Origin of the sequence: Nonomuraea sp. NPDC049695 (assembly GCF_040674955.1) — a bacterium.
Lineage (GTDB): Bacteria > Actinomycetota > Actinomycetes > Streptosporangiales > Streptosporangiaceae > Nonomuraea > Nonomuraea helvata.
In genome coordinates this window covers 1-56,476 of record NZ_JBFANV010000061.1, presented here as the reverse complement: position 1 = coordinate 56,476, position 56,476 = coordinate 1, and the positions used below count along the sequence as shown (strand labels likewise).

Below are 56,476 nucleotides of genomic sequence, written 5' to 3'. Positions count from 1 at the left end.
CGCCGGCACCGCTACTCGTTCATCCCCTTCGGCGCGGGCCCGCACGTCTGCCTGGGCCAGCACCTGTTCTACGTCCAGGCACCCCTGGTGATCGCCAACATGCTGAGCAGGTACCGGCCGGTGCTGGCCAACGCACGGAAGCTGACGCCCGTACCGGGCGGAGCCACTTTGCGGCCCAAGGAGATGCTCCTGTTCCGGCTGCACCCGATCGAACGGAATCGTGCGGCGTGAGCATCGGCGAAGCAGCGGACATCATCGCGGAAGCGGGCGAACTGGTCACAAGTCTCATGCTCAGGCCGTGGGGGCAGGTTTCGCCCTCGGTCTACGAGACCGGCCGGCTGGTCTCGCTCGCCCCCTGGCTGACCGGCCACCTTGAACGCATCGACTACCTGATCCGCACGCAGCGGCAGGACGGCGCCTGGGGCGCGCCCGACGGGTACGGCCTGGTGCCGACCCTGAGCGCCACCGAGGCAGTCCTGTCCGTCCTGACGCGAGAGGAGCCGGGCACGGACCGCGAGGCCCTCACCGGCGCGGCGGACCGCGGCCTGCGCGTGCTCGTCACCTGGCTGAGCGGCCCTCTCGAGCTCCCCGACATGCCGGCGATCGAGCACATCGTGCCCTCCCTCGTCGCCCGCATCAACCAGCACGTCGAAGGCTTACCGGGCCAGGCCCCGATGCCGCTGCCCAAGGCCATGAGCTACGACACCCTCCACGCTGTCAGGTCGTGGGTCAAGTCCGGCGTCGAGGTGCCGGAGAAACTGCTGCACGCCCTGGAGATCGCGGCCGAGGAGGCCGCCGGCGCGCCCGGCATCCGGCCCACGCCCATCGGCAGCGTCGGCGCCTCGCCCGCGGCGACCGCCGCCTGGCTGGGAGAGCGCGGCGGGCACGAGCCGGCCCGCGGGCACCTGGAGACGGTGGTCCGATTGCACGGCGGCCCCGTACCCGTAGGGCTGCCCATCACCGTGTTCGAGCGGGGCTGGGTGCTGAGCTGGCTGCTCCGGGCGGGCGTGCCCGTCGAGGTGCCGCCGGAGATGGTGGCCGGCATCAGGGCGGCCATAGGTCCGGCCGGGACGCCCGCGGGGTCCGGGCTGCCCGCCGACGCCGACACAACGTCCGTGGCGCTGTACGCCCTGGCGCTGCTCGGCGCGCCACACGAACCGGACAGCCTGTGGGGGTTCCGCTCCGGCACCCACTTCTCCACCTGGCCCGGCGAGCAGGGCGTCTCGGTCAGCGTCAACGCGCACGTGCTGGACGCCTTCGGCGAGTACGTCCGCCGCAGGCCCGCCGCCGCACCCCACTACGACGAGACCATCGCCGAGCTGGCCGCCTGGATCCGCGATCGCCAGCAGCCGGACGGGAGCTGGACGGACCGGTGGCACGCGTCACCGTATTACGCCACCGTCAGCTGCGTGCTGGCGCTCGACGCCTTCGGCGGAGACGTCTCGGCGGAGGCGGTGCGCGCGGCGACCGAGTGGGCGCTGGAGACCCAGCGGCCGGACGGCTCATGGGGCCGCTGGGAGGGCACGGCCGAGGAGACCGCGTACGCGATGCAGATCCTGCTGCTCACTCGGGGACGTACGGACCCGCGGCGCCTCCGAGCGGCCGACCGGGGTCACAAGTACCTGTCACGCTCGACCGGCGGCGATCACCCTCCGCTCTGGCACGACAAGGACCTGTACGTTCCGCTTGCCGTGACCCGCGCCGCGGTGATCGCCTCGTCGCACCTCATCCGGCAGGCACGGGCGCAGGTGGTCTAGCCGGCATGAGCGTCGACATCCGCGGCCAGATCCCGGACGGTGTACGCGTGCGTGTCCCTGGCCATGTACCAGCCGCCGCTGAAGGACACGCACCTGCGCTGCCCGTCGGCCACGCCACCCAGCTCGGCGGGCAGCTCCGCGAGCGCCTGCACGAAGTCCGCGTTGAGCTCGGCGAAGTGCGCCGACACCCGTTCGACCGCCGTCTCCGTGCTCAGTCCGGCACGTTCAAGAATGAGCACCGCGTTCGGCTTGCCTTCGCTTCTTTCCCGCTGGAACGTCCTGATGTCATTGGCCAGTCGCAGGCACACCGCACCGAGATCGGTCACCCGCCCGGCGGTTCGCCAGTGGGCGGCGTCGGCGGGGACCGGGCCGCAGATCCCGAGAGCCGCCAGCCACCACGTGTGATAGAGGAACGTGAGGCCGGCGTTGGCCAGGTACTCCTCGTACGACGGCCAGGGCTCGCCGCCCGTCGCCCAGACGCGCTCGCGTGCCATGGCGGCGCCGGTGCGTTCGAGCTGTTCCATCAGGCTCGGCACGTACGCGTCGGCGCCGTCGTACGCACGGAAGCGGATGCACCATGCCTGCCAGGCGTGGAGCGCCTGTTCCATGGGCCGCGCCCTCGCGCCGGCCCCGAGCGGCGCGCCGGAGAGGACGGCGGACAACCGGTCGAACAGGGCGGCGACGTCACGGTCGGTCCAGTCTCCCGCGACGTTGTCGGCGATGTCGTCGACGCCGAACAGGATCGTGCTCAGAGCTCCGAGATCGGCGATCTGCTCCCGCCGCCCCCGAGGGAACGTGGCCGCGGCCGACAGGCAGCTGAAGGCCAGTCGGCTGGCCGAGCTGTCACCGTCGGTGAACAGGGCGCTGTAGGGGCGCAGACGCCGCGCCACGTCGGGGACGGAGTCGAGCGCGGCCTTCAGGACGTCGCCGCGGTCCTGCTGGGGCACCCCGGCCAGCTGATGCGACTGTTCAAGGAGACGATCTGCGAGGTCATTGCGAACGCTGAAATAGTGGGAGGCAGGATCGACCACTTGCGAAGGATACCGATTTCTGACCAGCATTGGTACAAAATTGACTAATATGGGTCAGTATCCGGGCATATGTGATTCCTGTTGCTTGAGAGGCGCTTTGCCAGTGCGCTAGAGTCCCTTGATCGAGACTTCGTACAACGTCGCCGCACGTCAGGTGGTCGGCACACAAGTTATGACTTTCACAGGGTGGGTTGAATAATGCGCCTCCGCAAGACGCGGCTGCGGACCAAGATCACGGCTCTGCTGCTCTCCCTGGCCGCCTTGTGGGTCTTCGCTGCATGGGTCACCCTCCGTGAGGGAGTCAACCTCCTGTGGGTCTCCCAACTCGACACCTCTGTAGCGAGCCCCAGCGATCTACTCCTCGTCGAGCTGCAAAAAGAGCGCCGGATTTCGATCCTGAGGCTGACTGAGAAGTCCGTCCAATCCCGCAAAGAGCTCGAAACCCAGCGTAAACAGACCGACCGCACTCTCGCCGCATTCCAGGAGTCGGCGACCGCGGGCCTGGTCAGCTGGGCGCTGGACGACCAGGGCGAGCAGCGGCTCGCCGAGGCGCTCAAGCGGCTGGAGTCACTCAAGGTGACCCGCAAGGGCATCGACGCGGGTCAGCTCAGGCGTGCCCAGGCGACGACCGCGTACAGCGACGTCATCGACGCTCTGTACGGCGTCTACGGCTCGCTGGCGACGCTCGACGACAAGGATCTCGCCAGAGACGTCCGCTCCCTCCTCGCCCTGAGCCGCGCCAGAGAGCTCCTCGCCAGAGAGGACGCGCTGCTCGCCGGCGCGCTCTCCGAGGGACGGCTGACCGCCGCCACGCAGGCGGAGTTCGGTCAGGCCGTGGGCGCCTGGCGGTCCACCGCCGAACAGGCCGCGACCGACCTGCCCGACTCCGAACAGGCCTACTACGACAAGCTGACCAGGGGCCAGTCGTCCGTCCAGCTCCAGAGCCTGGAAAAGCAGATCATGGAGCATGACCCGAACGCCCTGAGCCTGCCGTTCACCGGCGACGAGTGGAAGTCGGCGACCGAACGCTTCCTGACCGACTTCAACGCCCTGGTGCTCGGCGCGGGCGACCGCGTGGTGGACCGGGTCGTGCCCGTCGCCGTCAACGTGATCGTCCGGCTGGTCCTGGCAGGTGGCCTCGGGCTCATCGCCGTCATCGCCTCGATCATCCTGTCCATCACCACGGCCCGCGACCTGCTCGCCCAGCTCAAGAAGCTGCGTGACGCCGCCCACGAGCTCTCCGACGACCGGCTGCCCGGCGTCGTCGAGCGCATCGGCCGCGGCGAGGAGGTCGACCTGGCCAAGGAGGCCCCCGACCTGAACTTCGGTGACGACGAGATCGGCCAGGTGGGCCAGGCGTTCAACACCGTGCAGCGCACCGCGATCAGCGTCGCGGCCGAGCAGGCCGAGCTGCGCCGCAGCATCCGCGACATCCTGCTCAGCCTGGCCCGCAGGACGCAGGGCCTGGTCCACCGGCAGCTCACCGTGCTCGACGTGATGGAGCGCCGCGAGACCGACCCCGAGGAGCTGAAGGAGCTCTTCCGGCTCGACCACCTCGCCATCCGCATGCGGCGCAACGCCGAGAACCTCATCGTCCTGTCCGGCTCGACCCCCGCCCGTACGTGGCGGCGCTCGGTCCCCATGGTCGACGTCGTCCGCGGCGCCCTGGCCGAGGTCGAGGACTACACCCGCGTCACGCTGATGCCGATGGGCGACGTCGTGCTCGTCGGCCGCGCGGTCGGTGACGTCATCCACCTGCTCGCCGAGCTGATCGAGAACGCCGTGTCGTTCTCGCCGCCCTACACGAACGTGCAGGTCAGCGGCCAGCTCGTGGCCAACGGGTACGTGATCGAGATCGAGGACCGCGGCCTGGGCATGAAGCCCGAGGACCTGGAGGCCAACAACGCGCGCATCGCGGACCCGCCCGAGTTCCGCATCACCGGCGCCGCCCGGCTGGGCCTCTACGTGGTCAGCCAGCTCGCCAAGCGTCACGAGATCCAGGTGGTGCTCAAGCCGTCGCCGTACGGCGGGACGACGGTCGTGGTGCTGCTGCCGCAGGAGCTCGTACAGCTCGACCCCACGCCCGAGTCGCAGGACGGCGGGCCGCGGGAGCGCCTGCCGCGCAGGACGACGGCCGTGGCCACCGCGATCCGGCCGGTCACGGCGGAGAACGTGCGCACGCTCAAGCCCGCGCGCCAGGCGCCCGCTCCCGAGCCGCCCGCCCCTGCGCCGCCCGCACCGGCACCTTTGCTCACCCCTGTGGAACCAGCACCAGAACCAGAAACGCCAGCCGAACCGGAGCAGACGCCTGTGACCGAGTTCACGTCGAACGGGCTGCCCCTGCGGGTTCCCCAGGCCAACCTGGCGCCAGCGCTGCGGGACGACACGCCCACGCAGCCCGACTACGAGGAGGACGATGACGAGCGCTCGCCGGAGGAGATCCGCGCGATGATGGGATCTCTGCAGTCAGGCACGCGTCTTGGCCGCAGCGAAGCCGCCAAGATGCTCGACGAGCAGTCGAGAGGTGAGGCATGACCCCCTCGTCCGGCACCGATCTCAACTGGCTGCTCGACGACCTCGTAGGCCGGATCAAGGAGGCCGAGAACGCCATCGTGCTGTCCTCCGACGGCCTGCTGATGGCCTCGTCCGCCGGGTTGCAACGGACCGACGGCGAGCACCTGTCCGCCGTCGCCTCCGGCCTGCAGAGCCTGGCCAAGGGCGTCTCGGACCGCATCTCCGGCGGCGCCGTGCGGCAGACGGTCGTGGAGTGGAAGCACCAGTTCCTCATCGTGACCACGGCCGGCGAGCGGGCCTGCCTGGCCGTCCTGTGCGCGCAGAACGCCGACATCGGGCTGATCGCGTACGAGATGGCGATGATGGTGGCCCGGGTCGGCCAGTACCTCACCTCGGGTGCCCGCAACGCCGAGGCCATCGCCGGGGGCGACCGGTGAGAGGCACGGACGGACCGACGGACGAACACTGGGTGGATCCGGAGATCATCCGGCCCTACGTGGTCACCCGTGGCCGTACGCAGCCCGTGCACGGCCGGTTCGACCTGATATCCATGGCCCTCGCGGTGGGTCCGCCCCCCGGCCCCGACGCCGGGCTGGACCCGGAGCATCTGCGGATCCTCCAGCTCTGCCGCGAACCCAAGTCCGTCGCCGAGATCGCCGCGTACCTCGACCTGCCCGCCGGCACGATCCGGGTGCTACTCGGCGACCTCTTCGACCGCGAACTCGTCTCTGCGCAGGAACCACAATCCGAGGTGGACATGCATGACATGAAGATGTACAGGGCGGTGCTCGATGGTCTTCGGTCGCTCTGAGCGTCCGCGCCTGCCGACGGCGATCAAGATCCTGATCGCGGGCGGCTTCGGCGCGGGCAAGACGACGATGGTGGGCGCGGTCTCCGAGACCCGGCCGCTGCGCACCGAGGAGGTCCTGACCGACCGCGGGATCGGCGTGGACGACCTCACCTCGGTGGAGGCCAAGCGCACCACCACCGTGGCGATGGACTTCGGCCGGATCACGCTGGGCAACGACTACGTCCTGTACCTGTTCGGCACCCCTGGGCAGGAGCGGTTCTGGTTCGTCTGGGACGAGCTCGCCGAGGGATCGCTGGGGGCCGTCATCCTGGCGGACACCCGGCGGCTGGCCGACTGCTTCCCCTCGGTGGACTATTTCGAGCGGCGCGGCACGCCGTTCGTGGTGGCGGTCAACTGTTTCGAGGGGGCGCCTACGTTCGAGCTGGACGAGGTACGGCTGGCGCTGCAGCTGAACCCGTCGATCCCCATCATCTTGTGTGACGCCCGGAAGCGGGAGTCAAGCCGCGAAGTCCTGATCAGCTTGGTCAAACACTCGGCCCGCCTCCGCGCCGAACCAGTCGGAAGCAGCTAGGGTCGCGGGGCCGGAAAGCAAGGCCTTCCATGGGGGGGCGCTGCGCGCACGAAATTCCAGACAGCGCCTCCCATGGGGCTCCGCCCCTTTCGATCCCCGAACCCCCGCTCGCCATCGCCCGCCCGTTGCCTGGTTACCAGGTGGGCCTGCTGCAGCCCGCCCCGAGTGGTCCTCGCTGTCGCTCGGGCGAGTTCGATCGGGGGATCGAGGCCATGCCCCGACCCCTGGGCGAGAGGGCTTCCCGGCCCTCTCACGCTCTCCTGGCCTTGCCCGAGTGATCAAGCCCATCCGTCCGCTGGTCCGGCTAACGGCGCTGTGCGTCGGGTTCGTCGAACAGGTCCTGGAGGGTCTGGGCGGTGGCCGCACGAGTGGTCCAGGCTTCCAGTTGGGCGATATCGGCGCAGGCGGTGATCTGGGCACGTGCGTCCTCTGGGACGTCAAGACCGCGAGCGTCCAGGACCAGCAAGAGCAGCCTGACCGCCTCTTCCGCCTTGCCTTCCGTTTTCCCTTCCGCCTTGCCTTGTGCCAGGCCGCGGCCGAAGTGCTCGCGGGCGAAGGGGCTGTAGACCGGCCATTGGGTGGATGCGGACTTCATGATCTCCTCCATGAGGCGGCGGATCTCGGGCACGGACATGCTGTATGCGTATTCATAGTAATCCGGAGAGTGTTCGTCGGTCACGTCAGCCAGCGCAGCGGTGAACGCCTCGACGACCTTGCGGTCGCGGCCGTGGACCATGACCGACATGGCCGCGAGGTCTATGTGGGCGGCGGCCTCCTGGGGGTCGACGATGGCCGGGATCTCATCCGGCCCCAGCACCCAGGGCCGCAGGCGGTAGCCGGTCAGCCCGGACTCGATCGGCTGTGCGTAGTGGGCGGCGACTACGCGGTCTGGGCAGACGACCAGGACCGAGACGTCGCAGCCCAGCATCAGCCACAGGGCGGCGGCGTAGCGGGCGAACTGCCGGGCATCCTTGGTCTTGTCCTGCTGAATCTCCAGGATGATGGCATGAACCGGAGGGCTTTGCGGAGGTCCCAGGGTGATGACGAGATCGGCCTCAATGTCGTCGGAGCGGCGCGTGTTGAAGGTGGTCTTCTCCACCCACAACAAAGTGTCGGGCAGATCCACCCCCATGAAGTCACGGAGGATCTCCACCGCCAGTTGAGGGCGGTCGGCGAACATATTGATGAGTGCGTCATGTCGGGGGGACGACATGGCACTCATTGTCACATATAGAACACAGAGAGTGTCGAGAAATATGGAAATCTGCGCGTCATTGGGCCGGGATGGCGGCCCGTAGGACTGGGAGGACCTCCGTGGCCAGGCGTTCCGACTGCTCGCGCGGATCCGGCCCGACCGGCATGAAGTTCATCGACGTGAACCCCAGACGGGCGAAGCCGGCGAGCCGGTCGGTGATCTCCTGCGGCGAGCCCGCCACCACCGCGTCCCCGTCCGCGCCCTCCCCGATGCGGAACGGAACGTTGTACACGCACTCCACCGCCCGCCCGTGGGACAGCATCCGCTCCCGCATGGCGGCCGCCTGCTCCGGCGGGGCGAAGCCGAGGGACGGGATCCAGCCGTCGGCCAGCCGGCCGGTCGCGTCCAGGGCGCGCTTGCCGTACGTGCCGAGCCAGATCGGGATCGGGCCGGCGGGCTTGGGCTCCATGGCGGCCTCGTAGGTGTGGTAACGGGTGCCCTCGTAGGTGAAGCGAGGCTCCGACCACAGCCCGCGGATGATGTCGATCGCCTCCACCATGCCGTCGACCTTCTCCCGCGCCGTGGGCACCCCCAGCCCGAACGCCCGGAACTCCTCATCCGAGTAACCACCCCCGAGCCCCAGGATCAGCCGTCCGCCGGAGAGCCTGTGCAGGGTCTCGGCCATCTTGGCCACCATCGCGGGCGGCCGGTACGGCACCCCGAGCACCCGCGTGGCCACCCTGATCCGCGAGGTGGCGGCGGCGACCCAGGTCAGCATCGTCCACACCTCGTACGACGGCTCGCTCCCGCAGGGGTGGTCCGAGGCCGAGACGAAGTCGAAGCCCAGCTCCTCGGCCGCGCGCGCGTCCCCCACCGGATCGGCCCCCGGCGCGGCCGAGGCCGAGATACCCAGCCCGAACATGACTCTCTCCCATCGACAGGTTTACATGTAAACCTAGAACCAGGTTGGTTACACGTCAACTAAACTCGGGCGGCATGGAGCCGCGCTGGTTGGACGATGCCGAGTTCAGGGCCTGGATCGGGTACCGCAGGATGCGACTGCTCCTGGACGCCGAGGTCAGCCGGGACCTCATGCGCGACTCGGGGCTGTCGGCCCCCGACTACGACGTCCTGTCGGCGCTGACCTCCACCGAGGATCATCGGTGGCGGCTCACCAAGCTGGCCGATCGCATGCTCTGGTCGAAGAGCCGCCTGTCACGGCACATCTCCCGGATGGAGCAGCGGGGGCTGGTCCGGCGGGAGGAGTTCGAGGGCGACGCCCGGGGGGCGATGATCGTGCTGACGGAGGGCGGCCTGCGCGCCATCCAGGAGGCCGCGCCCGCGCACGTCGAGTCCGTCCGCCGCCACTTCGTCGACCTGCTCTCCCCCGAGCAGATCCAGACGTTGGGGACGATCGCCGAGACCGTGCTCACGCACCTGGATCCCGCGAAGGGCTCGTGACGAGCGGCCTCCTTTCCGGCCGCATCATGGAGTGGTGAACTATCTGGACACCTTGATCGCCGTGGCCGACGACTGTCCCGTGCGGAGCAGCGTGGTGCCGCCCGTCCGCGGCGGGAAGAAGACCGTCGCGGTGCTGCAGTACGAACTGCTCCGCGATCGGCCGTTCCAGCTGACCCAGGAGGACGTCCTGTTCATGTCCTGGCTGATGCGCCGGCCGGGTTTCGAGGACAAGACCGGCGAGGAAGTGGCCGCGCTGCGTGCCGCCTTCTTCGCCAAGGACCAGCCGTGCCTGCGGGCCTCGCCGCTGCCCAAGAAGTACGGGTTCGGCCTGCTGGCCGACGCCGAGGGCCGGACGGCCCTGTGCCCGATGGAGTCCGAGGAGTACAAGGCCGCACTCGAGAGCGGCAGTGTGACGGTCCTCAAGGCCTTCCGTTCGAGTCGCGGCTAGGAGGTCATGGGCAGGTGGGTCACCGCCCGGCTTCAGGCGGGTGGTGACAGACCGAGAGACGCGATCAGGGCGATCATCTCGTCGCGGTAGATCGCGGCAGGTTCGTGGGTGAGCGTGCGCAGGTGGCCGTAGATCTCCAAGGCGACCAGGCCGTGCAGGCGGCCCCACACCCGGATCGTGAGCGCCACCGCGTCCGGCGGCAGGCCGGGGAACGTGGCCTGGATGTCCTCCGCCAGCACCGGGTCGAAGTCGGACCAGCCGTACTCGCCCTTGTCCGGCCCGCGCCAGGCCGCCGCGACGAGACCGGTGAGCCCTCGGCAGGCCCGCTGCTCCGCCTCCTTCGCCGGGCCGTCCCCCGGCGGCTGGTAGCCGGGGACCGCGTCGCCGTAGATCAGGCGGAAACCCTCCGGATGGGCCAGGGCCCACTCCCGTACGGTCTGCGCCCAGGCCAGGATGCGGCCGCCCGGGTCATCGGCGGGCACGACGTCGCGGGCGGACTCCGCCGTGTCCACCAGCGCCGTGTAGAGGTCGGCGATGAGCGTGGTGACGAGGTCGTCGCGGGTGGCGTAGTAGCTGTAAATGGCCCCCGCGGTCATGCCCATCTCGCGGGCGATGGCGCGTAGCGAGATGGCGTCGGGGCCGCCGGCGGCCATGAGTTTGAGCGCGATCGCCTTGATCTCCGCCGTGGTCTCCGCGCGCAAACGGTCGCGCCTGCTCATCGTCTGATCGCCCACCCTTGACAGTCTACAGAGTTGGACTACTGTTCGGCATGCATACTTTGAACGGCGTGTAGAAAATGTTCGCCGTATAGATTCTGTCAGGGAGACTTCTCGTGACGCTTGCCGACTCTCGTGCGCCGACCGACGTGGGCCCTTCCGGGCGCAGGTTGGCACTTCTGGCGGTCACCCAGCTCATCGTGGCTCTGGACTACAACATCGTTTACGTGGCGCTCCCCGACATCGGAGCGGCCCTGGGCTTCAGCACGCGGTCCGTGCAGTGGGTGGTGAGCGCGTACGCCATCGGGCTCGGCGGGCTGCTGCTCCTCGGCGGCCGGGCCGTCGACAGGCTGGGCGCGCGGCGCATGTTCATGCTCGGCCTCTCGCTGTACGCCGTGGCCTCGCTGGCGGGCGGCCTGGCCACAGGGTCCACGACGTTGATCGTGGCCCGCGCCGTCCAGGGTGCGGGCGGGGCGCTGCTCACCCCGGCCACGCTCGCGCTGATCTACCGCGGGTTCGAGGAAGGCGCCGCACGCAACCGGGCACTGGGCGCGTGGGGCATGGCGGGCAGCGCGGGGCTGGCCGTCGGCTCGCTGCTCGGCGGTGTGCTGACCAACTACCTGGGCTGGGAGGCGGTGTTCTTCGTGAACGTCCCGCTGGCCATCGGCGCCGCCGCGGCGGCGCTCCGGCTGCTCGACCCCGACCCCCGGGCCACGTCTCAGCCGGGCGGTTTCGACATACCCGGGGCAGTGCTGGCCACGGCGGGCTCGACGCTGGTCGTGTTCGGCCTGGCGAGCGGACCGGAGGTGGGATGGGGATCGGTACGCGGCGCCGGGGCTCTGATCGCCGGCGCGGCGCTGCTGGGGTTGCTGCTGCTGGTCGAGGCGCGTACCGGGAATCCGCTGATCCCACCGCGGCTGCTGCGCCGGCGTGGCCCGGCCACGACGATGGCCGTGATCGCCGTGTTCCAGGGCACGCTGGGCGGCGGCTACTACGTGCTCACCTCGTACTTGCAGCCGGTCCTCGGCTACAGCGCTCTGGCGGCGGGTCTGACGTTCCTGCCACTCACCCTCGTCTGCATGGCGGCCGCGCTGAAGGCCGCGCCGTTGCTGCTCGGCAGGTGGGGAGTCCGTACGACGCTCAGCGCCGGGATGATCGGCGCCGGCGCCGGGATCGGCGTGCTGACCGCCGGCATGCCCATCGGCGGCGGGTTCTGGACCCTGCTGCCCGGCAGCGTCATCTGGGGGTTCTTCGGTGGCGTGGCCTTCGTCGCGCTGTTCGCCTCGGCCGGCGCCGGAGTGGCGCCCGAGCAGCAGGGCGTGGCCTCCGGCCTGGCCAGCACCGCCAAGGAAGTCGGCGGTGCGATCGGGCTGGCGATCTTCGTCGCCGTCGCCACCGCGGGCCCCGCCACTGGCACTGCCACCGGCACGGCCGCCGAGCTGCTCGGCGGGTTGCAGACGGCCGGCTGGGCGGCCGCGGCCGTCACCGCCGCGGGCGGCCTCATCGCTCTCGTCCTGGAACCGACCAAGAAAGGGATCACCTCATGATCAACGACCTCATCGGCACGTACCTCGACATCTGGAACGAGCGGGACGCCGCCGCCCGTGACGCCCTCATCAAGGCCGTGCTGACCGACGACTCGGTCTACTCCGACCCCGACTACGCCGGGCTGCGGGGTCACGCCGAGCTGTCCGAGGCGATCGGGCGGGCTCAGGAGAAGTTCGGCGACCTCGTGTTCAGCCTCGGCACGCTGATCGGCGCCCACCACGACACGGCGCTGTTCACCTGGCGGCTGGGCGCGCCGGGCTCGGACTCACCCGTGGCCACCGGCTACGACGTCGTGGAGTTCGTGGGCGACCGCATCCACCGTGTGGTCGGGTTCTTCGGCTAGAGATCAGCTCCACGCTGTCAGGCGAGGTCGGCAGCTACGCACTGGGCGTCTACGGCGGGCTACCAGCGGACCGCTGGTAGCCCTGCCTGGCCCTGGTGGCGCTCCGGCTCCTCACGTGGAGACCCGGCGAGCCGCGATCACGAGCAGGACGACCGCGCCGACCGTCATGATCGCGTTGCTGGTCAGGTCGGCCGCCTGGCTCGCGGGCACGATCACCTTCCACGGGAACGAGTGCCACGCGTACGTGAGCATGGCTCCCGCCGCGAGCGCCAGCCGGTGCGCGTCCGACCAGCCGGAGCGGTGCGACCAGCGCCGGACCAGGACGCCGACCGTGGCGAACAGTGCCAGGTAGATGAGCACGCTGACCCATGCCGGGATGGGGATCGCCAGCCACGGAGACAGCCCGGTGGGATCGACCGCGTAGAGGAGGACGAAGATCGCACCGGCCACCAGGGCGAAGGCGAACACCGCCCACGGGCCGGGCGCCCTGCCCTCGACCGTGGGGGCGCCGCGGCGCAGGCGCAGGCCGAGCAGCACGAGGGCGACGACCACCACGGCTGCGCCGATGTACTGGGCCGGGCCGGCGAACAGGCCGATCAGGACCATTTGGCCGACCGCGCCGCCCACGAAGTAGAGCGCGAAGAACACGGCCAGGGCCCAGAAACCGCGCTTCTTCAGCCACGGCGTGGTGCGGCGCGGGCCGGCCAGCGTCTCCGCGATCGCGATGGGGACGCTGATGCTCCAGATGGTGTGCACGCCCGCCATGAACATCACCCACGGCAGCCCCGTCCCCAGCGCGGGAACGTAACCGTAGTCGAGGATGCGCACGTGGTACCAGTTCTCGTTCCAGAGCGTCTGGGTGAAGAACGCCTCCTCGAACATTCCGTACGCCAGCGCGAACGCCAGCATGGCCGGCCAGCCGCGCCCGGTCCGCCGGGCCGCCTCTCGGATGACCAGGGCACCGGCGCCGTACAGGGGAATCGTGCTGATCAGCACCGGGACATCGCTGATCGCCATGTTCCCCATCAGGAACTCCGCGTCCATCGGCGCGATCAGGAACAGCGCGATCGCGGGCGCCACGCGAGCACGTAAGGGCATCTGGTGAGTCGTTGTCACGACTCCCAGATAACACCACTTCGAGTAAACTTACAACTGATGTAAGTTTATTCAGGCTGTAACAGCACGCCAGCCCTCCCGCGCGCTGGGGTACCGCGGCGTCCAGCCGGTGGCCGCGCGGAAGCGGGCGTTGCTGACCCGGAGGGAGCGGGTGAGAGACGTGAGCCGGTCACCGAGGAGCGCGGCGGCCCGGCCGGGGCCGCGCAGCCACGTGCGGGCGCCGGCGGCGCGGGCGAGCGCGTCGGCGTACGCGCGCTTGGTCAGCGGCTCGTCGTCCACGACGTTGTACGTGCCCGCGTCGGCCCCGAGCGCCGCGACCACCGCGGTGGCGGCGTCGGCCACGTGGATGGAGGACAGGAAGCCGTCCGGCCGGCCGAGCACCATGCCGACGTGGTGGCGGGCCTGGGCGAGCAGCTGCTCGCTGTGCGCGGCGCCCGGTCCGTAGAACCAGCCGAACCGCAGGACCACCCCGCACGGGGACCGGTGCGCGCTCGACTCGGCGGCGAAGTTCCCCCGGGCCATCGGGAAGTCGTCCACGGGCGCGTCCTCGTCGATCCAGCGCGCGCCCTGGTCGCGGTAGAGCAGGCAGACCGACTCCTGCACCATCCGCCCGACTCCGGCGGCGCGCGCGGCGTCCACGACCGCCGCCGACCCCTCGGCCCGTACGCGGTGGTTGTCGCGCTGCGCCCGTTTGCTCATGAACTTCGACATCGGCGGGATCGCGGTCGCCAGGTTGACCACCGCGTCGTGCCCCGCGAGCGTCGACGCCAGCTCCTCCCGCTCGAACAGCGACACCATGGCGGGGGTCGCGCCCTGGCCCTCCAGCGCGGCCGCCTTCTCCGGTGTGCGGGCAAGCGCGGTGACCTCATGACCTGCGGCGAGCAGCGCCGGGACCGTGGGACGACCGACCGCCCCGGTGCCGCCTGTGACGAATACCCTCATCCTGCGAGGCTATGACCCTCACCCTCCGCCTTCTCGGGCGGTGTGGACAATGGTCGGATGCCCGTACGACACACCCCCTGGGACCGGCCGGAGACCCGGCCTGCCATGGCCGGCGCGGAGGACCCCCGGCCCGGACTGGCCCTCACCGACCGCTCGCTCTGGCGCGGCGGCCGCCGGTGGATCCCCGTGACGGGCGAGCTGCACTACAGCCGGGTGCGGCGCGAGCGCTGGCAGGACGCCCTGCGCCTGGTGCGGGCGGGTGGGGTGGACGTCGTGTCCACGTACGTCTTCTGGATCCACCACCAGGAGCGCGAGGACCGGGAGCCGATGTTCGACGGCGGGCTGGACGTGGCCGCGTTCGTCCGCCTCTGCCAGGGCATGGGCCTCGAGGTGATCGTGCGCGTCGGCCCCTGGTGCCACGGCGAGGTCCGCAACGGCGGCCTGCCCGACTGGGTGCCCCCGGCCCGCCGCGACGACCCCGCGTACCTGGAGAAGGTGCGGGCCTGGTTCGGCCATCTGGGGAGGGAGCTCGGCCCGCTGTGCGGCCCCGACGGGCCGATCATCGGCATCCAGCTGGAGAACGAGCTGTACGACCAGCCGGGCCACCTCGTCACCCTGAAGCGGATCGCCCGTGAGTCCGGCCTGCACGCCCCGCTGTGGACGGCCACCGCCTGGGGCGGCGCCGACCTGCCCGTCGGCGAAGTCTTCCCCCTGTACGGCGGCTACGCCGACGGCTTCTGGGTGGACACGGCCGACGGCTGGGACGACACCTTCCGCGCCCACTTCCGCTTCTCCCACCAGTGGGACGATCCCGGCATCGGCAAGGACCTGTCCGGCGACCGGGAGGGCGGCGTCAAGCATCCGGACTTCCCCGCGGCGACGTGCGAGCTGGGCGGCGGCATGGCCACCGCGTACCACCGCCGCCCCCTGCTCGAAGGGGCGGACATCGCCGCGCTGGCGCTGACTAAGCTGGGCTGCGGCTCGGCCTGGCAGGGCTACTACATGTACGCCGGAGGCGCCAACCCGCGCCCCGGCCTGCAGGAGTCGCACGCCACCGGCTACCCCAACGACCTGCCGGAGTACGACTACGACTTCCACGCCCCCATCGGGGCGCACCTGCAGACCCGCGACAGCTTCCACCTGCTGCGCAACCAGCACGCCTTCCTGGCCGCGTTCGGTGACCGCCTGGCCGCCATGAACGCCACCATCCCCGACCAGGCGTCCCTGCGGTGGTCGCTGCGCTCGGACGGGCGCAGCGGTTTCGTCTTCGTCAACAACCACCAGCCGTACGAGCCGCTGCCCGCGCACCGGGACGTCCGCTTCGACGTCGAGCTCGACGGGGCCCGCGTCCGCTTCCCGCACCGCCCGGTGGCCATCCCGAGCGGCGCGTTCTTCTGCTGGCCGGTCAACCTCGACGTCCGCGGGGTCATGATCAACTGGGCGACCCTCGGCCTGCTGACGCTCGTCGAGGGCGACGTACTGGTCCTGACGAGGACGGACGGGATCCCGGCCCACCTCTCCCTGCCCGCGGGCACCTCCGTCAGCGGCCATCCGGTCCTGGACCGGGACGGCGAGGCGATCCTGGAGGACCTGCCGGCGAGCCGCGAGCTCCTCACCGTCGAGACGCCGGACGGGGCCCGGCTGCGCCTGCTGGTCCTCGACGCGGCCGACGCCCGGCGGGCCTGGACGCCGGGCGGCCGGCTCGTCATCTCCGACGCCGACATCGTCGAGGCCGACGGCGTGCTGACCGCCGTCACCACCGGCTCCGCCACTGTCGAGATCCTCACGGACGGCGTGTTCGAGCGCCACCAGCTCGATCATCCGGCGGCCCCCGCCCCGGTGAAGGTCGTGCGGACGGCCGAGGCCACGCCGCCCCCCGCCCGGCCGATCACCGTCCCGGGCCGCGCCTCAGCCCCCGATCCGGAGACGCTGGCCGCCCACGCGGCCCGCTACACGATCACCGTGCCGCCGGGCGGCGAGCGTACGCTGCTCCGCCTCGACCTGGTCGGCGACGTGGCGGTGGCCAGGGCCGGCGACCGCACGGAGGACCTGTACTGGAACGGCGGCCCTTGGGACATCGACATCTCGGGCGGCATCGAGACGGTAGAGGTCCTGATTTATCCGCTTACGTCGGATACGCCGGTCTGGCTGCCCGAGGCCGCACGAGGGGCCGAAGGCGCGCGCATCCTGGACGCCACCGTGATCGACTACCGCGCCGTACCCCTCCGCCGGTAAGCGCCTTGCTGGATCACCATGCTTCCACCGTGCACGCGCCCTTGCGGACGCTCAGCTCGACCAGGTCGGTCTCCACGGCGGAGAGCGGATCGTCGAGCGGGATCCGGAACGTGCGGATCTGGCCCGGCCCGAAGTCGGCCGTGAGCCTGATCCTGGCCAGCGGGATGTCGAGGGTCGCCACGCCGGACCGGCCCGTGGTCTCGACGGCCCTGACCACCAGGTCGCGCGGCGCGTCCTCGTGCAGCTTGACCGCGGTCACCATGACCTGGCCGGCGCCGTCGGCCAGATAGCCGCGCGCCGCGGGGAGCGGTCCGTCGTGGAAGCTCTCCAGCATCGCGCGTACCGGGGAGCCGAGCAGCGCGGCGCGGCGGGTCAGCCCGGCGGCGCGCCAGTCGCCCGCGTGCGGCACCAGCAGGTACGTGAACCGCTGCACCCCCTGGTCCTGGTACGAGTAGAAGCCGTCCGGGTCGAGCAGGCGCGGGTCGTGCCAGGCGTGGACCGGGCTGCGCACGGCGGTGATGCCGATGCTGTGGCCGCGCCCCGGCGACGGCGGGGAGACGTCGTAGCCGTGCTTGGCGTTGTTCACGACGGCCAGCCCGGCGCCCGCCCCGGACAGGTCCACCCACGACTGCGCGGGCTCTTCCGCGCCGTCGATCGGCCTGGTCAGGTGGCCGAAGGGGATCTCGTACGTGGCCACGGGGCTCTCCAGCGCGACCGGGAAGCGCAGCTTCATCAGGTGCGCCTGCTCGCGCCAGTCGAGCTCGACCCGCACCTCCACCGCGTCGTCCCCGACACCCAGGATGAACTCCTCGGCCATCGTGGAGCGGCCCCACTCGCGCTCGACGCGGATGCGGGCCCGCAGCGGGCCGCTCTCGCGCAGCACCACGCGGGTCGTGGTCATCGCCTCGCCCGGCCAGTCGTAGGACACGACGCGGTGTCCCCACGTGTCGGTCGGGTCCTCGCAGATCTGCGTGTGCTCGCCCGCCGCCCCGGCCACCAGGTCCACGCCGGTGCGCTTGTCGAGCAGCGCGGCCAGCCAGCCCGTCTCCGGGTCGATCTCCAGGCGGAGGACGTCGTTCTCGATGTGGTGCTCGGAGGCGGTCAGGCCGCTCGTGTACGGCGTCTCGCCCTGGCGGAGCCGGTAGAGGCGGTAGCCCAGAGCGGGCAGCTCCGCCTGGAACACGGTGGCGCCGCGTCCCTTGTCGTCCGTGGTGGCGACCGACTGGGTGCGCTGGCAGGGCACGTCCCGGCCGTCGGCGTCCACGACCCGCACACCGGCGGGCGCGAGGCCGTACTGCATCTCGACCCGGGTCGTGACCGGCCACGGGTGCGGGTTGAAGACCACCACCGGCTGGGTGCCGTCCTCCTGCGGGATGCCGATGTCGCGGGCGATCACGTTGTGGGCCCTGGTGATGATCCGCTTCGAGATCGCGACGGCCTCGCCGAGCTGGTCGCGGGCGTCGTCATAGGCGGGCTCGATGGCCGAGCCGGGCAGCACGTCGTGGAACTGGTTGAACAGCACCTGCTTCCAGGCCCGCCCCAGCTCCTCGCGCGCGTCGTGGCCCGCTACGGCGGCCCAGCGCTCGGCCGACAGCAGGGCCGCCTGCGCCCTGCGCTGCCACTGCTTGATGCCCGAGTGCGAGGAGTAGCAGCCGGCCGCGTGGTGCTGCAGGTCCTCGCGCCACACCGGCAGCTCGGCCAGGCCCTTCTCGCCGAGGCGCTTGGCCACCTCGTCGAAGTAGCGGCGCGGCGAGGACATCGTCAGCTCGCCGAACGTGCCCATCCTGTCGTAGCGGTGGATGGACTCGATGTTCGCCCTGGTGGGGCCGCCTCCGTGGTTGCCCACGCCGTAGAAGATCATCAGGTCGCCGAGCGAGCGGTCGAGCTGGCCGAGCGCCTTCTCGGTCTGGCCCGCGACCTCGCCGGGCGGGCTGCAGTACTCGAACGGGATCCGGTACGCCAGCACGCGGCTGCCGTCGCGGCTCTCCCACCAGAACATCGTGCCGGGCAGCTCGCTCTCGTGCGGTCCCGGGCGCAGGAAGCAGTAGGAGTCCATGCCCTGTCCGCGCAGGATCGCGGGGAGCATGGCGTTGTGCCCGAACGGGTCGACGTTCATGCCGACCGTGGCGGTGACCCCGAACTTCTCCTTCAGGTAGCGCTGGCCGTACAGGCCCTGGCGGGCGAACGACTCCCCCGACGGCATGTTGCAGTCGGGCTCGACCCACCAGCCGCCGACGTTGACCCATCGCCCCTCGGCCACCCTCTCGCGGATCCTGGCGAACAGCTCGGGGTCCGACTCCTCGACCCACGACAGCAGGACGACCTGGTCGCAGGTGAAGACGAAGTCGGGGTACTCGTCCATGCGGTGGATCGCCGACCAGAACGTCGCCCGCGCCTCCTGGTAGCCCTCCTGCCACGGCCACAGCCACACCGGGTCGAGGTGCGCGTTCCCGATCATGTGCAGGGTGCGGTCGGGGGCGGCCACCGGCCTCGGCGCCCTCGGGAGGCCGCGCGGCTGGCCGCCGGAGGGGGCGTTCGACAAGGGGGCCCTTGACCTGGGGTCGGGCCGGTCCTTCATGTGGCCGCCCATGCGTCGACCTTCTCGCTGATCATGTGCAGCATCAGTGTGTGGATCTCCTGGATGCGCGGGGTCTCGGAGGACGGAGCTAGGAGGAGGCGGTCGGCGAACTCGGCCGCGGCGCCGCCGTCACCGCCGCCGAAGAGTACCGTCACCGCGCCATTGGTCTGCGCGGCTTCCAGGGCGCTGACCACGTTCGGGGAGTTGCCGCTGGTGGTGAAGGCGGCCACGACGTCGCCCCGGCGGGCCAGGGCCCTGACCTGCCTGGCGAAGACGTCCTCGTAGGAGTAGTCGTTGGCGATGCACGTCATGACCGTGGCGTCGGTCGTGAGCGTCACGGCGGGGAGCGGGCGGCGGTCGCGCTTGTAATGGCCGACCAGCTCTCCGGTCAGGTGCTGCGCGTCGGCCGCGCTGCCGCCGTTGCCGAGGGTGTAGAGGGTGCCGCCACGGGTGAACGCCTCGATGAGCAGGTCGGCGGCGGCCTCCACGGCGGGCAGCAGCGCCGCCACGTTCCGCGCGGCGCTGACGTGGGCCTCGACATGCTGGGCCAGCACGGACGCCAGCCCTTCCGCCGCCACCACGCCCGCCCCCTCGGAGGATGGGCCCTCCAGAAGCGCCGCACCCGTGTCCGAGACAGTGCCCGAAAGAGACGCGGGGGCGGTTAGGCGTCCATCGCGGAGTGAGGGGTGCCGAGAGGTGGGGATCGCGTCCGATCGGGACGCGGGCACGGGCGTCGGGTCAGGCATGGGACTTCCCTGAGACAAGCAGGTCGTGGGCCACGGCGCCGGCGCCCACGACGCCGACTCCCGCGCCGAGCCGGGACAGCTCGATGCGGGCGTTGCGGGCGGCGGGCGGCATGGCGTCCCGCGCGACGGCGGCGCGGACGGGGTCGAGGAGCCGGGAGCCGGAACGGGTCACGCCGCCGCCGAGGACGACGAGCTCCGGCTCGAACGCGTTCACCAGATCCGTGATCGCGCTGCCGAGTGCCCAGGTGGTCTCGTTCCACACCTCGCTCGCGAGCGCGTCGCCCGCCTCGGCGGCGTGGAAGACGTCCTCGGCCGTCGGGAGCTCGATCGCGGTCAGGGAGGAGGCGCGACCGGCGGCGACGGCCTCGCGGGCGCGCTCGGCGATGGCGGTGCCGGACGCGTACGCCTCCAGGCAGCCCAGGCGGCCGCACGAGCACCTGCGCCCGCCCGGCCGGACCATGACGTGCCCCAGCTCGCCGCCGTTGCCGGCCGCGCCCCGGTGCAGCCGGCCGCCGATGACGGACCCGCCGCCGACACCCGTCGAGATCGTGAGGTAGAGCATCGTGGCGGTGCCGCGGCCCGCGCCGTACCGGAACTCGCCGAGGGCGGCGGCTGTGGCATCGTTCTCAAGCGCGGACGGCACGCCGAACTCCTGCGCCGCCATCGGCCCCACCGGGACATCGATCCACCCCGGCAGGTGCGGCGGGCATTCGAGCACGCCGGTCGCGGTGTCCAGCGGCCCCCCGCAGGAGATGCCGACGGCCGCCACGTCGGGCAGCCCGGCCTCCGCGACGGACTTCCTGCCCAGGTCGAACAGCCTGGCCAGGACCGGCAGCGGCCCCTCCTCCCTGCGGGTGGGGGTGACCTGCCAGCCGTGGATCCGCCCGTCGCCCGTGACCACACCCGCGGCGAGCTTGGTGCCGCCGATGTCCAGCGACAGAACGGGGGGACGATCGTGCTCCATGGGACCTCCGACCGGAACGAGCGCCGCGCAAAGGATTGTGACATCGTTCCCACACGGGATCCTAGGGCGCGCTTTCCCTGCGGGTCAACGCGCCGGATGGAAGAAAAGTCAGCCCACGGGAGGCGGTGCGGTGGACTCGCGGGCGACGAGCCGCACTCCCAGCACAGTGGTGACCGAGTCGGCGTCGGGCATCTCGATCCGCTCGTCCAGCCTGCGCACGGCGGCCGCGCCGAGGTTGAACGTGTCCTGGGCGACGGCGCTGACCTGGGGCGAGACCATGCTCATCCACGGCGCGTCGTCGAAGGCCACAAGGCTGATCTCCTCGGGCGCCCGCAGCCCCAGCTCGCCGATCGCCCGCCAGACGCCCTCGGCGAGCACGTTGTTGGCAGCGAAGACGGCAGTGGGCCGGTCGGGCCCGGACAGCATGTCGAGCGCCCTGCGCCGCGAGTCGGCCACGTCCCAGCCCGACGCCACGACCAGATCGGGATCGACCTTGATGTCGGCCGCGCCGAGCGCCTCCAGATAGCCGTGATACCTCTCGTAGCCGGTGGTCCAGTCGGTCTCGTCGATGAACAGCGCGATCCTGCGATGGCCCAGCTCGACCAGATGGGTCGTGGCGGTGCGGGCGCCGACGCGGTTGCCGACCACGACGCCGTCGGTCGAGCCCGCCGCGAACTGCCGGTCCACCTCGACGACCGGGATGCCGTGGGAGCCGAGATAGGTGGACACGGCCGGAGAGTTGGGCGTCACGATCACCCCGGCCACCCTGAGCGCGACGAGCGCCTCGGCAGCCTCGCTCTCCGTCTCGGCCGACAGGCTCGTGTCCGCCAGCACCATCGTGTAGCCGCGCTCGCGGGCCTCGCTGCTGGCCCCCGCGGCCAGCTCCGCGTAGAACGGGTTGCGCAGGTCGCTCACCAGGACGCCGACCGACCTGCTCACCTGCTGTTTGAGCGTGCGGGCCATCACGTCGGGCACGTAGCCGAGCTCGGCCGCCGCCCGCAGCACGCGCTCGCGCACGTCGCTGGCGGCATAGCCGCGCCCGGTCAGGGCCCGCGAGACGGTCGAGCGCGAGACTCCGGCGGCCTCCGCCACGTCCTTGATCGTGGGCCGCCTGGAACGGCTGAGGGGGCCGCGCCGCTCTGTGGTCATCGAATCCCTTCCCCGACCACGTCGACCAGCGCCTCCGCGTGCTGCCCGAGGCGCAGATCGCCGATGGTCAAGTCGACTGCGAGGCGAACGCGGCGTCGCGGCACGACGTCCGCGCCAAGACGGAGATGTATCTGCTCCATACCCCCTCCAGGGAGCCTTAGCGTCACAGACCCCTGCTCGAGGCGCCAGCCCGGCGGGACGACCGGCTCGATGGTGGCCAGGGCCTTGTCCGGCCACGGGTTGCGTACGGTGACCGTCAGCGTGAGCTCGCCGCCCGCGGGGACGCTCGCATAGTACGGGGTCAGGCGGCACAGCACGCCGTCGGCCCCGAGGTCGAGGCGGTCGAGCGGGAGCAGGTCATGGTGGAGCGCGACGAGCTCCTCGCCGCGCTCGGTCATCATGTGCAGGTAGTCGTCGTCCACCCAGCGGGGCCGCCAGTGGCCGCTGACCATCAGGTCAGGGCGCAGGCGCCGGTAGAGAGCGGCGCTCTTCCGGTAGTCCTCGATCTGGAACCGGTTCTTGTACTGAAAATTCAGGATCTCCTGGCGTTCACCCGGAATGCCCATACCGTCCTGCTGGTCGCCGGTGACGAGCACCCGGTGCCCGTCCACCTGGAACTCGTACGCCGCCGCGAACAACGTGTGCCCCGGCAGGTCGTGCACGGTGATCTCGTACTCGCGCCAGCGCACCGTCTCCCCCAGGCCGAGCACCCGGTCGGCGGGGATGGGCTCGAACCACTGGCACGGCAGGTCGTGGTGGAGCGGCGTGGCCAGGATGGGGGCCATGTGGGAAGGCGCCCAGATCTCGGTGCCCTCGACGTCGCGCAGCAGCGGCATGCCCGCCACGTGGTCGTCGTGGTAGTGGGTGGGCAGGGCGACCTCGACGCTCGTGACGCCGTAGTGCTCGCGCAGCGCGGGCATGGAGGCCAGCCAGGGGCGGCGGGCCGCACGGGAGGTGTTGTGCACGAGGCCGGTGGACATGTCGTAGCCGAAGTCGAACACCATGGCCGCGCCCGACTCCGACAGCAGCACGTAGCTGTGGGACTGGCTGCTCCTGTTCATGAGCAGGTGGGGGGTCACCTGGATGAAGGGGTTGGCCAGCAGCCCTCTGACGTCCCAGGGGTGGGGGCGGCGGAAGTCGACGTACCGCTGCATGGCGGTGGAGAGCTGCTCGAGCGCCTCCTGGGGGTCGGTCATCGGCTCGCCGTGCGAGGGCAGCAGCACGCCGAGCTCCTCCCGCCGCAGCAGCTCGGAGCTCAGGATGACCATGGCGGGGCCCTCGTTCTCGGTGTACGACCACTGGGTGGCGGCCAGCGACCACACCTTTCCAGGGGCGTAGATGAGATCACCGGTGAACGCGGCCTGCCCGACGATGTACGTCACGGACCCGGGGGTGTGCCCTGGCGTGGGCAGGACCCGTACGTCTATCCCTCCGTAGTTCGCCGTCCGGTATTCGGGCACGACGCCGTCGACCGGCACGGGGTCGAGCAGCGAGAACCGGTCGTCGCGCAGGTCGTAGTCGTTGCTGATCTGCCGGCCCGTCCACATCTGGTCGACCCGCTCGAACAGGTCGCGCTCGACGGGCGGCACGTGCACCCGGACACCGGACTCGACTGCTCTCCACAGTCCTTGGGCCTGGTCGCGGTGGTGGTGCGTCATCAGGACGTCGGTGAGGCGGTCGAGGCCGAGCTCGCCGAGGAGGTCCAGCGCGCGGCCCGAACCGAAGTCGACGGCGATCCCCGTGCGTTCCTCTCCTCCGGCAGGAGCGGCGATGACGTAGACGTTGCAGGTGTCCGCGATGCGGAAGACACCGGGGACAACTTCGGTCACATCGTTGCTCACGAGGCGCGATTCTATCCGGTATCGTTCCCACAATGGAGGCCCTGGAGTGGATCGTTCCCTTTCCTCACAAGGCTGCCATCGGCCGGTCGCATGTCGATCTGACCAGGTGCCGGATCCAGGGAGCCCAGGCCGCGACCACCGCCGTGACCGCCCTGCGCGCCGCCCTCGCCCCGGCCCCCGGGCCCCTGGTGGTCGAGGTGCGGATCGACGCGGGCGCCGAGCTGCCTCCCGAGGGATACGCGCTGACCGCCGGCGAGACCGGCGTGGTGATCGCCGGGGCGGACCCCGCGGGCGCCTTCTACGGGGCGCAGACGCTGCTCGCCCTCGTGGCGGCCCCGTGTGACGAGCACCGGGCGTGCGTGCCCGAGTCCGACATCCGCGACTGGCCGGACCTGCCGCTCCGGGGCACCATCGAGGGCTTCTACGGCACCCCGTGGACGCACGCCGAGCGCATGGAGCACCTGCGCTTCTCCGCCAGGCACAAGCTCAACGCGTACGTGTACGCCCCGAAGGACGACCCGTTCCACCGGGAGCGGTGGCGGGAGCCGTACCCGGAGGCGGAGCTGGCGAGGCTGGGCGAGCTGGTCGCGGAGGCGGCGGCGCAGCACGTGAGGTTCGTGTTCGCGCTGAGTCCCGGCCTGTCGATGGTCTACAGCGACCCGGCCGAGCGGGCGGCGCTGCGGGCCAAGGCGGAGCAGGTGTGGGACGTGGGCGTGCGGGAGTTCGCGCTGCTCTTCGACGACATTCCGCCCGAGCTGCGGCACCTGCCCGACCGGGAGGCGTTCGGCACGGAGGAGGGCGCGAGCGCGAGAGCCCACGCCGCCGTCTGCCGGGACCTCGCCGACCGGTTCCTCGCGCCGCGCGGCGCGGCGCGGCCGCTGACCATGGTGCCCACCGACTACGCGGGGACCGGGCGGACCGCCTACCGCGACCGGCTGTCGGCGGAGCTGCCGCAGGACGTGCTGGTCTGGTGGACCGGGTCCGACGTGGTGGTGGGCGAGATCACGGCGTACGACATGACCGCGGCGGCCGCCGCCTACGGGCACCGCGTCGCCCTGTGGGACAACTTCCCGGTCAACGACTTCGACTTCTCCCGGGTCTTCCTCGGGCCGCTGGTCGGGCGGGCGACGGAGCTCGACGGCGTGCCGCTGGAGGGCATCACGGCCAACCCGATGGTGGAGGCGGCGGCCTCCCGGCTGGCGCTGACGACGGTGGCCGACTACGCCTGGCACCTGGCGGCCTACGATCCGGCCAGGTCGCACGAGCGGGCGGTGCGGCTGCTGCCCGGCGCGGCCGAGCTGCTGCCGCTGGTGGAGGCGTGCTCGTCGTGGCCGCCCGGCGACGACCAGAGCCCGGCGCTGACCGCTCTGTGCGCCGCCGCCCTGGAGGGGGAGCCCACGGAACGGCTCCGCGCCGAGCTGACCCGCCTGGCCGGGCTGCCCACGGACGTTCCCGGCCCGTTCGCCGAGGAGCTGGCGCCGTGGGTGTCGGCCGCCAAGGACATGGCCGCCGCCGCTCTGGCGGCGCTCGACCTGCTCACCGAGACTGCCGCTGCGCCCGCTGGCAGCCGGGCCGCCGAGGTGGAGCGGGCGCTCGAGCGTGCCGAGGCGCACGAGGCGAACGTGCTGCGCCGCGTCATCCCGCCGTTCGTGCGGGCGGTCCTGGACCGCCCCGTCACCAGCAGCTTCGCCACCAGTTCGCCACGAGGTCCAGGTCGTTCCCGGTGATCGGCTCGCCGGAGTTGTCGATGGACTCGACGTAGTACAGGGCGGGCACGCCGAGCGCGGGCTGCGCCTCGGCGTACGCGAGCCAGTCCGCCCTGCTGGGCATCGGCCACTGGTCCGTGTCGATCAGGTGCCCCGGCATGGCGCGGGTGGCCACCGCGTGGCGGAAGCGGAGCTGGTCGACGGCGGGGACGGGGGCGCCATGGGGGTCGAACTCGAGCACGTCGTTGAGCCGGATCATGTCGGTGACGTCGCCGAACGCCGGATGCGGGGTGTGCGTGACCATGAGGGCGTCGGGTTTGACGCTCTTGGCGGCCTCGTACATGGTCTTCAGCAGCTCGTGCAGGAGGGAGAGCCCCCAGGTGGTGCCGTACGACTTCAGGTGCGACCCGCTGGGGAACCACTGCGTGAAGTCGACTTTGAACCCGTCGGCCCCGAGGTCGCCGAGGAGCCTGTCCATGATCGTACGGATCCTGCGCCGGTAGGCCGGGTTCGAGGGGTCGGCGGCCACGGGACGGCCGCCCGCGTCCGTCACGCACTCCTCGGCGGGCAGCCCGTCGGGGGCCCACGCCCGCCACCACAGCAGCACGCGCTGCCCACGCGCGTGCCTGGCGGCGATCCACTCCCCCAACGCGGGCCACTTCGCCGGATCGGGCGCCGGGTCGCCGTACGTGAGCTGCCACCGGTCGTCGATCACGACGGTCCCCGGCACGATGCCGTGCTCCTCCAGCCTGGACAGCCACTCGTCGTAGAGCTCCTGCCGCGCCAGCTCGGTCGGCGAGACGCCGTCGGCCCTGGCGCACTGCGCGCCCCAGCCGCAGAAGATCGGCCTGCTCCACCAGTCGTGCCGCTCGCCGGCGGACGCGGCCAGGCCGTGCGCGGCCAGGTCCTCCCGGTGGTGCGAGATCGCCTCCCACGGCGACGACGCCGCCCGGAACACGACGGCCGGTGACCGCCAGGCCCCGCTCACCAGGGTGTGGCACTCGTAGTCGAAGCGGAGCAGTGCCCCGCCGTCCAGCGGCTCGTACCCGAGCTCGGTGAAGGTCAGGTCCTCGATGCCCGCGCGTACCGAGGCCCCCAGCCAGGGGCCGCCGGGCACGGCGGTGGCGCCGTCCGGCTCCTGCTTGCAGAAGGCCAGCACCAGCGGCGGCGGCGAGAAGACCGCGTGGAGGCGGCCCGGCGAGGCGTCGCCGATCACGGTGAGCGCGAGCGGCACCGACACCGGCCGCACCACCTGCACCGGGTGGGTGGGCGTGGGGTTGAAGACGCCACGCGCGTGCAGCCCCGTGCGGAACGTGCCCGCCGCCCTGGTGTTGAGCACGGCGCGCCCGCCGAGCAGCGTCACGTCGCCGATCACGCCGTGGCCCTCGACGCGCACCTCCACCGCGATCGTCTCCGGAGTGCAGGTCAGCCGGACCGTCTTCGCCTCCCACCCGGTCGAACGCTGGGGGAAGTCGAAGATCGCCTCGCCTTCGCGCTCGGCGAGCACGGGCGGCAGTGTCTCGTACGTCTCGTCGCGCCCGCCCGCGGTGTCGACCGAGGCGATCAGGCTGAGCGTCATCCAGCCTTCCAGCTCGGCGCTGGGGTCGGTGCGCGAGACCGTCAGCCGGTAGGAGCCGGCGTCCAGGTGGTACGCCTGGTCGGTGGTGGTGATCCGCATGCTTCAGCCGACGTTCCCGTGGAGGTGGCTCATCCCTTGCTCCCTGTGGTCGCGATGCCCCTGATGAAGTGTTTCTGGCCGAGGAAGAAGAGGATGATCATCGGGATCGTGGTGATCACGCTGGCGGTCATGACGATCTCCCAGTGCCACTCGCCGCCGAACCCGAACTGGTCGAGCAGCGCCTTCAGCCCGCGCGGCACCGTGAACGTGGCGGAGTCACGCAGGTAGATCAGCGGCCGCATCAGGTCCGTCCAGGCCGCCTGGAACTCGAAGAGCAGCGTCACCACGACCGCGGGCCGGCACAGCGGCAGCGCGATCCTGGTGAAGATCGTCCAGTTGTTGGCCCCGTCGATCTTGGCCGCCTCGAACGGCTCCCGCGGCAGCCCCATGAAGAACTGCCGCAGCAGGAAGATGTAGAAGGCGCTGCCGAACAGGTTCTGGGCCCACAGCGGGGTGAGGGTGCCGACCATGCCGAGCGAGTTCCAGATGAGGAACACCGGGATCATGGTGACCACGCCAGGGAGCATCATCGTGGCCAGGAGGAGGCCGAACAGCGCGCCCCTGCCGGGGAAGCGGAAGTAGGCGAACCCCCATGCCACCATCGCGCTGGTGATCGTGACGGTCACCGCCGCCAGCACCGTGACCAGCAGCGTGTTGGCCATCCAGAGCCCGAGCGGCGCCTCCTGCCACACCTTGACGTAGTTGTCGAGGATGAACGTCTCGGGGATGAGCCGGTGGTCGAACACCTCGCTGCGCGGCTTGAAGGAGGCGCTCAGCAGCCAGACGAAAGGGTAGATGAAGGCGACGGTGAACCCGCCGAGCGCGGCCCACGTCAGGATCCGCCCGGCCCGCCTCACGACTGTCCCCCTTCGTAGTGGACGTACCGCCTGGTCACCAGGAACTGGATACCGGTGATCGCCATGATCACGATGAACAGCAGCCAGGCGAGGGCCGAGGCGTAGCCCATGTGCAGGAACTCGAACGCCTGCTGGAACAGGTAGATCGCGTAGAAGAGGGCCGCGTCGTTGCTGTAGGTGGTGTTGCCGGCGCCGAAGAAGGCGGTGTACGCCTCGGTGAACGACTGCAGGGCGCTGATGCTGTCCACGATGAACAGGAAGAACAGCGTCGGGCTGATCATTGGCACGGTGATGCGCAGCGTGCGCCGCCACCAGCCGGCCCCGTCCACGAGCGCGGAGTCGTACAGCTCCTGGGGGACGCCGCGGAGCGCGGCCAGGATGATGACGATCGAGGAGCCGACGGTCCACAGGCTCATCAGCACCAGGCCCGGCTTGACCCAGCCGGGGTCGGTGGTCCAGGCGGGCCCGTCGATGCCGAAGAGGCCGAGGAAGCCGTTGACCAGGCCGTTCTGGCCGTTGAACAGCATCAGCAGCAGGATGCCGATCGCGACCGGCGGCGTCATCTTGGGCAGGAAGAAGGCCGTGCGGAAGAAGCCGGTGGCCTTCGAGGCGCCGTTGAGCAGCAGCGCCAGGCCGAGCGAGACGACGAGGTGGAGCGGGACCGACATCACGGTGAACAGGGCCGTGTTCCGGAGTGCGAGCCCGACCTTCGGGTCCTCGAAGAGCTGCTTGTAGTTGTCGAAGCCGACGAACGACGGGTCGTTGATGACGTCGTAGTCGGTCAGGGACAGGTAGGCGCTGTTGATGACGGGCCACGCGGTGAAGATCAGGAAGCCGATGATCCAGGGGCTGATGAACAGCAGGGCCGCCCGGGTGTCCTTCCAGCGCATGGTGCGCCAGAAGGGGACTTTGCCATGGTTACGGGGCATCTCAGTTCGTACGCTTCGTCCAGCCGGCCCATGCCTTGTCGAGGGCGGCCTGCGCGTCCTGCTGCGCCTGGTCGAGCGCCGGCTGCGGCTTGTCCTGGCCGTTGAGCACCCGGTTCACCGCGTCCTGCCAGGCCGTCTTGAACTCCTTGTCGGCCGGGTTGGCGGGCAGGCTGAAGGTGTGCTTGTTGGCCTCGTAGAACGCCTTCACGCCGGCGTCCCAGACGGGGCCGCCCGAGGTGAGCATCTTCTCGATCTCCGCGTCGGCCTGGACGTTGCCGGTCAGGACGCCGGTGAACGGCTTGCCCTCCGCCTTGCGCTTGTCCAGCCGCGCCTGGGCAGCGGCCTTCCAGGTGTCGACCAGCGTCATGGTCTTGGCGAACCGGCAGGCGGCCGCGGCGTTCTTCGACCCCTTCGGGATCGCCCACGACGAGCCCGAGGAGTAGGCCAGCGGCCGGCCCTGCGGGGTGCGGAAGGTGTCGAAGACCAAGGGGGCCTTGGGTGAGACGTCGTTGAGCACGTTGACGTACCACTGCTCCATGGGCATGGCGCCGAGCTCGTCCTTGGCGAACTGGTTGCCCTTGCCGAAGAAGTCGGCGGAGTCGCGCAGGGCCTTGACCTTGGCGAAGCCGCCCTGCGCGGCGTAGATGCCGACCGCGAACTCCAGCGCCTTGACCACCTGCGGGCTGTTGAGCTGCGCCGTCCTGCCGTCGGCCGACAGCAGGTCGGCGCCGTTGGCCTTGGCCCACAGCGGCAGGAACTCCGGCAGCTTGCTGTCGTAGCCGATCACCTGGAGCTTGCCGCCCGGCGCCTTGTACAGCTTCTTGGCCGCGGCGGTGATCTTGTCCCAGTTGGAGCCGTTGACGTCGTCGATCGTCAGCCCGGCCTGCTTGAGCAGGTCGCCGTTGGCCATGGTGATCTGGACCTGGTTGAACTCGGGGATGGCCCAGACCTCGTCGCCGAACGTCACCTGGCCGAGTGCGTCCTTGTCGTACATCGAGGTGTCGATCTGCTCGCCCTTGATGCACGAGGTCAGCGGGATGACGGCGCCGCGGGAGGCGAACGTGCCGATCTCGTCGCGGTTGGCGTAGACGATGTCCGGCGGGTCGCCCGCGGCCACCGAGGACAGGAACTGCTGGATGTCGAGATCCCCTTCGATCAGCTTCACGTCCGCACCCCCGAGCGCCTTCTTGGCCAGATCGACGCGGGTCGTCCCGATCTCGTCTGTCGCACCGAAGCCCATGACGGAGATGGTGCCCTGGAACGTGGCGCTCGGGTTGAACTGACCCGCCGACGGGGTCGCCGACGCCCCTCCGCCGGTGCCCTTGGCGCATGAGGTGAGTGCCAGTGCCAGTGACACCGACAGGAGGGACCAGCGGACGAGTGGGGTTCGCATAGGGGGTTCGCCTCCAGGGCAAGCCTGCTGATGACGGCCACATAACGGCAGACGGGTGTGGCAACGTTCACACATCTGAGAACGTACCCATACCGCTGAAACCCCGTCAACCACTGACTTCACCGCGTTTCAGTGTCGTTAATCTCGGCCGGACGAGTGGGAGGTGCACCTCTTTCCCAGAATTCCGTCCCACACACGCGTTCACCTCCGAACGGTCACATCCACCACTCCAGCCGTGTCATAGCAGCGACACCACGTTGAGATCCGGAAGGGAAAGCCCCCTGATGACCACTCCCACGACCGCCGCTCCCGGGCCTGTCGGTCGAAGAGCGGTGGACGGACTGACGCCCGGCAGACCCGGCACACCGCGAAGGAGAAGCGTATGAAGCTGACCGTCTTCGGCGCGACAGGCGGGATCGGCCGCTGCCTCGTCGAGCAGGCCACGGCCGCCGGCCATGAGGTCACGGCGGTCGTACGCGACCCCGCCAAGATCTCGCTCCCCGTGCGGACGGTGACGGCGGACCTGTTGACCGCCGACCAGGCGACGCTCCAGCGGGCCGTGGCGGAAGCCGACGCGGTCCTGTCCACCGTGGGCCCGCCGTCGAACGCTCTGGCAGGAGTGGCCTCCCGCGGCACCGAGGCGATCGTGCGGGCCATGCGCGCCACCGAGGCCCGCAGGCTCATCGCGGTCAGCGCCGCCCCCGTCGGCGCGATGCCCTCGCCCGGCCGCCCGCACCCGCCCAAGCACGACCCCGGCGACCGCTACATCTCCCGCGCCGACGTCGCCCACTACATGCTCCACATCCTGGACCGGCCAGAAACGATCGACAGAGCGGTCGGCATCGCCGACTGAACGAACAGAAGAACACCGTGGAAACCCCGTGAAGGACCCCGTACCAGTGGCGGAATCCGGCAGGTTCCCAGCACCTGTGGAAGCAGACCGCCAATGCCGGACCGCGCTACGTCAACGTCGCCCACTGCGAGAGCGGACAGGCCTTGGAGAAGGCCCTGACCTGCTCGGATGGCCCGCAGGCGGCGGTGTTCTCCAGGCCGTCATCCTGCGGCACGTACCGCCGCCCATTCGTTTCGCACGTTCGGATGAGTAGCCCTTACTCATGCGAATTGTCCCCTTAGGCGCGAGGCTCTTCTCGACAAAGAAAGAGCAGGCACGAAGGGGGCAAAGTCTGTTTCTTCCCGTACTGGGACACGCGTTGGGCATCTCCGCTGGATATTGGCCACCGGCCTCATCGGGCCATACCGGAAACGGAAGCATCGTGCGAATCATCAACCATGTCGTCATGGTCATTGCCGCCATCGGAACACTGACTGTCGGCCAGGCTGCTTCGGCTACCACTTACTACGAGATCGTCGCGAGGCACAGCAATAAGTGCCTGGACGTACAGGACGCCAGCCTGGCCCACGGGGCGGACGTTCTGCAGGCGGACTGTTACGGAACCTACAACCAGCAGTGGAAACTCGTCTACAACAGCGACGGCTACTACGCCATCATCGCAAGGCACAGCAATAAGTGCCTGGACGTACAGGACGCCAGCTTCGCCCACGGCGCCAACGTTCTGCAGGCAGACTGCTACGGAACCTACAACCAGCAGTGGAAACTCGTCCGCAACAGCTACGGCTACTACGCCATCATCGCGAGGCACAGCGGCATGTGCCTGGACGTACAGAACGCCAGCCTGGACCACGGCGCCAACGTTCTGCAGGCGAACTGCTGGGGCGGTTACAACCAGCAGTGGTCGTTCTACCTTCCATAGGCGCGGCAAACGGCACCTGCGGCAAACAGCAGGGCCGCCACATCGCTGAGGCCCCTGGAACCGAGCCAGGGGCCTCAGCCTGTTGCCAAGGTCAGGCTGCAAGCTCCTCCCTCAGCAGCGGGTCATCCATCTCGTCGCCGGCGTACGGCCCGCCGTAGCGCAGCGGCTGCCCTGCGGGTCCGTGATTACTCGACCAGCGCGGCGGACCTCAGCTCGGTGTTCTCGGATGCTGAATCGCGGCCCGTGCACGGTTTCCCGGCGGGAGTCGTGAGTGCTGGTGATACCCCTGGTTGGCGCCCCTTGCTGGTGCGGCACGGCTCTCATGAACAGCTTGCAGTCGCGGACTTCCTCGGCTTCGCACAGCAGCGGGCCGGCGTCGAGCGTCCGGCACGGCTCGAACGCTGATGACTGGCAGGTGGGACAGTCGAGCAGCGGCGCCCTGCCCTGTCCGGTGTGGGTCGGGGCGTCGGCCTGGAACATTCCACGGTGTGATCCCGAATACCTGGCATGGGTTCAGAAGCGTTCTACACCACGGCCGCGCAGGTGCTGCCGACCATCCTGATAGCGATGGTGGTGGAGGTCGGATTCTTCCTGCGAACCAGTGGGCGTGCGGTCTTTGAACTGCGGAGACATCTGGAAGAAGAGAATAGACGGAACTTCGAACTCGGGGGGTATGAACCGCAGCCGAATCACCCGGCTGAACTTGCCCGGATGCGCTGGGGATGCACAATGCAGTTTATCTTTTGGATGTTTGTGATCGGTGAGGTGGTGGCCATACTGGCGTTGGGGTTCCGCTGGTTCAACGCTTGGACCTTCTGGCCCGTCCTTACCTGCATGGTGATCCTGACCTGTCTGGCCGCTTACATTCCCCTCTACCGCTACATGAGCGAGGCCCTGTCGCCGTCAGAGGAGCCGCCTTCGTCGTGAGCGTCCCATGCCTCATCAACCGAGCCCTGCAGCTCATCACCATCAGCGCAGCGCCACTCCTGAATGACCCTTCGCACCACAATCCATGAGCGCGATCACATGGAGTTGCTTTGGGGCTGGTGGCAGGGACCCGAGCGAGGGCCCCCACTGGGTGACCGGGTTGCCGAGCGGATCGAGCTGATCAGCGGGTTCCTGCGTGACCCGGCCCGGACCGCCGGATCATGACCGTCGAGCCCGCCGAGTCGCTCGTCAACGGGGGGCGCGCGGACTGCCGGCCCTTGTCGAGCTGGACGGCGCGTCGGCCTCCTGGCTGGACGGCTGCCTCGACGTTGACCTGGAGTCCTCGGCCCTCACCAACACGTTCCCCGTGCACCGCCCTGCGCCGTCTGCTCGAGCTTTCCTCAGCGGGCCGGCCATCGGCGCGACGCGGGACCGGCGCAGGGAAAGGGCCCGGTCTCGGGGGCGAGACCGGGCCCTTTGGGGGACAGGCGCCTCCGGAGGGGGGAAAGGCGCCTTCAGGGAGCGGACGTCAGTGCTGGGTGGCCTTCTCGGCGCCGACACCGGTGAGGGAGCGGACCTCCATCTCGGCGTACTTCCCGGCGTTGTACTCCTTGCTGAGGATCGTGCCGAGCCACCCGCACAGGAAGCCGAGCGGGATCGACACGATGCCCGGGTTGCTCAGCGGGAACCAGTGGAAGTCCACGCCGTGGATCAGTGCCGTCACCGCGGTCCCCGCCGGAGGCGTCGGCGCGGAGACGACGGGCGAGAAGATGACCAGGATCAGGGCGGACCCGAGGCCGCCGTAGATGGCCGAGACGGCGCCCGTCGTGTTGAACCGCTTCCAGAACAGGCTGTAGAGGATCGCGGGCAGGTTGCCGGAGGCCGCGACGGCGAAGGCCAGGGACACCAGGAAGGCGACGTTCTGCCCCTGGGCCAGGATGCCCAGGCCGATCGCGATGGCGCCGATGACCAGGGCGGACACGCGGGCCACCACGACCTCCTGGCGCTCGGTGGCCTGGCCGCGCTTGAAGACGTGCGCGTACAGGTCGTGGGAGAAGCTGGAGGAGGAGGCCAGCGTGAGGCCCGCCACCACGGCGAGGATCGTGGCGAAGGCGACGGCGCCGATGAGGGCCAGCAGGATCGTGCCGCCGACCGAGCCGAAGATCTCCTGGCCGATCTTCTCGGCCAGCATCGGGGCGGCCGTGTTGCCCGCCTTGTCACCCTTGATGATCGCCTCCTTGCCGACCAGGGCCGCCGCGCCGAAGCCGAGGACCAGCGTCAGCAGGTAGAACACGCCGATGAGGCCGATGCCCCACAGGACCGACTTGCGGGCGTCCTTGGCGGTGGGGACGGTGTAGAAGCGGATGAGGATGTGCGGCAGGCCCGCGGTGCCGAGCACGAGGGCGAGGCCGAGGCTGATGAGGTCGATCTTGCCCATCAGGCCCTGGGCGTCGGTGCCGTACTTCAGGCCGGGGATCAGGAAGTTGCCGGGGTTCGCCTTGGGGCCGCTGGTGGTGGCGGCCTGGCCGAGCAGGGACGACAGGTTGAAGCCGAACTTGCCCAGCACCAGCACCGTCACGAGCGCGGCGCCGCTCATGAGGAGCACCGCCTTGACGATCTGCACCCAGGTGGTGCCCTTCATGCCGCCGAAGACCACGTACACGACCATGAGCGCGCCCACGCCGACGATCGTCCACGCCTTGCCCGCCTCGCTGGTGATGCCGAGCAGCAGGCCGACCAGCGCGCCCGCGCCCACCATCTGCGCCAGCAGGTAGAAGATGCTGACCACGATCGTGGACACGCCGGCCGCCGTGCGCACGGGGCGCGGGCTCATCCGGAAGGCCAGCACGTCGGCCATCGTGAACTTGCCGGAGTTCCGCATCAGCTCGGCCACCAGCAGCAGCGCGACCAGCCAGGCGACCAGGAAGCCGATCGAGTACAGGAAGCCGTCGTAGCCGGAGAGCGCGATGATGCCCGCGATGCCGAGGAAGGACGCGGCCGACATGTAGTCGCCGCCGATGGCGAGCCCGTTCTGCACGCCGGTGAACGACCGGCCGCCGGCGTAGTAGTCGGCGGCCGTCTTGGTCTGGCGGCTCGCCCAGAACGTGATCGCCAGCGTCGCGGCGACGAAGGTGAGGAAGAGGATCATCCCCAGGGTCGTGGAGCTCACTTGGCCTTCTCCTCAACCTCGTGGCGGAGCTTGTCGGCGATCGGGTCGAGCTTCTTCTCGGCGTGCCTCGCGTACGCCCACGCGATGAGGAACGTGGAGACGAACTGGAGCAACCCGAAGACGAGGCCGACGTTGATGTCGCCGATCAGCTTGATCCCCATGAAGCCGCGCGCCCACCCGGACAGCACCACGTAGAGCAGGTACCACACGAGGAACGCCACGGTCATCGGGAACGTCCAGGCGCGGAAGCGCCGTTTCAATTCCTGGAACTCACTGCTCTCCTGCATTTGTTCGTATACCGAAGCGTCATGTTCTCTTGTCGTCAACTAGACCTCCACTGTGATGCGGATCACGCCCAACGTAAGAGCGCAACCTATCTGCCGTGGAGGTCCGTGGTGAGGTTGTTCGGCGAGCCGCTGAGGTCCGGCGCTTAGTTGGGGATGGCCTGCGGTGAAAGGTCTGTTGCGTGCGATGAGCGGTAGCCCATCCCCTTTCACCGCGTTATGGAAGACCCCATGCCGGAGCGCTTCCGTTCGCCGGTACGTCCCGGGCCTCCGACGGCCGTACGCCGCGCCGGGCGATCACCGCGGTCGCGCCCTTGCGCAGCGGGATCTCGATCGTCTCCTCCCCCCGGTACGGCAGGCGCCTGCCGCGCTCGTCGTGGACCTCGAACGGGCCGTCGATGCCGTGCCTGAGCCGCAGCGGCTCGCCCGCCTCGCTGCTCACCCTGACCCATTCGGTACGCCCCCGGCTGCGCGAGGCGTCCACCAGGAACGCCCCCTGCGTCCGCAGCCGCTCCACCGAGGCGTCGGCCCAGGTGGCCGAGACGCCCGGGAACACTTCGACCACGCCGCCGTGGCTCTGGACCAGCATGTCGAGCAGTGACTGCGCGGCGGCCAGCGGGCTCTCTATGGCGAGGTTGGACCCCTCCCTGTACATGGTGTTGGGCGTGATCGCGCAGTTGTCGGCCACGTTCCCGTCGACGAAGAAGCGCAGGTGGGACAGGGCCTCCTCCGGGTTGCCGAACAGCGTCTCCATCGAGGACGCGGCCGCGAAGCTGTAGCCGTGCCAGCGCTCGCGCATGCTCGCCCAGTGCTCGAAGCTCGTCCGGTCGAGCGACTCGCGCAGCGGGTAGAGCCAGAGCAGGTGCGAGTAGTGCCGGTGCGACTCGGCGAGCGGCACGTCCGCCCCGATCATGACGCCCTGCTCGTTCCTGTGGTACGGCGTCAGCCGGGCGAGGATCTCCCGCCACCGGGGCGCGAGCGGGTCGTCGGCGCGCAACCGCTCCGCGGTGTCGAGCAGCGTCCGGCAGCCCCACCGGATGAGCGAGAGGTCGTAGGTGCAGTCGGAGGCGTTGGCGTACTCGGGCGAGCGGGTCTCCGGCAGGTGCAGCCGCCCGTCCGCGCCCTCGACGAGGAACCGGTCGTAGTACGCGATCGCCCGCGTGAGCACCGGGTACAGCACGTCCTTGAGCACCGCGGCGTCCATGCTGTGCCGGTGGGCGAGCCAGATGTTGTGCATGGCCCAGGTGAGGTTGCCCGTGTGGTCGTTCGGGCTCACCCCTGGGATGCCGACGTAGCGCGGGCCGGGCCGGAGCATGCGGTCGCCCGGGTGGCAGAGCGCCCAGGACTTCCCGTCGCGGTACTCGGGCCGGACGTTCAGCTCTAGGTTCTCGTGATATTTCCGGAACGTCGTGGTGAGGGCGTCCAGCTCCGGGTGGTTCGAGCCGTTGATCAGCGGATAGGAGACCTGGACGTTCAGGTTCCACCAGATGTTCGTCCAGCTGTTGCCCACCTCGGGGAACCACGGCCCCCACTCGGTCACCACGGGGGCGTTCTCCCGGGTGGCCGAGGCCATCTTGTAGAGCTGGATCCAGTAGAAGCGCTGCAGCTTCTTGTCCGGGACCGAGACCAGGCTGCGCCGGTAGAACCGCCTCCACCAGTGCCGGTGCGCCAGGACCTGCGCCTCCGGGTTGCCGTCGAGCACCCGGCGGACCGTCCGTACGGCCTCCTCGGCGCCGGTCGAGTCGGGATAGCCGTACGAGATCGTGGCGGCGAGCAGCCGCCTGCCGCCCTGGGTGAGCTCCCGCCAGGCGGTGGTGTAGCCGCCGCCCGCGTGCATGGGCTGCTCGACGTGCCCGTCGGCGACCACCGGGTCGGGGTTGGCGGTGTAGTCGGGCGGGCGACGGATCGTCCTGGTCGTGGCGGACGGCAGCGGTGTGAAGCCCCAGGCCGCCGCCTCCTCCCCCGCGCTGGGCGCCAGGGACACCAGCAGGACGTCACGCTGGTTGAGCACGAGCGCGGTGAGCCGCACGCTGCCCTGCGCGGTCGTCACCGTGCCGGTCAGCTCGGCGTGCTCCAGGTCCAGCCGCCAGTCCACGGCCGTGACGGCCCCGGCGAACGTCAGCGTGAGACAGCCGATGGGCAGCCGCGAGTAGCCGATCGCCGCCTCCCACTGGCCCCGCTGGTCCTGCACGAGCGAGTGGTTCAGCATGAAGCGCAGCACGTTGCCCTCGCCGGCCTTCTGGTAGACGTGCACGCCCAGGAACCCGTTGCCCAGGAACGGACCCTCCTGCCAGCCGGCGGGCGGCCGCCGCCACACCATGGCGGCGTCGGCCAGGACGTCGCCGTGCACGTCGCCGCCGGGCGCGGCCTGCGCCCACGCCACGGGCGAGGTCACCGCCACGGCGGTCGCGCCGGCTCCGGCCACGAACGCCCGGCGTGAGAGTCCGGTCATCGGGGTCCCTCCAGCGAGAGCGCGAACAGGTGCAGCTGCGGCCGGGTGAGCGCGGGCAGGGTGAGCGAGCGCAGCTCCTTGGCCGGGTCGAGGGCGGCCTGGACTTCGAACAGCCCCACCTGCAGCGAGTTCGGGCCCGTGCGGCCGTGGCGGTGGGTGCAGCGCAGCACCTCCGTGGCCCCGGCCCCGGCCGCGCCGCCCCAGTCGGGCATGGTGAACGGCACCTGGGCCGTGGTGCCGTCGGCGTAGGTGGCGGTCAGCGCCGAGGTGACGGCCCCGGAGCTCGCCGAGCCCAGGAGCCGGACCTTGGCGTACGTCCCGGCGGTCACGGTGATCGCCTGGCCTTGGCCGGTGACGTTGTTCTTGGCGCCGTCCCCGTACGCGGGGAAGACGAAACTCAGCCCCTCGTGGGCGAGCGGCCCGGCAGGCGGCAGTTCCTCGGCCGGGTACGTGTAGCCGGACCCGTCGAAGTCCCCGTCGGTCATCGTCTCGTGCGTGGAGACCCCGTCGCTGTCGAGGTGGGCAGACAGGTCCACCGGCGTGGTCGGGCCGGGCGGCGGGATCGGCGGCAGGCCCCACGCCTGACCGGGCAGGCTCACCGGCACGGGGGCGACGACCGGGTCGGGCCGCGTGCCCGTGTGGACGAGCACCTCGCCACCCTTGCCCAGGGCGATCTCCACCACGCCCTCCCCCAGGTCCTTCACTGCGACGGGCCGCCCGTCGGAGAGCACGGCGGCGACCGGCCCGTCGAGGCCGTGCCTGAGCCTGAGCGGCGCCCCGGCCAGGCTCCTGACCCGGATGAACGTGGTACGCCCGCCCTTGCGCACCGCCGAGACCAGGAACGCCCCCTGCGTCCTGAAGTCGTGGATCGCGACGTCCTCCCACGAAGCGGGCACGGCAGGAAAGACGCGGACGATTCCGCCCCAGCTCTGGCAGAGCAGGTCGTGGATCGACTGGGCGGCCGACAGCGGCGTCTCGATGACGGGGCCCGCCTCGGCGTAGTGGGTGTTGGGCCGGCACGGGTAGCGACTGGCCGGGTCGAAGAAGCGCTGGAGGTAGGACAGGGCGGTGTCGCCCCGGCCCATCATCGCGTAGAGCGAGGCGGCGCCGGTGTAGCTGTAGCCGCGGTGGGCGCCCGTCAGCGACTGCCAGTGGGCCACCGACTTCTCGATCAGCTCCCGGTGTTCCGGCTGGTCCCAGTTGACCAGGTAGAGCGGGTAGATCATGAGCAGGTGCGAGTAGTGCCGGTGCGACTGCGCGTACGGCGTGCTCCCCCCGATCATGAAGCCGTTCGCGTCCGCCGGGTAGTCCACGAGCGTGTCGAGGACCTCGCGCCACTTCGCCTTGAGCGGGTCGTCGATCCGGAGCCGCTCGGCCGACTCGATCAGCGTCTGACAACCCCACCGGATCAGCGCCAGGTCGTAGTTGGTGTCCTGCGGCGGCGTGACCGGGTACTCGGGCGACAGCGTGCTGGGCAGGTGCAGCTTCCCGTCGGCGCCGGCGGCCAGGAAGTGCAGGTAGTAGTTGATCGCCCGCCTGAGCAGCGGGAAGACCGTGTCGCGCAGGAGCCGTTCGTCCATGGTGTGCCGGTAGGTCAGCCAGACGTTGTGCAGCGCCCACGTCAGGTCGCCCACCTCGGCGCCCGAGCCCGGCGTGCCGACGCTCCGGTTGCAGAACATGTCCGAGCTGCGCCCGATCCCCGCCGAGTCGTCCCGGTAGGCGGCGGGCACGTTGGCGACGAGCTGGTCGCGGTTGCGGTCGAGCGTGCTGGTGAGCGAGTCGAGCTCCAGGTGGTTGGAGCCGTGGATGAGCCAGTACTCGAGCTGCACGTTGAGGTTCCACCACACCGCGGGCCACGGGGTGGTCTCCAGCCAGGGGCCGGTCGTGGCCATGACGGGGCCGCCCGTCCGACCGGCCGCGGCGACCTTGTACAGCTGGATCCAGTAGAAGCTCTGCAGCCGCTGGTCGGGCAGGGAGACGAAGCTCTTGCCGTAGAAGTCGTGCCACCAGTCCCGGTGCCGCTGCCTCATGATCCCGTACGGCCGCGCGTTCCGGATCCTGCTGAGTGCGGTCTCCTGGGCCTCGGTCGTGGACGGGAAGCTGTGGGCCACGGCGACCAGGAGCGCCCCGTCCTTGACGCGGTAGGCGGTGGCGGTCTGCCCGCCGCCGGTGAGCGGCTGGAGCACCTGCTGGACGTCACCGGCGGTCGCGGTGGTCCAGGCGGGGTTGGGCGTGTATCCGCTGGGCGGGGCCTCCGAGGCCGATCGGGGGCTGACGGCGTCCTCGGGGTGGAACGTCCACCGGACCTGCTCCTCGCCGCCCGCCTCCGCCCTGGCGACCAGGAGCTCGTCGTGGATGAACGCCGAGAAGGAGAGCGTGCCCTTGTCCGTGGTGACGGTGCCGGTGAGCTCGGCGTCCCACAGGTTGAGCCGCCAGTCGACGCCGGTGATCGTGCCGACGGGGTCGAGCGTGACGTGGCCGACGGGCAGGCGGCAGGTGCCCCAGCCGCTGCCGAACTCGGGCCGGTGGTCCTGGACGCGGCCGTGCTGGACGGTGAAGCGGATCTTGTTCTGGCCGGGCTCCTGGTAGATCATGCTGCCCAGCAGGCCGTCTCCGAGGAACGGGCCCTCGTACCAGGACCTGGGCATCCTGCCCCAGAGCAGGTCCTGGCCCTTCATGAACTCCGGCCATGGAACGCGCTCCTGGAGGCACCAGCCGCGCGCCGCCGCCGCGTGCGCGGGGATGAGGGGAGCGAGCCCCAAGCCGCCGAGCACGGCGCGGCGAGTGGGGTCAGCTGCGGGGGGTGTCATCGAGACTCTCCAACTCTCGTATGAGACATCGGATCTTTCGCCTTTATGACACCCAAGATGACCTGAGTCAAGGGCAGTCAGCCGAGATTCATCGGATGCATCACCCCTTTACCGCTCCCGCGGTGAGCCCTTCGACGATGTAGCGGCGGATGGCGGCGAACAGCACCAGCGTCGGAAGCACCGAGACCACGGTGGCGGCGGCCATCGATCCCCAGTCGATGTCGTACTGGGTGATGAAGGAGTTCATGGCGACCGGGATGGTCTTGGAGTCCTCGCTGTCGATGAACGTGATCGCCAGGAAGAGTTCGTTCCAGCACTGGACGAAGGCGAAGATGAACGTGGCCGCGATGCCCGGCAGCATGACCGGGATCACCACCCGGACCATGGCCACCAGCCGCGAGGCCCCGTCCACCTGCGCGGCCTCCTCCAGCGCGACCGGCACCCGCTCGTAGAAGCCGCGCATGATGATCGTGGAGAACGGCACCAGCATGGCCACGTACACGAGCATGAGCCCGGCCAGCCGGTTGAGCAGGTCGAGGTCGGACATCAGCAGGTAGAGCGGGCCGAGCGCGATGAACAGCGGGAGCATCTGCGTGACCAGGTACGCCAGCATCAGCGCGCCCCTGCCGGGGAAGGCGAAGCGGGCCAGCGTGTAGCCGCCGAGCACGCCGATCGCGGTCACCGCGGCGGCCGCGACGAGGGAGACGAGCAGGCTGTTCAGCAGGTACGCGCCGAAGTCGGCGAAGGAGAACAGGTCCGCGTAGTGCTCGAACGTCACCGTGCCCGGCCAGTACTTGAGCGGCATCGAGAAGATCTCGGGCTTGGGCTTGAGCGAGGTGACGACGATCCAGTAGAGGGGGAACAGGGTGATCAGCAGCCAGGCGCCCAGCACGACGACCTTGGCGGCGGTCGCAACTCGTCTCATCGGGCTTTCTCGAATCTCGTCGCGTTGAGGTAGAAGACGCTGAAGGAGAGCAGCAGGCCGAGGGTGAGCAGGCCGACCGCGCCGCCGCGGCCGTAGTCGCCGCCGATGACCTGCTGGATGAGGAAGGTCGTGATGATGTCGGTGCTGCCGGCCGGGCCGCCGCCGGTCATCGAGTAGATGAGGTCGGGGAAGTTCAGGATCCAGATGATGCGCAGCAGCACGATCAGCGCCAGGGTGGGCCGGATGTGCGGCAGCGTGACGTGCCAGAACTGCCGCAGCCGCGAGGCGCCGTCCACCGACGCCGCCTCGTACAGCTCCTTGGGCACCGACTGCAGCGCGGCCATGATCATGATGGCGAAGAACGTGACGCCGTACCAGATGTTCGCCACGATCACCGACGTCATCGCCCATCCCGGGGTGGCCAGGAAGCCGATGCGCTGGTCGATGATGCCGGTCTTGAGCAGCAGGTCGTTGATCACGCCGAACTGGCCGTTGAACATCCACCGCCACAGCAGCCCGATCAGGAATCCCGACATGGCCCAGGGGAAGAACACCCACGCCTGGTAGAGGCCCCTGCCGCGGAAGTGCCGCCGCAGCAGCAGCGCCAGCCCGAAGCCCAGGAAGAACTGGAAGAACAGCGACACGGCCACCCACGTGCCGGTGTTCCGCAGCGCCGTCCAGAAGCGGTCCTCCCCTAAGACGGCCCTGAAGTTCTCCAGGCCGACGAAGGGCGTGGAGGTGATGTCGAACAGGTTGTACTGCTGGAAGGCGATCACCGCGCCGCGGAGCACCGGGTAGTACGTGAAGACGGACACGAACACCACGCCCGGCAGCAGGCACAGCGCGATGAACCTCGCCCTGCGGAGGCTGAAGGTCCTCATGAGACCTTCTTGGCCTGGTCCGTCCAGAAGGCGTCCCACGACTTGAGCACCTCGGCCACGGTCTTCTTGCCGGTGATCAGGGACTGGACGTCACGGTCGGAGTCGACGAGGAACTGGCTCCAGCCCGGGTAGTCGACCGGCCTGATCGTGATCACCTGCTTGGGGTCCTGCTGGGCCTGCAGGTACGCCTTCCACGCGCCCTGCGAGAACTGCGGGTCGCTCTGCGCCTGCTTGGAGATGGGGATGAGCGAGTTGCCCTTGGCGAAGGCGATGCTCTGCTTGGCCTCCGACAGGAACTGCACCAGCTTGACCGCCTCCTTCGGGTGCTTGGTGAACGACGTGGCGCCCCATCCGGCGTAGCCGACGGGCTGGAAGGCGTACCCGGACGGGCCCTTGGGGATGGGGGCCGTGGACCAGGCCGTGACGCCGCTCTCCTGGACGGTCTTGATCACTTCGGGGTCCTGGATGAGCATGCCGGTGACGCCCGAGGTGAAGCCCTGGACCATCTCGGGATAGCCCCAGGAGACGGAGTCGGGCGGGGACGCCTCCTTGAAGATCTTGACGTAGAGGTCCAGGGCCTGGGCGGCCTCGGGGGTGGAGAAGATCGTGCGCTTGTCCTTGAGATAGAACGATTTTTCGGGATTCAGGGCTTCGCCGTTGTACGCGCTGATCATCTGGACCGCGTAGTCCGCGCCGCCCTTGCCGCCCCTGAACGAGTAGCCGTACCGGTTGCCCGAGGTCAGCTTCTTGCCGGCCTCGTAGAGCTCCTGCCACGTGGTCGGCGGCTGGGCCATGCCCCAGTCCGTACGGTAGAAGAGCGTGCGCTCGTAGAACCCGTACGGGATCAGGTAGGCCTTGCCCCCGATCTCGACGGCCTTCTTCTGGGCCAGCTCGGTCAGGTCCGACCAGCCGGGCCACTCCGTGGTGGGCAGCTCGGCCAGCCAGCCGTTGTTGGAGAAGGACTTGGCCGTGTGGTCGCGGACTTCCAGCACGTCCAGGTCCTTCTTGGTCTGCAGGATCTGGGTGATCTTCTGGTCGGCGCTGTCCAGGGGCGGCGAGACCAGCTCGACCTCGATACCGGGATTCGCCTTCTCGAAGTCGTCGAGCAGGGACTTGATGAGCTTGGTCCGCTCGGGACTGGTCAAGCTCTCGATCATGCGGAGCCGTACCCCTCCCGAGGATGAGGGGCCGGAGCCGCACCCGGCGAGCACCAGTGTGGCGGCGACGGCGGCCGCCAGGAAGGGCTTGGTCATGACGAGGCCTCCCGCGTTTAGACAGCGCTGTCAGGTCACGCTAGGCGACCGACCCCCTCCAGCGCTAGACCGAGGTCCTTGATCAACGTGTCCGCCGGCTCCAGACCCACCGAGAGGCGGACGAGGCCGACCGGGATGCCCATGGTGGCCCGTACGCTCTCCTCGGTGGACAGGGCGGGCGCGTTTACCAGGCTCTCGAAGCCTCCCCAGGACACCCCAATCCTGAAATGTCGCAATTTATTGAGGAAACTGCTGACTTCTTCGCGCGACTCCGTGTCCAGGACGAGGCTGAACAGGCTGGAGAATCCCGTCATCTGGCGCAACGCGATGGCATGCCCGGGATGGGACGGCAGCCCGGGATGGTGCACCGCCCGTACGGCCGGATGCCCGCTCAGGAACTCCGCCACGGCCAGCCCCCGCTCCTGGTGCGCCGCCATCCGCACCGGCAGCGTCCGCAGGCCCTTGATCACCTTGGCCGCGTCGTGCGGCGACATGGCGGACCCGTACAGCTGGTACTCGGTCAGCGCCAGCGGCCTGATCAGGCGGGACGGGCCGATCACCACACCGCCGACCAGGTCGCTGTGCCCGCCGATGTACTTCGACAGGGAGTGCACGACGAGATCCACGCCCATGGTGAGCGGCTTCTGGAACAGGGGCGTGGACCACGTGTTGTCCATGACCGTCACCAGCTCGCGCTCCCGGGCCCACGCCGTCACTTCCGCGATGTCCACCACGGCGTAGGCCATGTAGGAGGGCGATTCGAAGTAGAGTAGGCGGGTGTTGGGCCTGATAGCGCTGTCACAACCCGCGAGGTCGCCGACGTGCGTATGCGTGACACCGAATTTCTCCAGGTACCGCAGGAACTGCGTGGTGGGTCCGTACACCGCGCCCAGGACCAGGACGTGGTCCCCGGCCTGCACGAGCGAGGAGATGGTGGCCGAGATGGCCCCCATGCCCGACCCGAAACACTTCGCCCGCTCGCCCCGCTCGAGCGCGGCGAGCTTACGCTGGGCGAGATCGACCGTCGGGTTGGTGCCCCGCCAGTAGACGTACCGCTCGTCCTCGTTCCTGATGGCCTCGCCGAGCTCCTCCGCCGTCGCGAACGTGAACAGCGAGTTCTCGAACACCGGCGGGTTGACCGCGCCCATCACCCAGGGCTCGTCCTCACCCAACCGGCCACAGATCCATTCGTCATCCATGGGGGCAGACTATGACAGCCGCGAGGGAGCGCCGTCGCCTGGAGGAGGAGCGGCGGGAGCGCAGCGACCAGAGCGACGACGGAAGGCGGCGGCCCTCCAGCGACCGAGCCGCCCATGCGGAGCAGGGGCCATCAACACAGGAGGACCGCGAGCGCGGCAAGCCGACCATGGCTGACGTGGCGCGTCACGCGGGCGTGAGTCTCAAGACCGTCTCCCGGGTCGTCAACCAGGAGCCGCACGTCAGACCCTCGCTGCAGGAGCGGGTGCAGGCGGCGATCAGCGCGCTCGGCTACCGCCGCAACGAGGCCGCCGCCCGCCTGGCCAGGGGCGCGACCATGCTGACGCTGGGCCTGGTGATGGAGAACATCTCGAACGAGTTCTACTCGCGCCTGGCCGCCGCCGTCGAGTCCGCCGCGGCCGAGCACGAGGCGCTGGTGGTGTTCGGCTCGTACGAGGAGAGCGCGGCCAAGGAGCGCATGCTCATCGAGTCCATGTACGCGCGCGGCGTGGACTCCCTGATCGTGGTCCCCTCGGCGGCCGACCACGCCTGGCTGGCCGAACACGCCTCGCTCACCACGGTGTTCGTGGACCGGGTCCCGCCGGGGCTGGAGTCGGCGGACGTGGTGCTGCTGGACGACGTGCGCGGCGGCCGGACCGCGACCGAGCACCTGCTGGCCCGCGGCCACCGCCGGATCGCGCTGATCTCGGACGACGAGGGGGTGAGCTCGGTGCACGACCGCGCGACCGGCTACCGCACGGCGCTGCGCGCGGCGGAGGTGCCGGCCCTCGACACGCTGGTGGTACGCGGCATCTTCGACCCGTGGCGGGTCTCGCAGGAGGTCACCCGCCTCCTGGACCTCGCCGACCCGCCGACGGCCTTCTTCGCCACCAACAACCGCGCCGCGATCGGCATCCTCCAGGCGCTGCGCGAGCGGCCCGAGCGGCCCGCGTACGTGGGCTTCGACGACTTCGCCCTGGCCGACGTCTTCAACCCGGGGGTGACGGTGGTCCGCTACGACACCACCCGCCTGGCCCGCAGCGCGGTGGACCTGCTCCTGAACCCGTCACCGTCGCCGCGCCGGGTGAAGGTCCCGGTGGAGCTGGTGGCGCGGGGCTCCGGGGAGCTGCCACCCGCCTGAGCGTCCCGAAAGCGAACCCCCTAGGACGAGCGGGGCCGCCAGTCGCCGCGGTCGAGGTCGAGGTTCTCCGGGGCGTGCAGCCGCACCATGGTCCTCGCGACCCCCGCCGGCACCCGGTGCGGGGTCAGGAACGACACCGACACCATCACCGCGAACGCGATCGGCACCGTCCACGCCGCCGGCTGGGCGAGCAGGGCCCCCGCGGGCCCGTCGTGCGGACCGGCGACGATCGTGACGAGCACCGCCGCGCACGCCAGCCCCCCGCCCACGAACAGCCCGGCCAGCGCGCCCGTCGTCGAGAGGCGACGCCACCAGATGCCCAGCACCAGCAGCGGGCAGAACGACGAGGCCGCCACCGCGAACGCCAGTCCCACCACGTCCGCCACCGGCAGAGCCCGCGCCCACAGCGCCAGGGCCAGCGGCACCACCACCGCCATCAGCGTGGCGATCCTGAACGAGCGCACCCCGCCCTTGAGCAGATCCTGCGCGATCACACCCGCCACGGACACGGTCAGCCCCGACGAGGTGGACAGGAACGCGGCGAACGCCCCCGCCGTGACCAGCGCTGTCAGCACGTCGCCCAGCGTGCCGCCGACCATCCGCGCGGGCAGCGTCAGCACCACCGTGTCGGCGCCGACCACGTCGGGCGCGTAGAGCCGGCCGAGCCAGCCGTAGACGGCGGGCAGCAGGTAGAAGGCCCCGAGCAGGGAGAGCACGACCAGCGTGGTGCGCCGCGCGGCCCGGCCGTCCGGGTTGGTGTAGAACCGCACCAGCACGTGCGGCAGCCCCATGGTGCCGAGGAACGTGGCCAGGATCAGCGAGTACGTCGAGTACAGCCCGTACTCCTTGCCGCCGGACAGCGGCACCTGCCAGGTGGCGGCGTCCTGGACGCTCACCGGGGGCGCCCCGTCCGCCTTCCACGCCATCATCAGGAACACCAGCGGCACGGCCAGCGCCGTCAGCTTGAGCCAGTACTGGAACGCCTGCACGAACGTGATCGACCGCATGCCGCCGGACAGCACGTTCACCGCCACGACGACCGCGACCAGGAGCCCGCCGACCCACACGGGGGCGCCGGTGATCGTACGCAGCACCAGGCCCGCGCTCTGGAACTGCGGCATCAGGTAGAGCCAGCCGATCAGTACGACGAGCACGCTCGCGGTGCGGCGCACGGTCATCGACTCGAGCCTGGCCTCGGCGAAGTCCGGCAGCGTGTACGCCCCGGAGCGCCGCAGCGGCGCCGACACCAGCACCAGCAGCACGAGGTACCCGCCGGTCCAGCCGACGGGCAGCCAGAGCATGTCCACGCCGAACGACAGGATGAGCCCGGCGATGCCCAGGAACGAGGCGGCCGACAGGTACTCGCCGCCGATGGCCGAGGCGTTCCAGAGCGGGCTGACCGTGCGGGAGGCGACGTAGAAGTCGGAGGTGGTACGGGAGAACCTGATCCCGAACGCCCCGATGAGCACCGCCGCCACCATCACCACGAGCACTGCTGTCAGGCTCATTGGCGTTCGACCAACTCGGCGAAGTGGCGTTCGTTCCGCTCGGCCTGGCGCACGTACAGCCAGGCGCCCACGACGAAGGCCGGGTAGATGAGCCCGCCGAGCACCGCCCACGGGAGCGGGATGCCGAGCAGGTCCACCGAGCGCAGCCGGGGGATGAGCAGGAACAGCAGCGGCAGCCCGCCGACCACGCAGGCCAGCACCGTGCACACGAACAGCGCCAGCCTGAACTGGGTGCGCAGGAACGAGCGCATGTAGACCTCGCCCAGCCGGGTCTGCTCGTCGATCTCCCTGGTGGCCGGGTAACGGGGGCGGCGGGCGGCGGCCGTGCGCGGGCTCATCACGGCCACCCGGCGCGTGGTCTCCCGCCGGGAGGCGTCGGTCTTGGGGAGTGGCGCCCGGCGTCCGGGCCGCGGCTCGGGGCTCATCACGGCGCCGACCTCGCCTTCCTGGCCCGGCGGACCAGCAGGTCCCGCAGCTCGCGGGTGTGGCGGCGGCTGACCGGCAGCTCCGTGTCGCCGACCCGCACCGTGCACTTGCCCGAGTCGATGTGCAGCTCCTCGATGTGCTTGACCGCCACCAGATGGCTGCGGTGCACGCGGACGAACCCGGCCGAGGCCCACCGTTCCTCCAGGGTGGCCAGCGGGATCCGGACCAGATGGCTGCCCGCCGCGGTGTGCAGCCGCGCGTAGTCCCCGTGCGCCTCCACGTAGATCACGTCGGCGCTGGAGACGAACCGCGTCACCCCGCCCAGCTCGACCGGGATGGTGTCCGTCTCCCCGCCCTCGACGGGCACGTCGGCGGAGACCGCCACCCGTCTGATCGCCTCCGCCAGCCGCTCCGGTCGTACGGGCTTGAGCAGGTAGTCCTCGGCCTTGATCTCGAACGCGTCCACGGCGTGCTCCTCGTAAGCCGTCACGAACACCACCCGCGGCGGGTTCGCGAACTGCGACAGCAGCCGCCCGAGCACCACCCCGTCGAGCCCGCGCATGCGGATGTCGAGGAAGACCGCGTCGATCGGGCGGCCGTCGGCGATGGCGCGGTCGAGCAGCCGCAGCGCCGCCGCGCCGTCCCTGGCGGTGGCCACCTCGCCGATGCGGGGGTCGGCACGCAGCAGGTACGACAGGTCTTCGAGGGCAGGCAGTTCGTCGTCGACCGCGAGGACCCGTAGTTGTGCCATAGACAGTGATAAAACAGACAACAAAGATCAAGGTCAACGGGCAGAGACGCCTGGGTGATATTTCGGCAACCTGACGTTGACCTTCGTGCCCGCTCCCTGGGCGGTCTCGACGACGAGGCCGTACTCGTCGCCGTACACCTGGCGCAGCCGCTCGTCCACGTTCGCCAGCCCCACGCCGCCCGATGCGGGGATGTCACCTGCGAGGATGCGGCGCAGCCGATCGGGGTCCATGCCGAGCCCGTCGTCCTCGACGCTGATGCGGCACTCGGCGCCCGCGTCCTCGGCGATGATCGTGATGCGGCCGACGCCGTTGCGGCTCTCCAGGCCGTGCCTGACGGCGTTCTCGACCAGCGGCTGCAGGCACAGGAACGGCACCGCGACCGGCAGCACCTCGGGCGCGATGCGCAGCGTCACCTGGAGCTGGTCGCCGAACCTGGCCCGCTCCAGGATCAGGTAGCGGTCGATCGAGCGCAGCTCCTCGGCGAGCGTGGTGAACTCGCCGTGCCTGCGGAAGGAGTAGCGGGTGAAGTCCGCGAACTCCAGCAGCAGCTCCCTGGCCCGCTCCGGATCGGTGCGGACGAAGGAGGCGATCGTGGTGAGCGAGTTGTAGATGAAGTGCGGCGAGATCTGCGCGCGCAGCGCCCGCACCTCGGCCTCCATGAGCAGGGTGCGCGAGCGGTCCAGCTCGGCCAGCTCCAGCTGGGAGTCCACCCATCCGGCCACCTCCTGCGCGGCCCTGACCAGGCCGGCGGAGGCGGTCTGCCCGTAGGCGGCGAGGGCGCCGACGACCCGGTCGTCGGTGGTGAGCGGCACGACGACGGCGTGGCGGATCGGGCATTCGAGCAGCTCGCAGTCGATGGTCAGCACCTGGGTGCGGCCGTCCTTCAAGGTGGCAGCCGCGTGCTCGAACGCCTGGTCGGCGTGGTGGTCGCCGTCGCCGTCGTACACGAGCAGCCGTTCGCCGTCGGTGATGGCGAGTGCGGCGCAGCCGAGCAGCGCGCGCAGGTGCCGCGAGGCGCGCTCGGCGCCGTCGGCGGTCAGCCCGGCCCGCAGCGGCGGCCCGGCCAGCGAGGCGGTGTGCAGGGTCTCGAACGCGGCCCGCTCCGCCGGGCTCGTGCCCAGCTCGCGGCGGCCCCGCATGACGCGCCAGAGCACGATCGCGGGCACGGCGACGAGCACCGCCACCACGGCGACGCCGACCACGTACTCCACGCCGGGGAGCTTAGCTCAGAGGGCCTTCGCTATCAGATCGGCGTACGAGGCGGCCTCCTCGGCGGAGCCGTATGTGGTGCGCGGCCAGAAGAAGCCGCGCAGCCCGTCCTTCCTGTTGCGCGGCACGATGTGCACGTGCAGGTGGGGCACGCTCTGGCTGACGCGGTTGTTCATGGCCACGAACGTGCCGGCGACCCGCAGGCCGCCCTCCACCGCCCTGGCCATGGCCTGCACCCGCTCGAAGAACGGCCCCACGTCGGCCAGGTCGGTGAGCGTCTCCACGTGGATCCTCGGCACGACCAGCACGTGCCCCTTGAAGACCGGCCGCGCGTCCAGGAACGAGACCGCCACCTCGTCGGAGTGCACCATGGTCGCCGCTCGCTCACCCGCGATGATCTCGCAGAACGGGTCGGTGCTCACGGCCTGACCTTGGCCGCGAAGGCCGTCCAGCTCGTCACGTTCGGCGCCGACCACTCGGCAGGGGCGTGCAGGAACCGCTCGCCCACCCGCTCGCGCAGCCGTTCCGGCACCTCGGCCACCTTGGCGCCCCTGCAGTGGTAGACCAGCCCGCCCCCGCGCTGCCCCATCGCCATCCACGGCAGCCACGGCGACACCCGGCACCACGAGAACACGCACGGCACGTCCGGCACGCCGGAGTCCAGGTCCTTGGCCGAGGTGAAGAACTGGAACAGCTCCAGCGCCCGGTAGGTGTCGCTCGCCGAGTTCTCGGGATAGTCGGCGACCTTCAGCGGCGACGGGTAGGCCAGCCGGATGTCCACGTTGTGGACCACCTGGTCGCCCAGGCGGGTCGTGGGCACCGGGTAGGCGCCGAGCCGCTGGTTGACCGGGTCGTTGAAGACGTGCTGCACCTCGACCCTCCGCTCCGTGAACGGGTTGTCCCAGGAGTCGAGCACCTGCCTGCTCCCGGGGTCGAGGTAGAGGGCGGCCTCCCTGGTCAGCAGCTGCCAGCCGCCGTCGGTCTCGACGGCCCTCGCCACATTGAGCCCCTCGAACCCGAACAGGTGGTGCGGCCCGCCGTCGTCCTGCCAGCCGTACACGTCGCCGGTCCAGTAGGAGATCGTCTCCGCGCCGTCGGAGGACGCGCGCACCCGGATGAAATCCATGATCCCCACAGTAGTCCGTTGCTTTGCGACATGGTGTTGCTATCTTTGGCGACATGGCGTTGCTAAATGACGGGACCCGGCAGCAGAGCTGGCTCCCGCTGTTCGTGCTGGGCGTCGGCATGTCGATGATCATCATCGACGCGACGATCGTGAACGTGGCCGTCCCCGCGATCATGGGGGACCTCGGGTTGTCGGCGACGGACGTCGAATGGGTGAACTCGATCTACTCGCTCACGTTCGCCGCCCTGCTCATCCCGCTCGGCCGCACCGGCGACGTGCGCGGGAGGCGCGGGATGTTCGCGCTCGGGCTGGTGGTGTTCCTGGCCGCCAGCATGCTGGCCGCCGCGGCGGGCAGCGGCGCGATGCTGATCGGCGCGCGGGTGATCCAGGGGGTCGGCGCCTCCATGGTGGTGCCGATGACGCTCGCGATCATCAACTTCCTCTACACGGGCACGCGCAGGACCGTCGCGTTCGCCGTCTGGGGGTCGGTCATCGGCGGCATGGCCGCGCTGGGACCTCTGCTCGGCGGCTGGCTGGTGACCGACTTCGGGTGGCGCTGGGCGTTCTGGGTGAACCTGCCGATCGGCCTGCTGGTCCTGCTCGGCACGGTGCGGGTGCCCGAGTCGAAGGACCCGCACGCGGGCGGCTCGGACCTCCCCGGCGGGCTGCTGTCGGTGGCGGGCACGTCGTCGATGGTGTTCGGGCTGATCGAGGGCCAGCGGTACGGCTGGTCCGGCCCGATCCTGGCGGCGTTCCCGGTGGCCGCGCTCGCGCTCACCGCGTTCGTGCTGGTCGAGCGGGCCAGGGCGCGGGCCGGCCGCCCGGTGATCCTGGACCTCTCCCTGCTCGCCATCCCCTCCTTCCGGTACGGCGGCGTGGCCGCGATGATCATCACGCTCGGCGAGTTCGGCCTGATCCTGGTGCTGCCCCTGTTCCTGCAGTCGGCCATGGGGTTCACCGCGTTCCGGACGGGACTGATCGTGGCCACGCTGGCGGGCGGCACGTTCCTGGCGGGCGGCGTCGTGCCCAAGCTGCCGCTGGCGCCGCGGGTCATCGTCCGGCTGGGGCTCGGGCTGGAGGCGGTCGCCGCCATCGCGATCGGCCTGGCCGTCTCACCCTCGCTCGGGCCGTGGACGCTGGTGCCCTGGCTCGTCGTGTACGGGGTCGGCGTCGGGTTCGCCTCGGCCCAGCTCCCGAACGTCATGCTGGCCGACGTACCGGCCCGCCAGTCCGGAGTGGCCTCCGGGCTGCAGAGCACGATCCGCCAGCTCGGCGCGGCCATCGGCATCGCGGTGCTCGGCGCGGTCCTGGTGACCGGGCTCGACCAGGCGATGGCCCGCCACCTGCCCGCCTCGCACGATCTGCGGCGCGCCGTACGCGACAGCGCAGGGGCGGCCGTCGCGGCGATCAGGGACCCGGCCAGACACGCCGCGGCCGTGGCCGCCTCCGCCGAGGCCACCCGCCGGGTCACGATCGTCACGGGGCTCGTGCTGCTCGGCGGCGTCGGGACGACGCTGCTGCTGCCCGATACTGGGGGGAGGCGACGCGAGGAGGAGTGAGTGCCCAGGATCAGCGCGGCCACGGTGGCCGACCACCGGGCCAGCCAGCACGCGGCCCTGCTGACGGCCGCGATGGAGATCCTCGTCGCCGAGGGCCCGGCCGGGCTCACACCGGCGGCCGTCGGGGCCCGCGTGGGGCTGGCCCGCTCCAGCGTCTACCGCTATTTCTCCTCGACCGCCGACATCCTGGCCCAGCTCGTCGAGGACGCCATCCCGCGCTGGACCGCCCGGCTCGAAGAGGCCTCTTCCGAGGCCGAGGGGGCGCGGGAGCGGGTGCGGGCGTTCGGAGCGGTGACGCTGTCCTTCGTCACGCACCCCGACTACGCGCTGCTGCGCGCGGTGTCCTCCGTCGAGCTGCCCCGGGAGTGCCAGGACCGGCTCGACCAGCTCCACGAGACGATGATCGCCCCGCTCCGCGCCACCCTGGCCGACGCCGGGTGCCCACATCCGGACCTGGTGGCGCACCTGGGGTGGAGCATCCTTGGGGAGGCGCAACGCCGACTCGCCACGGGGGCGGACCCCACGGTCGTCACAGAGACCACCCTCACGGTCCTGTGCCGCGCCGTGCTCACCTGAATTCGAGGTAGCCGCTCATGTACTGATCTACCGATCGTGAGACCAGGAATGCTCGGCAAGGACGGGTTCACCCACAGGCAAGGGCGTCAGTGGCCTCGCCCGCCATCGACCCTGGCAAGGCCAGCAGACCGGCTCTTCCAAGTCAAACCTCGTTCAGAATTCGAGTTCGCCGACATCGCGGGCAGCATGGGCGAAGTGTCGGATGAGGTCGTTTTCTGCTGCGGTGCTCCAGATGAGTGCCCAGCGCAGCGGCGGCGCGTCGCGAATGGGCACGTGAACCGTGTCGGGTCGGGCGTAGTAGCGGGTGGAGTGACCGTAAACCGGTGAGACAGCCTCTCCGGCGGCGAGGATGGGAAGCATTTCTTCGCCGGTGGAGACGTTCGGCCCGATGCGGATGGGCCGGCCGCTGGGGGTGCGGGTGGGGACGATCGCCTCGCGCCAGTAGCCGGGGTGGGCGCCGCCCATGACGATCTCGTCGCCGAGGTCTTCGTAGCTCACCCACGTCCGCGTGGCCAGTCGATGCGTGGCTGACACGGCCAGCACGGGGTGTTCGGTGGAGATGATCGGGCCTACGGTGAGGTCGCGCTCCTCGACCGGGAGCCAGGCCAGCAGCACGTCGACCTCCCTGGCACGCAGCGGTCCGAAGGGATCGCTGAAACTGATGTAGCGGAGCTGGATCTCGCAGTGGGGGCGGTGGGCCGCGAACGCGTCGAAGAGGGGACGGAGCTCGGCGGTGTTGGTACTGAGCATGCCCAACCGCAGCGCCTCGTTCTTGTTCTGTGCCTCACGTTTGGCCCGCTCCACACTCTCACCGAGCGCGTGGTATATCGGCCGCAGGTCGTCACGCAAGCGCACCCCCGCGGGCGTCAGCAAGACACTGCGGTTGTTCCGGACGAACAGCTGGGTGCCGATCTGCCGCTCCTGCTTCTTGATCGCCTGGGTGATCCGGGCCGGGGAGACATGCAAGCGCTCGGCGGTACGCCCGAAGTGCAGCTCTTCGGCCAGCGTCAGGAAGATCTCGATGTCCCGCAGTTCCACGCTCGACCTGCCACGATAAGTCGCCGCTTCATGTGATCATGCAGCATTTGTCGTTGCTGTGGTGGTCCACCGTACTCGATCCCCGAGTCCGGAAGGGTTGCGGCCAGGCCTTTTCCGTCAGGGCCGAGTTGGGATCCTCGGCGACGTGGACATCTTGTTCGCCGGACCGAAGGCAGGCTTGCGCGTGGACGAGCCAGGTACCGATGGACATCCTGGACAACAACACCGGTTGTTCGCCGACTGGTGTGAGCCGAACGGCTCGACTGGTGGCTTGAAGTGGGGGTGCCGACATTGCGCTCGTGCTTCTGATCGCCTGACTTACGCGCGCCACGGACATGTGCAGCCGCTCCACCGTGCGGGCGAAGTGCAGCTCCTCGGCCGGTGTCAGCAAGATCTCGATGTCGCTGATCTCCCGTGTGTCCTCCCTGACGTTAAGTCTGCGGTTAACGCAGTGTTGCACGATCCGGCATTGCCCCGGCTCGGCCATATCCGCAACCCTGATCAAGGATGAATCACCACATTGGGGGAAATCGTGCTAGGCAACCGCATACGAGCAGAGCCATGAACATTGTCGCCTCAACGGTCGTCTTCACCGTCGACGATCTGGCAAGCTCCCGCCACTTCCTCACCACCTATCTGGGCTTCCGCGAGGTGCTCGACAGTGGCCGGCGTCGTGAGGGCGCAGCGTGCCGAGCTTGCGGTCCGGGTCGGAGGTCCGGGCGTCGTGCAGGCGGCCGACAGCAGCAGCGCGGCCGCCCCGGCGCTGGGAGGCTTTTAAAAGAGTTATTCCGCTACTGGACAAATCCCGCTCGCTATGGCCATGCACCGATGAGCATGGAGACATCTATCTCATTGCGCGGAGCGCCATTTTATGGCCTCCCCATCGCTAACCCCACCTGCAGGTCGGTGCGCCAGAACCGCTGGTCGCCCAGGCCGGCGAAGCGGGCGCGAACCGGTGGCCGAGCATGGAGATCATCCCGCACACCATTGACCGCGTTCAAAGCGTGAGACCAGTCATCAACTGCTTCTAGAAGGGATGTGCGTGAAAGGGTTGCTCACCCTGACCTGCGCAGGTCAGTTCATGGTGCTGCTGGACAACACGATCGTCGGCGCGGCCCTGCCTGATATGCAGCAGCGGCTGCATACCGGGCTGACCGGCCTGCAGTGGATCGTCGACGCCTACGTGCTGCTGGTGGCCATGTTGCTGCTGTCGGGCGGCGTCTTCGCCGACCGGTTCGGCCGCCGGCGGGTGTTCCTGGCCGGGGTGGTGGTGTTCACGGCCGCGTCGGTGGTGTGTTCGCTCGCGCCCTCGATCGGCTGGCTGATCGCCGGGCGGGTGCTGCAGGGCGTGGGGGCCGCGGCGCTGAGCCCCGCCTCGCTGGCGCTGCTGGCCGCCGCGTATCCCGCCCCGAGGCAGCGCGTCAGAGCGATCGGGTTGTGGGCCGGGCTCAGCGGCATCGGCCTGGCCGCCGGGCCGCTGGCGGGCGGGATCTTGGTGCAGGCGTTCGGCTGGCCCGCCATCTTCCTGGTCAACGTGCCCATCGGGACGGTCCTGCTGCTGGCCGGGCTGCGCGTGCTGGGGGAGTCCCGCAATGCGGGCGCGCCGCCGATCGACGTCCCCGGCACGGTCTTGTCCGTCGCGGGCGTGGGCGCGGTGACCTACGGCCTGATCGAGGGCGGCTCCCGAGGCTGGACCTCGCCGGTGATCCTGGCCGGCTTCGCCGCCGGGCTGGTGCTCCTGGCCGCGTTCGTCGTGGTCGAGGGTCGTGTGTCGGCGCCGGTGCTGCCGCTGCGGCTGTTGCGTCAGCGGCTGTTCACGGTGTCCAGCACGGCGATGGTCGTGGTCGGGTTCGCGCTGATGGGGTCGTCGTTCTTCTTCTCCCAGTTCTTCGTCTCCGTCCAGGGCACCTCGATCCTGGTCGCCGGGCTGCGGACCCTGCC

Annotated in this window: 50 protein-coding genes and 1 pseudogene (1 of these 51 cut by a window edge); 20 read left to right on the top strand and 31 right to left on the bottom strand. The window is 70.1% G+C overall.

Annotated elements, in window-relative coordinates; translation table 11 throughout:
• Together AB0J64_RS38440 and AB0J64_RS38435 are read left to right on the top strand one after the other, a co-directional pair.
• Positions 1-231: the 3' portion of a cytochrome P450 gene (locus tag AB0J64_RS38440; protein ID WP_364038716.1), read on the top strand. It extends 1,125 nt beyond the left edge of the window; the window shows 231 of its 1,356 coding nt (coding positions 1,126-1,356); its start codon lies beyond the left edge, outside the window; the stop codon is at positions 229-231.
• Positions 228-1,757: a prenyltransferase/squalene oxidase repeat-containing protein gene (locus AB0J64_RS38435; protein ID WP_364038713.1), complete on the top strand. Its 1,530-nt coding sequence runs from the start codon at positions 228-230 to the stop codon at positions 1,755-1,757. The genes AB0J64_RS38440 and AB0J64_RS38435 overlap by 4 nt, the downstream gene beginning before the upstream one ends.
• On the opposite strand, the gene AB0J64_RS38430 is transcribed toward AB0J64_RS38435, so the two are convergent.
• Entirely contained in the window at positions 1,754-2,704 is a 951-nt protein-coding gene (locus tag AB0J64_RS38430; RefSeq protein ID WP_364038710.1) for a terpene synthase family protein, read from the bottom strand. The two genes, AB0J64_RS38435 and AB0J64_RS38430, sit on opposite strands and share 4 nt — an antisense overlap.
• 282 nt (positions 2,705-2,986) lie before the next feature.
• Here AB0J64_RS38430 and AB0J64_RS38425 point away from each other — a divergent pair, with 282 nt between their 5' ends.
• From AB0J64_RS38425 to AB0J64_RS38410, 4 genes are read left to right on the top strand one after another with little or no spacing between them, the layout of a single operon-like run.
• Positions 2,987-5,323 carry a nitrate- and nitrite sensing domain-containing protein gene (locus AB0J64_RS38425; protein ID WP_364038707.1) on the top strand — a complete coding sequence of 779 codons (2,337 nt, stop codon included), beginning with the start codon at positions 2,987-2,989 and terminating at the stop codon, positions 5,321-5,323.
• A complete protein-coding gene (locus AB0J64_RS38420) occupies positions 5,320-5,739 on the top strand; it encodes a roadblock/LC7 domain-containing protein (RefSeq protein WP_364038704.1) in 420 nt (139 codons plus the stop codon). The genes AB0J64_RS38425 and AB0J64_RS38420 overlap by 4 nt, the downstream gene beginning before the upstream one ends.
• A complete protein-coding gene (locus AB0J64_RS38415) occupies positions 5,736-6,113 on the top strand; it encodes a DUF742 domain-containing protein (protein ID WP_344993441.1) in 378 nt (125 codons plus the stop codon). The genes AB0J64_RS38420 and AB0J64_RS38415 overlap by 4 nt, the downstream gene beginning before the upstream one ends.
• Positions 6,094-6,684: an ATP/GTP-binding protein gene (locus tag AB0J64_RS38410; protein ID WP_364038701.1), complete on the top strand. Its 591-nt coding sequence runs from the start codon at positions 6,094-6,096 to the stop codon at positions 6,682-6,684. Before AB0J64_RS38415 ends, AB0J64_RS38410 begins: the two co-directional genes overlap by 20 nt.
• A 304-nt stretch (positions 6,685-6,988) precedes the next feature.
• On the opposite strand, the gene AB0J64_RS38405 is transcribed toward AB0J64_RS38410, so the two are convergent.
• Positions 6,989-7,897 (bottom strand): hypothetical protein, encoded by a 909-nt coding sequence (locus tag AB0J64_RS38405; RefSeq protein ID WP_364038698.1) that lies wholly within the window; start codon positions 7,895-7,897, stop codon positions 6,989-6,991.
• A gap of 58 nt (positions 7,898-7,955) precedes the next feature.
• Positions 7,956-8,801 carry an LLM class flavin-dependent oxidoreductase gene (locus tag AB0J64_RS38400; protein ID WP_364038695.1) on the bottom strand — a complete coding sequence of 282 codons (846 nt, stop codon included), beginning with the start codon at positions 8,799-8,801 and terminating at the stop codon, positions 7,956-7,958.
• Between the two features lie 74 nt (positions 8,802-8,875).
• Here AB0J64_RS38400 and AB0J64_RS38395 point away from each other — a divergent pair, with 74 nt between their 5' ends.
• Positions 8,876-9,340 (top strand): MarR family winged helix-turn-helix transcriptional regulator, encoded by a 465-nt coding sequence (locus tag AB0J64_RS38395; RefSeq protein ID WP_364038692.1) that lies wholly within the window; start codon positions 8,876-8,878, stop codon positions 9,338-9,340.
• Between the two features lie 34 nt (positions 9,341-9,374).
• On the top strand, positions 9,375-9,788 hold the full coding sequence (locus tag AB0J64_RS38390) for a DUF6157 family protein (protein ID WP_364038689.1): 414 nt from the start codon (positions 9,375-9,377) through the stop codon (positions 9,786-9,788).
• 32 nt (positions 9,789-9,820) lie between these two features.
• Here AB0J64_RS38390 and AB0J64_RS38385 read toward each other — a convergent pair whose 3' ends face one another.
• Positions 9,821-10,522, bottom strand: a complete 702-nt coding sequence (locus AB0J64_RS38385; protein ID WP_364038686.1) for a TetR/AcrR family transcriptional regulator — start codon at positions 10,520-10,522, stop codon at positions 9,821-9,823.
• Between the two features lie 98 nt (positions 10,523-10,620).
• Between AB0J64_RS38385 and AB0J64_RS38380 the strand changes: the two genes are divergently transcribed.
• Together AB0J64_RS38380 and AB0J64_RS38375 are read left to right on the top strand one after the other, a co-directional pair.
• The gene (locus AB0J64_RS38380) at positions 10,621-12,051 is read left to right on the top strand and encodes an MFS transporter (protein WP_364038684.1); all 1,431 of its coding nucleotides are present in this window, start codon (positions 10,621-10,623) and stop codon (positions 12,049-12,051) included.
• Positions 12,048-12,395 (top strand): nuclear transport factor 2 family protein, encoded by a 348-nt coding sequence (locus AB0J64_RS38375; protein ID WP_364038682.1) that lies wholly within the window; start codon positions 12,048-12,050, stop codon positions 12,393-12,395. Before AB0J64_RS38380 ends, AB0J64_RS38375 begins: the two co-directional genes overlap by 4 nt.
• Before the next feature lie 111 nt (positions 12,396-12,506).
• On the opposite strand, the gene AB0J64_RS38370 is transcribed toward AB0J64_RS38375, so the two are convergent.
• Together AB0J64_RS38370 and AB0J64_RS38365 are read right to left on the bottom strand one after the other, a co-directional pair.
• The gene (locus AB0J64_RS38370) at positions 12,507-13,493 is read right to left on the bottom strand and encodes a hypothetical protein (RefSeq protein WP_364038680.1); all 987 of its coding nucleotides are present in this window, start codon (positions 13,491-13,493) and stop codon (positions 12,507-12,509) included.
• A 69-nt stretch (positions 13,494-13,562) separates the two neighbouring features.
• Positions 13,563-14,453 (bottom strand): NAD(P)-dependent oxidoreductase, encoded by an 891-nt coding sequence (locus tag AB0J64_RS38365; protein WP_364038677.1) that lies wholly within the window; start codon positions 14,451-14,453, stop codon positions 13,563-13,565.
• Between the two features lie 57 nt (positions 14,454-14,510).
• Here AB0J64_RS38365 and AB0J64_RS38360 point away from each other — a divergent pair, with 57 nt between their 5' ends.
• Complete coding sequence (locus AB0J64_RS38360; RefSeq protein ID WP_364038674.1) at positions 14,511-16,688, top strand: beta-galactosidase; 2,178 nt, start codon at positions 14,511-14,513, stop codon at positions 16,686-16,688.
• 13 nt (positions 16,689-16,701) lie between these two features.
• Here AB0J64_RS38360 and AB0J64_RS38355 read toward each other — a convergent pair whose 3' ends face one another.
• From AB0J64_RS38355 to AB0J64_RS38335, 5 genes are all read right to left on the bottom strand, one after another.
• On the bottom strand, positions 16,702-19,278 hold the full coding sequence (locus AB0J64_RS38355; RefSeq protein ID WP_364038671.1) for a glycoside hydrolase family 38 C-terminal domain-containing protein: 2,577 nt from the start codon (positions 19,276-19,278) through the stop codon (positions 16,702-16,704).
• The gene (locus AB0J64_RS38350) at positions 19,263-19,847 is read right to left on the bottom strand and encodes an SIS domain-containing protein (protein WP_364038668.1); all 585 of its coding nucleotides are present in this window, start codon (positions 19,845-19,847) and stop codon (positions 19,263-19,265) included. The genes AB0J64_RS38355 and AB0J64_RS38350 overlap by 16 nt, the downstream gene beginning before the upstream one ends.
• A 157-nt stretch (positions 19,848-20,004) precedes the next feature.
• Positions 20,005-20,976: an ROK family protein gene (locus AB0J64_RS38345; protein ID WP_364038665.1), complete on the bottom strand. Its 972-nt coding sequence runs from the start codon at positions 20,974-20,976 to the stop codon at positions 20,005-20,007.
• A gap of 108 nt (positions 20,977-21,084) precedes the next feature.
• On the bottom strand, positions 21,085-22,125 hold the full coding sequence (locus tag AB0J64_RS38340) for a LacI family DNA-binding transcriptional regulator (protein ID WP_364038662.1): 1,041 nt from the start codon (positions 22,123-22,125) through the stop codon (positions 21,085-21,087).
• Complete coding sequence (locus AB0J64_RS38335; RefSeq protein WP_364038659.1) at positions 22,122-23,966, bottom strand: MBL fold metallo-hydrolase; 1,845 nt, start codon at positions 23,964-23,966, stop codon at positions 22,122-22,124. Before AB0J64_RS38335 ends, AB0J64_RS38340 begins: the two co-directional genes overlap by 4 nt.
• Before the next feature lie 32 nt (positions 23,967-23,998).
• Between AB0J64_RS38335 and AB0J64_RS38330 the strand changes: the two genes are divergently transcribed.
• Positions 23,999-25,693: a beta-N-acetylglucosaminidase domain-containing protein gene (locus tag AB0J64_RS38330; protein ID WP_364038656.1), complete on the top strand. Its 1,695-nt coding sequence runs from the start codon at positions 23,999-24,001 to the stop codon at positions 25,691-25,693.
• On the opposite strand, the gene AB0J64_RS38325 is transcribed toward AB0J64_RS38330, so the two are convergent.
• The 4 genes from AB0J64_RS38325 to AB0J64_RS38310 are packed head-to-tail and all read right to left on the bottom strand — an operon-like array spanning position 25,641 to position 30,529.
• Positions 25,641-27,350 (bottom strand): hypothetical protein, encoded by a 1,710-nt coding sequence (locus tag AB0J64_RS38325; protein WP_364038653.1) that lies wholly within the window; start codon positions 27,348-27,350, stop codon positions 25,641-25,643. The two genes, AB0J64_RS38330 and AB0J64_RS38325, sit on opposite strands and share 53 nt — an antisense overlap.
• Positions 27,351-27,379: 29 nt before the next feature.
• A complete protein-coding gene (locus AB0J64_RS38320; RefSeq protein WP_364038650.1) occupies positions 27,380-28,207 on the bottom strand; it encodes a carbohydrate ABC transporter permease in 828 nt (275 codons plus the stop codon).
• Complete coding sequence (locus AB0J64_RS38315; RefSeq protein ID WP_364038647.1) at positions 28,204-29,136, bottom strand: sugar ABC transporter permease; 933 nt, start codon at positions 29,134-29,136, stop codon at positions 28,204-28,206. Before AB0J64_RS38315 ends, AB0J64_RS38320 begins: the two co-directional genes overlap by 4 nt.
• A gap of 1 nt (position 29,137) precedes the next feature.
• The gene (locus tag AB0J64_RS38310) at positions 29,138-30,529 is read right to left on the bottom strand and encodes a hypothetical protein (protein WP_364038644.1); all 1,392 of its coding nucleotides are present in this window, start codon (positions 30,527-30,529) and stop codon (positions 29,138-29,140) included.
• Positions 30,530-30,911: 382 nt separating this feature from the next.
• Between AB0J64_RS38310 and AB0J64_RS38305 the strand changes: the two genes are divergently transcribed.
• The 4 genes and pseudogenes from AB0J64_RS38305 to AB0J64_RS38290 all read left to right on the top strand — a co-directional run.
• Positions 30,912-31,382 (top strand): NAD(P)H-binding protein, encoded by a 471-nt coding sequence (locus AB0J64_RS38305; RefSeq protein WP_364038641.1) that lies wholly within the window; start codon positions 30,912-30,914, stop codon positions 31,380-31,382.
• Positions 31,383-31,803: 421 nt separating this feature from the next.
• A complete protein-coding gene (locus tag AB0J64_RS38300; protein ID WP_364038638.1) occupies positions 31,804-32,301 on the top strand; it encodes an RICIN domain-containing protein in 498 nt (165 codons plus the stop codon).
• Between the two features lie 507 nt (positions 32,302-32,808).
• Complete coding sequence (locus tag AB0J64_RS38295; protein WP_364038635.1) at positions 32,809-33,228, top strand: hypothetical protein; 420 nt, start codon at positions 32,809-32,811, stop codon at positions 33,226-33,228.
• Positions 33,229-33,424: 196 nt separating this feature from the next.
• Positions 33,425-33,592: pseudogene (locus AB0J64_RS38290) on the top strand (hypothetical protein); the annotation flags it as partial.
• Positions 33,593-33,757: 165 nt separating this feature from the next.
• Here AB0J64_RS38290 and AB0J64_RS38285 read toward each other — a convergent pair.
• The 8 genes from AB0J64_RS38285 to AB0J64_RS38250 all read right to left on the bottom strand — a co-directional run bounded on the left by AB0J64_RS38285 (position 33,758) and on the right by AB0J64_RS38250 (position 45,202).
• Positions 33,758-35,377: a cation acetate symporter gene (locus AB0J64_RS38285; RefSeq protein ID WP_364038749.1), complete on the bottom strand. Its 1,620-nt coding sequence runs from the start codon at positions 35,375-35,377 to the stop codon at positions 33,758-33,760.
• 17 nt (positions 35,378-35,394) lie between these two features.
• A complete protein-coding gene (locus AB0J64_RS38280) occupies positions 35,395-35,685 on the bottom strand; it encodes a DUF485 domain-containing protein (protein WP_364038632.1) in 291 nt (96 codons plus the stop codon).
• Positions 35,686-35,899: 214 nt separating this feature from the next.
• Positions 35,900-38,134: a glycoside hydrolase family 95-like protein gene (locus AB0J64_RS38275; RefSeq protein ID WP_364038629.1), complete on the bottom strand. Its 2,235-nt coding sequence runs from the start codon at positions 38,132-38,134 to the stop codon at positions 35,900-35,902.
• On the bottom strand, positions 38,131-40,944 hold the full coding sequence (locus AB0J64_RS38270; protein ID WP_364038626.1) for a Tat pathway signal sequence domain protein: 2,814 nt from the start codon (positions 40,942-40,944) through the stop codon (positions 38,131-38,133). The genes AB0J64_RS38275 and AB0J64_RS38270 overlap by 4 nt, the downstream gene beginning before the upstream one ends.
• Before the next feature lie 100 nt (positions 40,945-41,044).
• A complete protein-coding gene (locus tag AB0J64_RS38265; protein WP_364038623.1) occupies positions 41,045-41,869 on the bottom strand; it encodes a carbohydrate ABC transporter permease in 825 nt (274 codons plus the stop codon).
• Positions 41,866-42,750, bottom strand: coding sequence for a sugar ABC transporter permease (locus AB0J64_RS38260; RefSeq protein WP_364038620.1), 885 nt, complete (start codon positions 42,748-42,750; stop codon positions 41,866-41,868). Before AB0J64_RS38260 ends, AB0J64_RS38265 begins: the two co-directional genes overlap by 4 nt.
• A complete protein-coding gene (locus AB0J64_RS38255) occupies positions 42,747-44,003 on the bottom strand; it encodes a sugar ABC transporter substrate-binding protein (protein ID WP_364038617.1) in 1,257 nt (418 codons plus the stop codon). The genes AB0J64_RS38260 and AB0J64_RS38255 overlap by 4 nt, the downstream gene beginning before the upstream one ends.
• Before the next feature lie 35 nt (positions 44,004-44,038).
• A complete protein-coding gene (locus AB0J64_RS38250; RefSeq protein WP_364038614.1) occupies positions 44,039-45,202 on the bottom strand; it encodes a PLP-dependent aspartate aminotransferase family protein in 1,164 nt (387 codons plus the stop codon).
• 11 nt (positions 45,203-45,213) lie between these two features.
• Between AB0J64_RS38250 and AB0J64_RS38245 the strand changes: the two genes are divergently transcribed.
• Positions 45,214-46,341 (top strand): LacI family DNA-binding transcriptional regulator, encoded by a 1,128-nt coding sequence (locus AB0J64_RS38245; RefSeq protein ID WP_364038611.1) that lies wholly within the window; start codon positions 45,214-45,216, stop codon positions 46,339-46,341.
• Between the two features lie 20 nt (positions 46,342-46,361).
• On the opposite strand, the gene AB0J64_RS38240 is transcribed toward AB0J64_RS38245, so the two are convergent.
• The 6 genes from AB0J64_RS38240 to AB0J64_RS38215 are packed head-to-tail and all read right to left on the bottom strand — an operon-like array spanning position 46,362 to position 51,362.
• Positions 46,362-47,849 (bottom strand): cation acetate symporter, encoded by a 1,488-nt coding sequence (locus tag AB0J64_RS38240; RefSeq protein WP_364038608.1) that lies wholly within the window; start codon positions 47,847-47,849, stop codon positions 46,362-46,364.
• On the bottom strand, positions 47,846-48,274 hold the full coding sequence (locus AB0J64_RS38235) for a hypothetical protein (RefSeq protein ID WP_364038605.1): 429 nt from the start codon (positions 48,272-48,274) through the stop codon (positions 47,846-47,848). Before AB0J64_RS38235 ends, AB0J64_RS38240 begins: the two co-directional genes overlap by 4 nt.
• Positions 48,274-49,026, bottom strand: coding sequence for a LytTR family DNA-binding domain-containing protein (locus AB0J64_RS38230; RefSeq protein ID WP_364038602.1), 753 nt, complete (start codon positions 49,024-49,026; stop codon positions 48,274-48,276). The genes AB0J64_RS38235 and AB0J64_RS38230 overlap by 1 nt, the downstream gene beginning before the upstream one ends.
• 33 nt (positions 49,027-49,059) lie before the next feature.
• Entirely contained in the window at positions 49,060-50,238 is a 1,179-nt protein-coding gene (locus AB0J64_RS38225; protein ID WP_364038599.1) for a histidine kinase, read from the bottom strand.
• Between the two features lie 15 nt (positions 50,239-50,253).
• Positions 50,254-50,658, bottom strand: a complete 405-nt coding sequence (locus tag AB0J64_RS38220) for an HIT family protein (protein ID WP_364038596.1) — start codon at positions 50,656-50,658, stop codon at positions 50,254-50,256.
• Positions 50,655-51,362: a DUF1838 family protein gene (locus tag AB0J64_RS38215; RefSeq protein WP_364038593.1), complete on the bottom strand. Its 708-nt coding sequence runs from the start codon at positions 51,360-51,362 to the stop codon at positions 50,655-50,657. The genes AB0J64_RS38220 and AB0J64_RS38215 overlap by 4 nt, the downstream gene beginning before the upstream one ends.
• A gap of 53 nt (positions 51,363-51,415) precedes the next feature.
• Here AB0J64_RS38215 and AB0J64_RS38210 point away from each other — a divergent pair, with 53 nt between their 5' ends.
• Both AB0J64_RS38210 and AB0J64_RS38205 read left to right on the top strand, forming a co-directional pair.
• Entirely contained in the window at positions 51,416-52,921 is a 1,506-nt protein-coding gene (locus AB0J64_RS38210) for an MFS transporter (protein WP_364038590.1), read from the top strand.
• Positions 52,922-53,497 (top strand): TetR/AcrR family transcriptional regulator, encoded by a 576-nt coding sequence (locus AB0J64_RS38205; protein WP_364038587.1) that lies wholly within the window; start codon positions 52,922-52,924, stop codon positions 53,495-53,497.
• Positions 53,498-53,650: 153 nt separating this feature from the next.
• On the opposite strand, the gene AB0J64_RS38200 is transcribed toward AB0J64_RS38205, so the two are convergent.
• Both AB0J64_RS38200 and AB0J64_RS38195 read right to left on the bottom strand, forming a co-directional pair.
• Positions 53,651-54,535 carry a LysR family transcriptional regulator gene (locus AB0J64_RS38200; RefSeq protein ID WP_364038584.1) on the bottom strand — a complete coding sequence of 295 codons (885 nt, stop codon included), beginning with the start codon at positions 54,533-54,535 and terminating at the stop codon, positions 53,651-53,653.
• 28 nt (positions 54,536-54,563) lie between these two features.
• Positions 54,564-55,022, bottom strand: coding sequence for a LysR family transcriptional regulator (locus AB0J64_RS38195; protein WP_364038581.1), 459 nt, complete (start codon positions 55,020-55,022; stop codon positions 54,564-54,566).
• 555 nt (positions 55,023-55,577) lie between these two features.
• Here AB0J64_RS38195 and AB0J64_RS38190 point away from each other — a divergent pair.
• Positions 55,578-56,476 (top strand): MFS transporter (locus tag AB0J64_RS38190; protein ID WP_364038578.1); only part of this gene is annotated, 899 nt, incomplete at its 3' end.

Excerpts from the sequence above, each read along its gene's own strand:
- AB0J64_RS38285 (WP_364038749.1), bottom strand. The coding sequence starts at position 35,377 with ATGATCCTCTTCCTCACCTTCGTCGCCGCGACGCTGGCGATCACGTTC.
- AB0J64_RS38370 (WP_364038680.1), bottom strand. The coding sequence starts at position 13,493 with ATGCCCTTACGTGCTCGCGTGGCGCCCGCGATCGCGCTGTTCCTGATC.
- AB0J64_RS38235 (WP_364038605.1), bottom strand. The coding sequence starts at position 48,274 with ATGAGCCCCGAGCCGCGGCCCGGACGCCGGGCGCCACTCCCCAAGACC.
- AB0J64_RS38240 (WP_364038608.1), bottom strand. The coding sequence starts at position 47,849 with ATGAGCCTGACAGCAGTGCTCGTGGTGATGGTGGCGGCGGTGCTCATC.
- AB0J64_RS38325 (WP_364038653.1), bottom strand. The coding sequence starts at position 27,350 with ATGCGGATCACCACCACCGACCAGGCGTACCACCTGGACGCCGGCTCC.
- AB0J64_RS38420 (WP_364038704.1), top strand. The coding sequence starts at position 5,320 with ATGACCCCCTCGTCCGGCACCGATCTCAACTGGCTGCTCGACGACCTC.
- AB0J64_RS38255 (WP_364038617.1), bottom strand. The coding sequence starts at position 44,003 with ATGACCAAGCCCTTCCTGGCGGCCGCCGTCGCCGCCACACTGGTGCTC.
- AB0J64_RS38270 (WP_364038626.1), bottom strand. The coding sequence starts at position 40,944 with ATGACACCCCCCGCAGCTGACCCCACTCGCCGCGCCGTGCTCGGCGGC.
- AB0J64_RS38375 (WP_364038682.1), top strand. The coding sequence starts at position 12,048 with ATGATCAACGACCTCATCGGCACGTACCTCGACATCTGGAACGAGCGG.
- AB0J64_RS38315 (WP_364038647.1), bottom strand. The coding sequence starts at position 29,136 with ATGCCCCGTAACCATGGCAAAGTCCCCTTCTGGCGCACCATGCGCTGG.
- AB0J64_RS38345 (WP_364038665.1), bottom strand. The coding sequence starts at position 20,976 with ATGGAGCACGATCGTCCCCCCGTTCTGTCGCTGGACATCGGCGGCACC.
- AB0J64_RS38395 (WP_364038692.1), top strand. The coding sequence starts at position 8,876 with ATGGAGCCGCGCTGGTTGGACGATGCCGAGTTCAGGGCCTGGATCGGG.
- AB0J64_RS38310 (WP_364038644.1), bottom strand. The coding sequence starts at position 30,529 with ATGCGAACCCCACTCGTCCGCTGGTCCCTCCTGTCGGTGTCACTGGCA.
- AB0J64_RS38195 (WP_364038581.1), bottom strand. The coding sequence starts at position 55,022 with ATGGCCGAGCCGGGGCAATGCCGGATCGTGCAACACTGCGTTAACCGC.
- AB0J64_RS38215 (WP_364038593.1), bottom strand. The coding sequence starts at position 51,362 with ATGGATTTCATCCGGGTGCGCGCGTCCTCCGACGGCGCGGAGACGATC.
- AB0J64_RS38295 (WP_364038635.1), top strand. The coding sequence starts at position 32,809 with ATGGGTTCAGAAGCGTTCTACACCACGGCCGCGCAGGTGCTGCCGACC.
- AB0J64_RS38260 (WP_364038620.1), bottom strand. The coding sequence starts at position 42,750 with ATGAGGACCTTCAGCCTCCGCAGGGCGAGGTTCATCGCGCTGTGCCTG.
- AB0J64_RS38400 (WP_364038695.1), bottom strand. The coding sequence starts at position 8,801 with ATGTTCGGGCTGGGTATCTCGGCCTCGGCCGCGCCGGGGGCCGATCCG.
- AB0J64_RS38365 (WP_364038677.1), bottom strand. The coding sequence starts at position 14,453 with ATGAGGGTATTCGTCACAGGCGGCACCGGGGCGGTCGGTCGTCCCACG.
- AB0J64_RS38405 (WP_364038698.1), bottom strand. The coding sequence starts at position 7,897 with ATGTCGTCCCCCCGACATGACGCACTCATCAATATGTTCGCCGACCGC.
- AB0J64_RS38355 (WP_364038671.1), bottom strand. The coding sequence starts at position 19,278 with ATGGGCGGCCACATGAAGGACCGGCCCGACCCCAGGTCAAGGGCCCCC.
- AB0J64_RS38410 (WP_364038701.1), top strand. The coding sequence starts at position 6,094 with ATGGTCTTCGGTCGCTCTGAGCGTCCGCGCCTGCCGACGGCGATCAAG.
- AB0J64_RS38340 (WP_364038662.1), bottom strand. The coding sequence starts at position 22,125 with ATGACCACAGAGCGGCGCGGCCCCCTCAGCCGTTCCAGGCGGCCCACG.
- AB0J64_RS38305 (WP_364038641.1), top strand. The coding sequence starts at position 30,912 with ATGAAGCTGACCGTCTTCGGCGCGACAGGCGGGATCGGCCGCTGCCTC.
- AB0J64_RS38280 (WP_364038632.1), bottom strand. The coding sequence starts at position 35,685 with ATGCAGGAGAGCAGTGAGTTCCAGGAATTGAAACGGCGCTTCCGCGCC.
- AB0J64_RS38425 (WP_364038707.1), top strand. The coding sequence starts at position 2,987 with ATGCGCCTCCGCAAGACGCGGCTGCGGACCAAGATCACGGCTCTGCTG.
- AB0J64_RS38265 (WP_364038623.1), bottom strand. The coding sequence starts at position 41,869 with ATGAGACGAGTTGCGACCGCCGCCAAGGTCGTCGTGCTGGGCGCCTGG.
- AB0J64_RS38275 (WP_364038629.1), bottom strand. The coding sequence starts at position 38,134 with ATGACCGGACTCTCACGCCGGGCGTTCGTGGCCGGAGCCGGCGCGACC.
- AB0J64_RS38210 (WP_364038590.1), top strand. The coding sequence starts at position 51,416 with ATGGCGTTGCTAAATGACGGGACCCGGCAGCAGAGCTGGCTCCCGCTG.
- AB0J64_RS38245 (WP_364038611.1), top strand. The coding sequence starts at position 45,214 with ATGACAGCCGCGAGGGAGCGCCGTCGCCTGGAGGAGGAGCGGCGGGAG.
- AB0J64_RS38250 (WP_364038614.1), bottom strand. The coding sequence starts at position 45,202 with ATGGATGACGAATGGATCTGTGGCCGGTTGGGTGAGGACGAGCCCTGG.
- AB0J64_RS38230 (WP_364038602.1), bottom strand. The coding sequence starts at position 49,026 with ATGGCACAACTACGGGTCCTCGCGGTCGACGACGAACTGCCTGCCCTC.
- AB0J64_RS38330 (WP_364038656.1), top strand. The coding sequence starts at position 23,999 with ATGGAGGCCCTGGAGTGGATCGTTCCCTTTCCTCACAAGGCTGCCATC.
- AB0J64_RS38360 (WP_364038674.1), top strand. The coding sequence starts at position 14,511 with ATGCCCGTACGACACACCCCCTGGGACCGGCCGGAGACCCGGCCTGCC.